This window comes from Pseudomonas sp. o96-267, assembly GCF_003935465.1.
Classification (GTDB): domain Bacteria; phylum Pseudomonadota; class Gammaproteobacteria; order Pseudomonadales; family Pseudomonadaceae; genus Aquipseudomonas; species Aquipseudomonas sediminis.
Map to the genome: position 1 here is coordinate 55,843 of NZ_RHQP01000009.1, position 53,404 is coordinate 109,246.

The 53,404-nt window shown below is 63.9% G+C and carries 57 protein-coding genes (2 of these 57 running past the window's edge); 32 read left to right on the top strand and 25 right to left on the bottom strand.

What is annotated here, in order from left to right; translation table 11 throughout:
• From ybaL to EGJ86_RS08225, 4 genes are all read left to right on the top strand, one after another.
• Positions 1-1,244 carry the 3' portion of a YbaL family putative K(+) efflux transporter gene (gene ybaL, locus EGJ86_RS08210; protein ID WP_125834731.1) on the top strand. The gene continues 487 nt to the left of window position 1, outside the view, so the window shows 1,244 of its 1,731 coding nt (coding positions 488-1,731); the start codon falls outside the window, past its left edge; its stop codon occupies positions 1,242-1,244.
• Positions 1,245-1,420: 176 nt separating this feature from the next.
• Complete coding sequence (locus EGJ86_RS08215) at positions 1,421-1,828, top strand: hypothetical protein (RefSeq protein ID WP_125834732.1); 408 nt, start codon at positions 1,421-1,423, stop codon at positions 1,826-1,828.
• A gap of 126 nt (positions 1,829-1,954) precedes the next feature.
• On the top strand, positions 1,955-3,397 hold the full coding sequence (locus EGJ86_RS08220) for a SulP family inorganic anion transporter (protein WP_125834733.1): 1,443 nt from the start codon (positions 1,955-1,957) through the stop codon (positions 3,395-3,397).
• Positions 3,398-3,577: 180 nt separating this feature from the next.
• Entirely contained in the window at positions 3,578-5,077 is a 1,500-nt protein-coding gene (locus EGJ86_RS08225; RefSeq protein WP_125834734.1) for a YdgA family protein, read from the top strand.
• A gap of 238 nt (positions 5,078-5,315) precedes the next feature.
• Here the strand turns inward: EGJ86_RS08225 and trpA are convergent, their stop codons facing one another.
• Positions 5,316-6,125: a tryptophan synthase subunit alpha gene (trpA, locus tag EGJ86_RS08230; protein ID WP_125834735.1), complete on the bottom strand. Its 810-nt coding sequence runs from the start codon at positions 6,123-6,125 to the stop codon at positions 5,316-5,318.
• The gene (trpB, locus tag EGJ86_RS08235; protein ID WP_125834736.1) at positions 6,122-7,336 is read right to left on the bottom strand and encodes a tryptophan synthase subunit beta; all 1,215 of its coding nucleotides are present in this window, start codon (positions 7,334-7,336) and stop codon (positions 6,122-6,124) included. Before trpB ends, trpA begins: the two co-directional genes overlap by 4 nt.
• 124 nt (positions 7,337-7,460) lie before the next feature.
• Here trpB and EGJ86_RS08240 point away from each other — a divergent pair, with 124 nt between their 5' ends.
• The 6 genes from EGJ86_RS08240 (at position 7,461) to EGJ86_RS08265 (ending at position 13,393) form a co-directional block, all read left to right on the top strand.
• On the top strand, positions 7,461-8,339 hold the full coding sequence (locus tag EGJ86_RS08240) for a LysR family transcriptional regulator (RefSeq protein WP_125834811.1): 879 nt from the start codon (positions 7,461-7,463) through the stop codon (positions 8,337-8,339).
• A 74-nt stretch (positions 8,340-8,413) separates the two neighbouring features.
• Entirely contained in the window at positions 8,414-8,920 is a 507-nt protein-coding gene (locus EGJ86_RS08245) for a sigma-70 family RNA polymerase sigma factor (protein ID WP_125834737.1), read from the top strand.
• Entirely contained in the window at positions 8,917-9,858 is a 942-nt protein-coding gene (locus tag EGJ86_RS08250; protein WP_125834738.1) for a FecR domain-containing protein, read from the top strand. Before EGJ86_RS08245 ends, EGJ86_RS08250 begins: the two co-directional genes overlap by 4 nt.
• A 96-nt stretch (positions 9,859-9,954) precedes the next feature.
• Complete coding sequence (locus tag EGJ86_RS08255) at positions 9,955-12,363, top strand: TonB-dependent receptor (RefSeq protein WP_125834739.1); 2,409 nt, start codon at positions 9,955-9,957, stop codon at positions 12,361-12,363.
• Positions 12,364-12,486: 123 nt separating this feature from the next.
• Positions 12,487-12,702 carry a dodecin gene (locus EGJ86_RS08260; protein WP_099524991.1) on the top strand — a complete coding sequence of 72 codons (216 nt, stop codon included), beginning with the start codon at positions 12,487-12,489 and terminating at the stop codon, positions 12,700-12,702.
• A 109-nt stretch (positions 12,703-12,811) separates the two neighbouring features.
• Positions 12,812-13,393, top strand: coding sequence for a hypothetical protein (locus EGJ86_RS08265; RefSeq protein ID WP_099524990.1), 582 nt, complete (start codon positions 12,812-12,814; stop codon positions 13,391-13,393).
• A 21-nt stretch (positions 13,394-13,414) separates the two neighbouring features.
• Here the strand turns inward: EGJ86_RS08265 and EGJ86_RS08270 are convergent, their stop codons facing one another.
• From EGJ86_RS08270 to EGJ86_RS08285, 4 genes are all read right to left on the bottom strand, one after another.
• On the bottom strand, positions 13,415-14,644 hold the full coding sequence (locus EGJ86_RS08270; protein ID WP_099524989.1) for a nucleoside recognition domain-containing protein: 1,230 nt from the start codon (positions 14,642-14,644) through the stop codon (positions 13,415-13,417).
• 158 nt (positions 14,645-14,802) lie between these two features.
• Positions 14,803-15,264 carry an inhibitor of vertebrate lysozyme family protein gene (locus tag EGJ86_RS08275; protein ID WP_099524988.1) on the bottom strand — a complete coding sequence of 154 codons (462 nt, stop codon included), beginning with the start codon at positions 15,262-15,264 and terminating at the stop codon, positions 14,803-14,805.
• Between the two features lie 10 nt (positions 15,265-15,274).
• Positions 15,275-15,439, bottom strand: coding sequence for a DUF1328 domain-containing protein (locus EGJ86_RS08280; protein ID WP_017676339.1), 165 nt, complete (start codon positions 15,437-15,439; stop codon positions 15,275-15,277).
• Between the two features lie 19 nt (positions 15,440-15,458).
• Positions 15,459-15,656, bottom strand: a complete 198-nt coding sequence (locus tag EGJ86_RS08285) for a hypothetical protein (RefSeq protein ID WP_125834740.1) — start codon at positions 15,654-15,656, stop codon at positions 15,459-15,461.
• 374 nt (positions 15,657-16,030) lie between these two features.
• On the opposite strand from EGJ86_RS08285, the gene EGJ86_RS08290 reads away from it, so the two are divergent.
• Positions 16,031-16,435 carry an acyl-CoA thioesterase gene (locus EGJ86_RS08290; RefSeq protein ID WP_017676341.1) on the top strand — a complete coding sequence of 135 codons (405 nt, stop codon included), beginning with the start codon at positions 16,031-16,033 and terminating at the stop codon, positions 16,433-16,435.
• 66 nt (positions 16,436-16,501) lie between these two features.
• On the opposite strand, the gene EGJ86_RS08295 is transcribed toward EGJ86_RS08290, so the two are convergent.
• Entirely contained in the window at positions 16,502-17,602 is a 1,101-nt protein-coding gene (locus EGJ86_RS08295) for a TRAP transporter substrate-binding protein (RefSeq protein ID WP_099524986.1), read from the bottom strand.
• 244 nt (positions 17,603-17,846) lie between these two features.
• Between EGJ86_RS08295 and EGJ86_RS08300 the strand changes: the two genes are divergently transcribed.
• The 3 genes from EGJ86_RS08300 to EGJ86_RS08310 all read left to right on the top strand — a co-directional run bounded on the left by EGJ86_RS08300 (position 17,847) and on the right by EGJ86_RS08310 (position 20,763).
• Complete coding sequence (locus tag EGJ86_RS08300; protein ID WP_099524985.1) at positions 17,847-18,392, top strand: TRAP transporter small permease subunit; 546 nt, start codon at positions 17,847-17,849, stop codon at positions 18,390-18,392.
• The gene (locus tag EGJ86_RS08305; RefSeq protein WP_125834741.1) at positions 18,385-19,761 is read left to right on the top strand and encodes a TRAP transporter large permease subunit; all 1,377 of its coding nucleotides are present in this window, start codon (positions 18,385-18,387) and stop codon (positions 19,759-19,761) included. Before EGJ86_RS08300 ends, EGJ86_RS08305 begins: the two co-directional genes overlap by 8 nt.
• A gap of 99 nt (positions 19,762-19,860) precedes the next feature.
• The gene (locus EGJ86_RS08310) at positions 19,861-20,763 is read left to right on the top strand and encodes a D-hexose-6-phosphate mutarotase (protein WP_125834742.1); all 903 of its coding nucleotides are present in this window, start codon (positions 19,861-19,863) and stop codon (positions 20,761-20,763) included.
• Here EGJ86_RS08310 and EGJ86_RS08315 read toward each other — a convergent pair.
• From EGJ86_RS08315 to purE, 6 genes are all read right to left on the bottom strand, one after another.
• Entirely contained in the window at positions 20,756-21,229 is a 474-nt protein-coding gene (locus EGJ86_RS08315) for an FAD/FMN-containing dehydrogenase (RefSeq protein WP_125834743.1), read from the bottom strand. The two genes, EGJ86_RS08310 and EGJ86_RS08315, sit on opposite strands and share 8 nt — an antisense overlap.
• Positions 21,230-21,260: 31 nt before the next feature.
• Positions 21,261-21,794: a DUF3299 domain-containing protein gene (locus EGJ86_RS08320; protein WP_125834744.1), complete on the bottom strand. Its 534-nt coding sequence runs from the start codon at positions 21,792-21,794 to the stop codon at positions 21,261-21,263.
• 63 nt (positions 21,795-21,857) lie between these two features.
• On the bottom strand, positions 21,858-22,103 hold the full coding sequence (locus tag EGJ86_RS08325) for a GlsB/YeaQ/YmgE family stress response membrane protein (protein WP_125834745.1): 246 nt from the start codon (positions 22,101-22,103) through the stop codon (positions 21,858-21,860).
• Positions 22,104-22,169: 66 nt separating this feature from the next.
• Positions 22,170-22,934, bottom strand: coding sequence for an ABC transporter substrate-binding protein (locus tag EGJ86_RS08330; RefSeq protein ID WP_125834746.1), 765 nt, complete (start codon positions 22,932-22,934; stop codon positions 22,170-22,172).
• Between the two features lie 54 nt (positions 22,935-22,988).
• Positions 22,989-24,074 (bottom strand): 5-(carboxyamino)imidazole ribonucleotide synthase, encoded by a 1,086-nt coding sequence (locus EGJ86_RS08335; protein WP_125834747.1) that lies wholly within the window; start codon positions 24,072-24,074, stop codon positions 22,989-22,991.
• Positions 24,075-24,221: 147 nt separating this feature from the next.
• Positions 24,222-24,713: a 5-(carboxyamino)imidazole ribonucleotide mutase gene (gene purE, locus EGJ86_RS08340; RefSeq protein WP_106734749.1), complete on the bottom strand. Its 492-nt coding sequence runs from the start codon at positions 24,711-24,713 to the stop codon at positions 24,222-24,224.
• Between the two features lie 276 nt (positions 24,714-24,989).
• Here purE and adhP point away from each other — a divergent pair, with 276 nt between their 5' ends.
• From adhP to EGJ86_RS08355, 3 genes are all read left to right on the top strand, one after another.
• The gene (adhP, locus tag EGJ86_RS08345) at positions 24,990-26,012 is read left to right on the top strand and encodes an alcohol dehydrogenase AdhP (RefSeq protein ID WP_125834748.1); all 1,023 of its coding nucleotides are present in this window, start codon (positions 24,990-24,992) and stop codon (positions 26,010-26,012) included.
• Positions 26,013-26,132: 120 nt separating this feature from the next.
• The gene (locus EGJ86_RS08350; RefSeq protein ID WP_125834749.1) at positions 26,133-26,927 is read left to right on the top strand and encodes a hypothetical protein; all 795 of its coding nucleotides are present in this window, start codon (positions 26,133-26,135) and stop codon (positions 26,925-26,927) included.
• Between the two features lie 80 nt (positions 26,928-27,007).
• Entirely contained in the window at positions 27,008-28,000 is a 993-nt protein-coding gene (locus EGJ86_RS08355; protein ID WP_125834750.1) for an AraC family transcriptional regulator, read from the top strand.
• A 102-nt stretch (positions 28,001-28,102) separates the two neighbouring features.
• Here EGJ86_RS08355 and EGJ86_RS08360 read toward each other — a convergent pair whose 3' ends face one another.
• Genes EGJ86_RS08360 through EGJ86_RS08380 form a run of 5 tightly spaced genes read right to left on the bottom strand, consistent with a single transcriptional unit; the run spans position 28,103 to position 32,644 of the window.
• Positions 28,103-30,139 carry an LTA synthase family protein gene (locus tag EGJ86_RS08360; protein ID WP_125834751.1) on the bottom strand — a complete coding sequence of 679 codons (2,037 nt, stop codon included), beginning with the start codon at positions 30,137-30,139 and terminating at the stop codon, positions 28,103-28,105.
• Positions 30,136-30,735 carry a hypothetical protein gene (locus tag EGJ86_RS08365; RefSeq protein WP_125834752.1) on the bottom strand — a complete coding sequence of 200 codons (600 nt, stop codon included), beginning with the start codon at positions 30,733-30,735 and terminating at the stop codon, positions 30,136-30,138. Before EGJ86_RS08365 ends, EGJ86_RS08360 begins: the two co-directional genes overlap by 4 nt.
• Complete coding sequence (locus EGJ86_RS08370) at positions 30,728-32,008, bottom strand: exo-alpha-sialidase (RefSeq protein ID WP_125834753.1); 1,281 nt, start codon at positions 32,006-32,008, stop codon at positions 30,728-30,730. Before EGJ86_RS08370 ends, EGJ86_RS08365 begins: the two co-directional genes overlap by 8 nt.
• Positions 32,009-32,018: 10 nt before the next feature.
• On the bottom strand, positions 32,019-32,321 hold the full coding sequence (locus tag EGJ86_RS08375) for a PepSY domain-containing protein (RefSeq protein ID WP_125834754.1): 303 nt from the start codon (positions 32,319-32,321) through the stop codon (positions 32,019-32,021).
• Between the two features lie 53 nt (positions 32,322-32,374).
• Positions 32,375-32,644, bottom strand: a complete 270-nt coding sequence (locus EGJ86_RS08380) for a PepSY domain-containing protein (RefSeq protein ID WP_125834755.1) — start codon at positions 32,642-32,644, stop codon at positions 32,375-32,377.
• Positions 32,645-32,856: 212 nt separating this feature from the next.
• Between EGJ86_RS08380 and EGJ86_RS08385 the strand changes: the two genes are divergently transcribed.
• Positions 32,857-33,885, top strand: coding sequence for a histone deacetylase family protein (locus tag EGJ86_RS08385; protein ID WP_125834756.1), 1,029 nt, complete (start codon positions 32,857-32,859; stop codon positions 33,883-33,885).
• Between the two features lie 64 nt (positions 33,886-33,949).
• Positions 33,950-35,044, top strand: a complete 1,095-nt coding sequence (locus EGJ86_RS08390; RefSeq protein WP_125834757.1) for a polyamine ABC transporter substrate-binding protein — start codon at positions 33,950-33,952, stop codon at positions 35,042-35,044.
• 163 nt (positions 35,045-35,207) lie between these two features.
• Here the strand turns inward: EGJ86_RS08390 and EGJ86_RS08395 are convergent, their stop codons facing one another.
• Positions 35,208-36,113 (bottom strand): LysR substrate-binding domain-containing protein, encoded by a 906-nt coding sequence (locus tag EGJ86_RS08395; protein ID WP_125834758.1) that lies wholly within the window; start codon positions 36,111-36,113, stop codon positions 35,208-35,210.
• 179 nt (positions 36,114-36,292) lie between these two features.
• Between EGJ86_RS08395 and EGJ86_RS08400 the strand changes: the two genes are divergently transcribed.
• On the top strand, positions 36,293-37,717 hold the full coding sequence (locus EGJ86_RS08400; protein ID WP_125834759.1) for an aspartate ammonia-lyase: 1,425 nt from the start codon (positions 36,293-36,295) through the stop codon (positions 37,715-37,717).
• Positions 37,718-37,958: 241 nt separating this feature from the next.
• Here EGJ86_RS08400 and EGJ86_RS08405 read toward each other — a convergent pair whose 3' ends face one another.
• Positions 37,959-39,425 carry a PLP-dependent aminotransferase family protein gene (locus EGJ86_RS08405; protein ID WP_125834760.1) on the bottom strand — a complete coding sequence of 489 codons (1,467 nt, stop codon included), beginning with the start codon at positions 39,423-39,425 and terminating at the stop codon, positions 37,959-37,961.
• 97 nt (positions 39,426-39,522) lie between these two features.
• Here EGJ86_RS08405 and EGJ86_RS08410 point away from each other — a divergent pair, with 97 nt between their 5' ends.
• The 3 genes from EGJ86_RS08410 to EGJ86_RS08420 are packed head-to-tail and all read left to right on the top strand — an operon-like array spanning position 39,523 to position 41,285.
• Complete coding sequence (locus EGJ86_RS08410; RefSeq protein ID WP_125834761.1) at positions 39,523-40,155, top strand: FMN-binding negative transcriptional regulator; 633 nt, start codon at positions 39,523-39,525, stop codon at positions 40,153-40,155.
• An 18-nt stretch (positions 40,156-40,173) separates the two neighbouring features.
• Positions 40,174-40,614 carry a GNAT family N-acetyltransferase gene (locus EGJ86_RS08415; protein WP_125834762.1) on the top strand — a complete coding sequence of 147 codons (441 nt, stop codon included), beginning with the start codon at positions 40,174-40,176 and terminating at the stop codon, positions 40,612-40,614.
• Positions 40,614-41,285: a GNAT family N-acetyltransferase gene (locus EGJ86_RS08420; protein WP_125834763.1), complete on the top strand. Its 672-nt coding sequence runs from the start codon at positions 40,614-40,616 to the stop codon at positions 41,283-41,285. The genes EGJ86_RS08415 and EGJ86_RS08420 overlap by 1 nt, the downstream gene beginning before the upstream one ends.
• 4 nt (positions 41,286-41,289) lie before the next feature.
• On the opposite strand, the gene EGJ86_RS08425 is transcribed toward EGJ86_RS08420, so the two are convergent.
• Positions 41,290-42,102: a helix-turn-helix transcriptional regulator gene (locus EGJ86_RS08425; RefSeq protein WP_099524942.1), complete on the bottom strand. Its 813-nt coding sequence runs from the start codon at positions 42,100-42,102 to the stop codon at positions 41,290-41,292.
• Between the two features lie 159 nt (positions 42,103-42,261).
• On the opposite strand from EGJ86_RS08425, the gene EGJ86_RS08430 reads away from it, so the two are divergent.
• From EGJ86_RS08430 to EGJ86_RS08440, 3 genes are all read left to right on the top strand, one after another.
• The gene (locus EGJ86_RS08430) at positions 42,262-43,701 is read left to right on the top strand and encodes a sodium:alanine symporter family protein (RefSeq protein ID WP_125834764.1); all 1,440 of its coding nucleotides are present in this window, start codon (positions 42,262-42,264) and stop codon (positions 43,699-43,701) included.
• Between the two features lie 128 nt (positions 43,702-43,829).
• Positions 43,830-44,819 carry an asparaginase gene (locus tag EGJ86_RS08435; protein WP_125834765.1) on the top strand — a complete coding sequence of 330 codons (990 nt, stop codon included), beginning with the start codon at positions 43,830-43,832 and terminating at the stop codon, positions 44,817-44,819.
• A gap of 27 nt (positions 44,820-44,846) precedes the next feature.
• Positions 44,847-45,290: a GNAT family N-acetyltransferase gene (locus EGJ86_RS08440; protein ID WP_125834766.1), complete on the top strand. Its 444-nt coding sequence runs from the start codon at positions 44,847-44,849 to the stop codon at positions 45,288-45,290.
• Between the two features lie 6 nt (positions 45,291-45,296).
• Here the strand turns inward: EGJ86_RS08440 and EGJ86_RS08445 are convergent, their stop codons facing one another.
• A complete protein-coding gene (locus EGJ86_RS08445) occupies positions 45,297-45,692 on the bottom strand; it encodes a RidA family protein (RefSeq protein WP_125834767.1) in 396 nt (131 codons plus the stop codon).
• Positions 45,693-45,755: 63 nt separating this feature from the next.
• Entirely contained in the window at positions 45,756-46,664 is a 909-nt protein-coding gene (glsB, locus tag EGJ86_RS08450) for a glutaminase B (RefSeq protein WP_125834768.1), read from the bottom strand.
• 142 nt (positions 46,665-46,806) lie between these two features.
• Here glsB and EGJ86_RS08455 point away from each other — a divergent pair, with 142 nt between their 5' ends.
• The gene (locus tag EGJ86_RS08455) at positions 46,807-47,736 is read left to right on the top strand and encodes an AEC family transporter (protein WP_125834769.1); all 930 of its coding nucleotides are present in this window, start codon (positions 46,807-46,809) and stop codon (positions 47,734-47,736) included.
• Here the strand turns inward: EGJ86_RS08455 and EGJ86_RS08460 are convergent.
• Positions 47,726-48,367: a hypothetical protein gene (locus EGJ86_RS08460; protein WP_125834770.1), complete on the bottom strand. Its 642-nt coding sequence runs from the start codon at positions 48,365-48,367 to the stop codon at positions 47,726-47,728. The two genes, EGJ86_RS08455 and EGJ86_RS08460, sit on opposite strands and share 11 nt — an antisense overlap.
• A 404-nt stretch (positions 48,368-48,771) precedes the next feature.
• On the opposite strand from EGJ86_RS08460, the gene coxB reads away from it, so the two are divergent.
• The 4 genes from coxB to EGJ86_RS08480 are packed head-to-tail and all read left to right on the top strand — an operon-like array spanning position 48,772 to position 52,951.
• Positions 48,772-49,896, top strand: coding sequence for a cytochrome c oxidase subunit II (gene coxB, locus EGJ86_RS08465; protein ID WP_026088514.1), 1,125 nt, complete (start codon positions 48,772-48,774; stop codon positions 49,894-49,896).
• Between the two features lie 4 nt (positions 49,897-49,900).
• Positions 49,901-51,484 carry a cytochrome c oxidase subunit I gene (gene ctaD / locus EGJ86_RS08470; protein WP_017676406.1) on the top strand — a complete coding sequence of 528 codons (1,584 nt, stop codon included), beginning with the start codon at positions 49,901-49,903 and terminating at the stop codon, positions 51,482-51,484.
• A gap of 10 nt (positions 51,485-51,494) precedes the next feature.
• Positions 51,495-52,043 (top strand): cytochrome c oxidase assembly protein, encoded by a 549-nt coding sequence (locus EGJ86_RS08475; RefSeq protein WP_125834771.1) that lies wholly within the window; start codon positions 51,495-51,497, stop codon positions 52,041-52,043.
• An 11-nt stretch (positions 52,044-52,054) separates the two neighbouring features.
• Positions 52,055-52,951, top strand: coding sequence for a cytochrome c oxidase subunit 3 (locus EGJ86_RS08480; protein WP_106734722.1), 897 nt, complete (start codon positions 52,055-52,057; stop codon positions 52,949-52,951).
• Positions 52,952-52,957: 6 nt separating this feature from the next.
• Here EGJ86_RS08480 and EGJ86_RS08485 read toward each other — a convergent pair whose 3' ends face one another.
• Entirely contained in the window at positions 52,958-53,161 is a 204-nt protein-coding gene (locus EGJ86_RS08485) for a twin transmembrane helix small protein (protein ID WP_017676409.1), read from the bottom strand.
• 71 nt (positions 53,162-53,232) lie between these two features.
• Here EGJ86_RS08485 and EGJ86_RS08490 point away from each other — a divergent pair, with 71 nt between their 5' ends.
• Positions 53,233-53,404: the beginning of an SURF1 family protein gene (locus EGJ86_RS08490; RefSeq protein ID WP_055986034.1), read on the top strand. Its footprint extends 560 nt past the window's final position; 172 of the gene's 732 nt are visible here — the first part of the coding sequence; the start codon lies at positions 53,233-53,235; its stop codon lies off the right edge, out of view.

Sequence of the window (53,404 nt, forward strand, 5' to 3'; positions counted from 1 at the left end):
TGGTATTGGTACTGCTGCCGCCACTGGCTGGCATGCTCGGCGGCAAGGTAGTCGGTGCCGATATCGGCACGCCGCTGTGGCAGGTGCTGGGCATGACGCTGCTGCAGGTGGCTATTTTCATAGCACTGATGATGGTGGTCGGGCGCCGCGTGCTGCCCTGGTTGCTGCTGCAGATTGCCAAGACCGGCTCGCGCGAGCTGTTCACCCTGTCCGTGGTTGCCGCCGCCATTGGCATCGCCTACGGCGCAGCGGTGCTGTTTCATGTGTCTTTCGCGCTTGGCGCCTTCTTCGCGGGTACGGTGATGCGCGAGTCGGACCTCTCGCACCGTGCGGCTGAAGAGTCGCTGCCCCTGCGTGATGCTTTCTCGGTCCTGTTCTTCGTCTCGGTTGGCATGTTGTTCGAGCCGGCCGTGCTGGTCGAAGAGCCGCTGCGTGTGCTGGCCGTGGTGGCCATCATCATCGTCGGCAAGGGCCTGGCAGCGGCGCTGCTGGTTCTGGCTTTCCGTTATCCCCTGAGCACGGCACTGACCGTGGCGGCGAGCCTGGCGCAGATCGGCGAGTTTTCCTTCATCCTCGCTGGCCTGGGCAAGGACCTGGGCCTGCTGTCGGCTGAGGGCATGAGCCTGGTGCTGGCCGGCGCGCTGATCTCGATTGCCCTCAATCCGCTGGTGTTTGCCTGCATCAAACCGATCAAAGAGCTGGCTCTGCGACGTTCAGCTCTGGCTCGACGCCTCGAGTTTCGTGAAGACCCGCTGGCGGTGCTGCCGGCCAGCACCGAGCGCAAGTACCTCGAGGGGCAAGTGGTGGTGGTGGGCTACGGCCGGGTCGGCCGACGTATTGCCAAGGCCTTGCTGGAGCGCGGCATTCCTTTCGTCGTGGTCGAGCAGAATCGCGAGCGGGTCGAGCAGATCCGTGGTCAGGGCATCGCCGCCGTCAGCGGTGACTCGGCCGAGCCGGGTACGCTGATCCAGGCGCACATCGCCAAGGCATCGATGCTGGTGATCGCCACGCCCGATCCGCTGAACGTGCAGCGCATGGTCGAAACTGCGCGGGCGTTGAACCCGCAGGTGGAAGTCGTGATCCGTACGCACAGCGCCGATGCAGTGGAAATTTTCCGCCGTGAAGGTTTCGGCGAGGTGTTCTTCGACGAGGAAGAACTGGCGCGCGGGATGAAGGATCACGTCCTGTCCAAGTTCGCCCCGGCTCAGCCGCACGCAGATAGCAGCCCGGCGCACGGTCACTGACAGACGATGGTAAAGCCGCTGGAGGGGCGACCCTTCAGCGGCTTTTTCGTGGCGATTGTCCGGTGATCGACGAGATGGCATCTGCGTCATCCGTGCCCACAAAGCACCTGAAAGTCAGTAGCATCTGCGCCGCTCGTTCGCTGTGAGCGTGCTTCATTACCTGATAAGGAAATCCCATGAGCAAACTGCTATTCGTCTCCCTGCTTGCCGTTGTCTCGAGTGCGAACGCCCTGGCCAGCGCCGCCACGGTCGACAACCAGGAACAACTGCTCGGCATCTGGGCCATGACACCGCTGAACAATGGCATCGCCAACGTGGTGGAGTTCAAGGCCGATGGCAAGAGCGACCTGCATCCATTCAATTGCGCAGAGCAGGGTGAGCGCGAGGTGGAAGTTTCCGACTATCGCCTCAGCGAGGATGGCCAGACGATCCACATCACCTCGCCCTACCAGAGCTTCGATCTGCAGGTACTGGCGTTCAATGCCAAGACCATGGAGCTGGGCATGGAGATCGAAGGCCACAAACTGAGCTTCTCCTACGTCAAAGGCGACAAGATCGAGCCGCTGTGCGCCTTGTATCGCTGATTCTGGCCTGATCGGCCGTCTGCCGCGCGAGGCCAGCCCTTGCGCGGCAGAACTCAGCGCAGGTGCATGACTGCGGTGGGCTCGGGCGTTACCATGCGCGCCCCTTCTCCATCCGCTTACCTCGCCATGAAACCCGCCTCCCTACGCGCTGACCTGCTGGCCGGCCTGACTTCGTCCTTCGCCCTGGTGCCCGAGTGCATCGCCTTTGCCCTGGTAGCCCAGGTCAACCCGCTGATGGGCCTGTACGGCGCCTTCATCATCTGCACCCTCACCGCCTTGTTCGGTGGCCGGCCGGGGATGATTTCCGGCGCCGCCGGCTCGATGGCGGTGGTGATCGTCGCCCTGGTGGTGCAGCACGGCGTGCAGTACCTGCTGGCCACGGTGCTGCTTGGTGGCCTGATCATGCTGGCGTTCGGCTTGCTGCGCCTGGGCAAGCTGATCCGCATGGTGCCGCATCCGGTGATGCTGGGTTTCGTCAACGGCCTGGCGATCATCATCGCCCTGGCCCAGTTCGAGCACTTCCAGCACGACGGCCATTGGCTGCAGGGCAACGCGTTGTACCTGATGCTCGGCCTGGTGGCGCTGACCATGCTCATCGTCTACCTGCTGCCACGCCTGACCCGCGCCGTACCTCCGGCGCTGGTGGCGATCCTTGGCATCGGTGCGCTGGTCTATCTGCTGGATCTACCCACGCACACCTTGGGCGACATGGCGCATATCGCCGGTGGTCTGCCGAGCCTGGTGCTGCCGGACATTCCCTGGACGCTGGACACTTTGATCATCATCGCCCCCTACGCCGTGTTGATGGCCTTGGTCGGTCTGCTGGAAACCCTGCTGACCCTGAACCTCACCGACGAGATCACCGCTACCCGTGGCCATCCGGATCGCGAATGCGTGGCGCTCGGCGTGGCCAACATGACCTCGGGCCTGTTCGGCGGCATGGGCGGCTGCGCGATGATCGGTCAGACCGTGATCAACCTCGGCTCCGGCGGCCGCGGGCGACTGTCCGGCGTGGTCGCCGGGGTGATGATCCTGCTCTTCGTGCTGTTCCTCTCGCCGCTGATCGAGCGTATCCCGCTGGCGGCGCTGGTCGGCGTGATGTTCGTGGTGGCGCAGCAGACCTTCGCCTGGGGCTCGCTGCGCGTCGCCGGCAAGGTGCCGGCCAACGATGTGCTGGTGATCGTCGCGGTGACCGCCATCACCGTCGCCACTGACCTGGCTACCGCCGTGCTCTGCGGCATCGTCATCGCCGCGCTCAACTTCGCCTGGCAGCACGCCCGTGAACTGTATGCCGACAGCGATATGCAGGCCGATGGCAGCAAGCTGTACCGCGTGCACGGCACCTTGTTCTTCGCCTCCTGCACCACCTTCCTGGGGCAGTTCGATCCGGCTGAAGACCCGCAGCAGGTAACCCTGGACTGCCGCCACCTGAGCTTCGTCGACTACTCCGCCATCGCTGCGCTGAAGACACTGCGCGAACGCTACGAGCGTGCGGGCAAACATCTTCGTGTGGTGCACTTGTCCGAGCGCTGCAAGCAGTTGCTCAAGCGTGGCGGCTCGGAGCACTGAGTCGCTGAACGACCGACCGGGCGTGGCCGCAGAATCGACGCCTGGCGGCAATTGCTGCCAACTGTGATCGCTATCACCTCACCCTGTGGAGGGGTGGCAATGCGCCTGTTAAGATCCGCCGCCCAACGCAAAATCGGTCGACAGGACGCGCCCGTACGGCCAAACACGCAAGGACTCAGCATGAACAAGATCACCCTGGCCATTGCCATTCCCCTCGCCATCGTCGGCGCCTCCGTTGCCGGCGCCTGGTACACCGGCACGCTGGTCGAACAGCAACTGCACGCTGCCATCAGCCAGGCCAACGCCTCGCTGGCGCAGGAGGCACCGCACCTAAAGGGCCAGATGCAGCTGGTCGAGTTCGAGCAGGGCGTCTTTTCCAGCCGTGCTCGTTACACCCTCAGTTTCTCTGTCGACGCCGACGCGGCGCCGCTGACCCTGGCCTTCAGCGACAACCTCGAGCACGGGCCGTTTCCGCCCTCGCGACTGGCAGCCGGCAAGCTCGCGCCGGTCATGGCGCAGAGCCACTTCAGCCTGGAGCAGAATGAGCTGACCGCGCCGCTGTTCGAAGCGGCCAGCGGCAAATCGCCGCTCACCGGTGAAGTCGCGCTGAACTACGACCAGAGCCAGAGTGGTCGCATCGACTTGGCTGCGCTGCAGCATACTCACGCCGCAGGCACCCTGCGCACGTCCCCGGCCAGCATGGACTTCAGCGGCTCTAGCGACAGGAAGCACATCAGCGCCAGCGGGCAGTTGGCCGAGATGGATTTCAACTTCGCCGAGAGCGACAGCGGTGGTCCGGTCAGCGTGCAGCTGCGTGACCTCAGCCTGCAGGCCGACAAACAGGAAAACGCCAACGGCTTTGCCTTGGGCCCCAGCTCGGCCACGATCAAGCGCGTGACGATTCAGTCTTCGTCGGATCAGCAGATCGAACTGCAGGACGCAGTGATCGAAGAAGCCCTGACCCAGAACGGCAGCAGCCTGGATCAGACCGTCGCCTATCGCGTTGGTCAGGTGCGGGTGCAGGAGCAGAGCGTTGGCGGCGTGAAGCTGGCCGTCAGCGCCCGCCACCTCGACGAGGTCGCGTTCAAGGCACTCAAGGACGCCTATAACCAGCTGTTACTGAGCAGCTTGGAGGGCCAGGAGGCCGGCAGCGACACCGAGGAAGAATTCAAAGGTATCGCCCTGGCCCTGTTGGAAGGTGCTCCGGTGCTAGCCCTGGACGAGTTCTCGCTGAACACCGCCAACGGTGAAGGCAAGGCTGCCTTGTCGTTCAGCCTGCGTAAGCCGGCAGAAGATGCCAGCAGCCCGCAGGAAATGGCACAGAGCGCACTGGCTACGCTGCAGGCCGATATCAAGCTGGACAAGGCGGTGATCAGCGACCTGGCTACGGTTCAGGGCACCCTGGAAGGCGCAGCCAGTGGCGATGTCGACTCGCAAGCCATTGCCCAGCAGGCGCAAATGATGACCGAGATGTTCAGCGGCATGGCGCTGGCCTCGCAGTGGGTAGTGGAAGATGGCAATGCCCTGCGCGGCTCGCTGGCCTACGCCGATGACAAGGTGACCTTCAATGGCAAGGTCATGAGCGTGCCAGAGTTCATGGCCTTCGCCATGGGCAGCGCCCCGGGGATGAGCGGCCTGGAAGGCGACGACAGCGAACTGGAGCAATACGGCCTGGAATAAACCCGGCCCACCCACAAACGCCCGCCTAGCGCGGGCGTTTGTGTTTTTACCCGAAGCAGACGGTGGGCCCGGACGTTTTTGACCTGCTGGCTCAACGTGAGCATCGCGAAGCCCAGCGGCCTATTCCTGGGTATCGCTGCGCTCAACCCGAGCTACCGAGTCATTGACGCGACACGCACACGAAAAAGCCGCTGACGGATCGCTCCGCCAGCGGCTTTTTCGTATGCCAGAGAGGGTGTCAGCGGCGCGCGCCGCGTACCCCTTCGGCCAGCTCGCTGCACAGGCGGAGCACGCCGTCGATGGCCTGCTGCGGGCTCTTCGCCTCGGCGATCTTGTCGATCAGTGCCGAGCCGACAACCGCGCCTTCGGCGCGCTTGGCCACTTCGGCGGCGTGCTCCGGAGTGCGGATGCCGAAACCGATGCACACGGGCAGATCGGTGTGACGACGTAGGCGCGCCACGGCTTCCTCGACATGATCCATGGTCGCCGCACCAGCGCCGGTGACACCCGCGACCGATACGTAGTAGACGAAGCCGGAGCTGCCAGCCAGCACGGTGGGCAGGCGGTCATCGTCGGTGGTCGGCGTGGTCAGACGGATGAAGTCGATACCCGCGCTCTGCGCCGGCTCGCACAGCTCGTCGTTATGCTCCGGCGGCAGGTCGACCACGATCAGGCCGTCGACGCCGGCCTCTTTGGCATCGGCGATGAAACGCTCGACGCCGTAGACGAAGATCGGGTTGTAGTAGCCCATCAGCACCAGCGGCGTGCTCTGGTTGCCTTGGCGGAATTCACGAACCATCTGCAGTGTCTGCTGCATGCCCTGCTTGCCGGCCAGCGCGCGGATGTTGGCGAGCTGAATGGCCGGGCCATCGGCCATCGGGTCGGTGAACGGCATGCCCAGCTCGATCACGTCGGCGCCAGCGTCCGGCAGGCCCTTGAGGATGCTCAGCGAGGTGGCGTAGTCGGGGTCACCGGCGGTGATGAAGGTCACCAGCGCGGCGCGGTTTTCCGCTTTCAGTTCAGCGAAACGGTTCTGCAGGCGGCTCATGCGTGCTTCTCCTGGTTGTCCTGCATGTGGTGCATCACGGTCTGCATGTCCTTGTCGCCACGACCGGACAGGTTGATCACCATCAGGTGATCCTTGGGCAGCTTCGGTGCGCGTTTGAAGGCTTCGGCCAGCGCGTGGGCGCTTTCCAGGGCCGGGATGATGCCCTCCAGGCGGCAGCAGTGGTGGAAGGCTTCGAGGGCTTCGTCATCGCTGATCGGCACGTATTCGACGCGCTTGATCTCGTGCAACCAGGCGTGTTCCGGGCCAACGCCGGGATAGTCGAGGCCGGCGGAAATCGAGTGGGCATCGGTGATCTGGCCGTCCTCGTCCTGCAGCAGGAAGGTGCGGTTGCCGTGCAGCACGCCCGGCGCGCCACCGGCCATGCTCGCCGCATGCTTGCCAGTGTCGATGCCGTGGCCGGCTGCCTCGACGCCGACGATCTGCACGCCTTCATCATCGAGGAAGGGGTGGAACAGGCCGATGGCGTTGGAGCCACCGCCGATGCAGGCCACCAGCGAGTCGGGCAGGCGCCCTTCCTTCGCCAGGATCTGCTCACGCACTTCGTTGCCGATCACCGACTGGAAGTCGCGCACCATGGCCGGGTACGGGTGCGGGCCGGCGGCGGTGCCGATCAGGTAGAAGGTGTTGTGGACGTTGGTCACCCAGTCGCGCAGGGCCTCGTTCATGGCGTCCTTGAGGGTGCCGGTACCGGCGGTGACCGGGATCACCTCGGCGCCGAGCAGCTTCATGCGGAAGACGTTGGCCTGCTGGCGGTCGATGTCGGTGGTGCCCATGTACACCACGCACTGCATGCCGAAGCGCGCGGCCACGGTGGCGGTGGCCACGCCATGCATGCCGGCGCCGGTCTCGGCGATGATGCGCTGCTTGCCCATGCGCTTGGCCAGGAGGATCTGGCCGATGCAGTTGTTGATCTTGTGCGCGCCGGTGTGGTTCAGGTCTTCGCGCTTGAGGTAGATCTTCGCCCCGCCGAAGTGCTGGCTCAGGCGTTCGGCGTAATACAGGGGGCTGGCGCGGCCGATGTAGTCGCGCTGGAAGTAGGCGAGCTCTTCGAGGAAGGCCGGATCGTTCTTGGCCTTCTCGTACTCGGCGGCCAGCGAGTTGATCAGTGGCATCAGGGTTTCGGCGACGAACTGACCGCCGAAGCGGCCGAACAGGCCGCGAGCGTCGGGGCCGGTGCGAAATGAGGTCATGGCGTGCTCCTTGTCGACAGCGTTGGGCTGGCAGGGCGAGTGAGTGATGGGGCCATTCTACCGCTGGCCGACGCGGTGAAAAGCGATTAGATTGCAGTAACACGTCAGAAAAAGTCACATGACCATGGGCCGAGAACTGCCCCCGCTCAACGCTCTGCGCGCCTTTGAGGCCGCCGCACGCCTGCAAAGTATCAGCAAGGCAGGTGAGGAGCTGCACGTCACCCACGGCGCGATCAGCCGGCAGATTCGTGCCCTGGAAGAACAGCTCGGTGTTAGCCTGTTCGACAAGGACGGGCGTGGCGTAAAACTCACTGATGCCGGCTTGCGCCTGCGTGATGTCACCACTGAGAGCTTCGAGCGTCTGAGTAGCGTTTGTGCTGATCTGCGCCGTGAAACCGAGGAACGTCCCTTCGTCCTTGGCTGCCCGGGCAGCCTGCTGGCGCGCTGGTTCATTCCGCGCCTGGATCGCCTTCAGCGCGAGCTTCCTGAGCTGCGCCTGCAACTGTCGGCCAGCCAGGGCGAGCTGGACCCGCGCAGCGCCGAGGTGGACGCCACTCTGCTGTTTGCCGATCCACCCTGGCCGGCCGACATGCAGGTCTTCGAGCTGGCGCCCGAGCGCATCGGCCCGGTGCTCAGCCCGCGCTATGCCAATCATGCGCAGTTGGTTGCTGCGCGGCCCGAAGCGCTCTACGCCGAGCCCCTGCTGCACACCACCTCGCGCCCGCAGGCCTGGCCGCAATGGGCCCGTGCCCAAGGGCTGGCGCCCGAGCGACTGCAGCAGGGCCAGGGGTTCGAGCATCTCTACTATCTGCTGGAGGCTGCCGCTGCGGGTCTCGGCGTGGCCATTGCGCCGCAGACGCTGGTTGCCGACGACCTGCGTGCCGGGCGCCTGGTCGCGCCCTGGGGCTTCGTCGCAACCACGGGCTGCCTGGCGCTGTGGACGCGTCGCGCCGATCCGCGCAGCGAGCGCCTGGCGCAGTGGCTGAGACGCGAGCTGGCGTAGCGCTGGCAGTGTTGCCAAGTCGATAAGGTACGGATGACAATGCAATTCATTGTCATTTGATATGAAATCGCGCTATGCCCGCCGACGCCCAGGTGCTGCACACTCTCTACCGTGACCATCACAACTGGCTGCAAGGCTGGCTGCGTCGGCGCCTGGGCAATGGCTGCGATGCCGCCGACCTGGCGCAGGACACTTTCGTGCGTCTGCTGCGCGCCGGCAATGCGGCGAGCATTCGCGAGCCACGTGATTACCTGGCCACGGTGGCGCGGGGGCTGATGGTCGACTTTCTGCGGCGGCGTTCGCTGGAGCAAGCCTATCTCGAAGCGCTGGCCAATCAGCCGCAGGCCGAACACCCCAGCGCCGAGCAGCAGGCGCTGCTCCTCGAAGCGCTGATGGAGGTCGATCGTCTGCTCGCCGGTCTCGGCCGCACGGTGCGCGAGGTGTTCATCCTGTCCCAGCTCGACGGCCTCACCTACGCGCAGATTGCCGCGCGCCTGGGCATTTCCCTGCGCAGTGTGAACACGTACATGGCTCGCGCTGTGGAGCATTGCTGCCTGCTGCAAGCAGGCTGGCAGCCGTGACCGAGGCGCAGCGTGCGGCGCTCAAGGCCGCCAGCAACTGGTACGCGCGGCTGTGCGCCGGCGACAACGATGCCCATGAGCAGCAGGCCTGGCAGCGCTGGTACGACGCCGACGAGCTTCATCGCCAGGCCTGGCAGCAGATCGAGAAGCTGCGTGAACAACTGGGCCTGCTGCCCGGCCCCATTGCGTCGTCGACCCTGCGTGGCGTCGACCATGGCCGGCGCCGCCTGCTCGGCAGCCTGGCTCTGGTTGGTCTGGCATTGCCGCTGGGCTGGTTCGCCTGGCACAGCGATACGCGGCGCTACTGGCTGGCCGACTACCGCAGTGGTGTGGGTGAGCGCCGCCAATGGCAATTGAGCGATGGCAGCCAGCTGATGCTGGGCACGGCCAGCGCCGCGCAATGGCATGTCGATGGGCAGCGCCGCCTGTTGCGCCTGGTCAGCGGCGAGGCGCTGATCCAAAGCCTCGACGAAGCCCGCCCCTTGCTGGTGGAAACCCGTCACGGCCTGGTGCGCAGCGAGGGCGCGCGGTTCTGCGTGCGCAGCGATGAGCAGGGCTGCCGCGTCGCGGTGCTGGAGCAGCGGGTGGAGGTTGCGCCGCTGCGGCATCTGCAAGCCATGCAGCCGCTGCTTGCCGGGCAGCAATTGCATCTCGATGCCGAACGACTCGGGGCGCCGCATGCCAACGATGCCGCCACGACGGCCTGGACGCAGGGCAGCCTGATCGCGCTGGATCAGCCGCTGGGTGAGGTGATCGCCGAGCTGGCGCGCTATCGCCATGGCGTGCTGCGTATCGACCCGTCCCTGGCCGGGTTGAAGGTGTCCGGCAGCTTCCCGTTGGCCGATACCGATCGTGCCCTGGCGGCGCTTGAACACAGCTTCCCGCTGCGTGTGGTGCGGCGCAGCGATTACTGGGTGACGCTGGTGCCAAAGGTTTAATTGGCAAAAATATTCATTGTCGTTTGCACTTTTTTCTCTATTGGATCGGCCCTCCTGACATCTCGGCTACAGGCCTTTCGTTCCCAGGGGAAATCCATGCGTCAACCTTGCTGCAAACTGCATTCGCTAACCCTCGCTGTGCAAACTGCCCTGCTCTGTTCCGGCCTTGCGCGGGCCGTGCCGCTGGCCAGCGCTGCACCCGCCGAGCCTGCCGTGCAGACACAGGTTTTCGACATCGCTGCCGGCCCGCTGGCCGAGGTGCTCAACCGTTATGCCAGCGCCGCCGGTGTGGCGTTGTCGTTCGATGCCAGCGCGCTGCAGGGGCAAAGCAGCCCGGGTCTGCAGGGCCCCTATCAGGTCGAGGACGGCTTTGCCCGTCTGCTGCAGGGCAGTGGCTTGCGCGCGGTGCGCCAGGCCGAGGGGGTCTACGGCCTCGATGCGCTGCCCGCGCCAAGTAAGCTGGGCAGTGATGTGCTGCAGTTGGAAGCGATGACCGTCAGCACCCTGCGCAGTGACAGTGCAGTGGGCGAGACCACGCAGCGCGTGACTGTCATCGACCGCCAGCAGATCGAGCAGCAGCTGGCGCTGAGCAGCGACCCGGGCCAGGTGTTGAGCAACCTGATTCCGTCCTACTCGCCGAGTCGGCAGAAGATGTCCAACGCCGGTGAAACGCTGCGTGGGCGCACCCCGCAGTTTCTCGTCGACGGCGTGCCGCAAGCCAGTTCGATCCGCAACGACGGGCGCAGCAGCTACACCATCGACCTGGCACAGATCGAGCGCATTGAGGTGATTCATGGCGCCTCGGCCGAGCACGGCGGCGGCGCCACCGGCGGCATCGTCAACTTCATCAGCCGTCGGCCCGAAGGTAACGGCGTCAGCCAGCACGCCGGGGTCAGCCTGGAGAGCGACGACCGCTTCAGCAAGGATGGCCTGAGCTACAATATGAACTACCGGCTCAGCGCCCAACAGGGTGACTGGGAGACGCTGTTCGGTGCCACCTGGCAGGAGCGCGGTACGTTCTACGATGCCAATGACGAGCTGATTGGCGTCGCCTACCCGGGCGAGATCCAGGACACCCGCGACCACGATCTGATGTTCAAGCTCGGCTACTGGATCGACGACGTGCAGCACCTGCAATTCAGTGCCAATCATTACGAGCTCAAGGGCAACAACGACTACGTGCCGGTGCTCGGTAACCGCGCCGCCGGTATTCCCACCACCGCGCGCAAGGGCGATCCGCAGGGCGACCCGGCGTTCAATGAGAACCGCCAGTACATCTTCAGCTACAGCAATCAGGACCTGTACGGCAACGTGCTCGACGTGCAGCTCTATCACCAGCGCTACCGTGGCCAGTTCGGCGCGTTGATCTCAGCGACCTTCCAGGACCCCAACATCGCGCCGGTCGGCACCCTGTGGGAGCAAAGCCGCAGTGACTCGGAGAAATGGGGTGGCAAGCTGACCCTGCGCCGCAAAGGCCTGTTCGATGGTCTGCTGGATCTGACCGGCGGCCTCGACCTGATGCGCGACAAGGGTGAGCAGGTGCTGGTGCAGACCAATCGTAGCTATGTGCCGCCGTCTACCTACGACAACCAGGCTGGTTTCCTACAGGGCGACCTGCACCTTACCGACAAGCTGACCCTGATGGCTGGCGTGCGCCGCGAGCATTCCGAGCTCGACGTGGATGACTTCCGCACTGTGTGGGGCACCAACAACGCCGGCGGGGTGAGCGTCACCGGCGGTAAGGTGTCGTTCGGCAAAACCCTGAGCAACTACGGATTCACCTACCAGGCCAACGATTGGGCGCAGCTCTACGGCGGCTACTCCGAAGGCTTCGGCATGCCTGACATCGGCCGTGTTCTGCGCGGGCTGGACGAACCGGGGCTGGAGGTGGAAAGCCTGCTGGAGCTGGAACCGATCGTCACCCGTTCGCGTGAAGTGGGCCTGCGTCTGAACTTCGACCGCGTGGACATGGAACTGAGCTATTACGAGTCCTTCTCCAGCGTCGGCGAGCGTCTGTCGGTGAACAGCGACGGCAACTACATCGCCAACCGCGAGCGAGTGGAGATCCAGGGGTACGAGCTGACCGGCAACTGGCATATCGATGACCGCCACAGCCTGCGCGGCAGCTACGCCCACAGTCAGGGCAAATCCGATACCGATGGCGACGGCAAGGTGGATACTCGCCTGACCGGCCTGAACATCTCGCCGGACCAGTACAGCCTGGGCTGGCAAGCCAACTGGAACGACGACTGGTCGAGCTACCTGCAATACAACTACTACGTCAGCCGCAGCTTCGACGACCCGCGCCTGGAATTCGACGGCTACGCCCTGCTCTCAGCCAGCGTCAGCCGCCGCCTGCCGGTGGGTAGCCTGTCGCTGGGCATCGACAACCTGCTCGACGAGGACTATTTCACCTACTACTCGCAGTCGGCACGTATCGCCAACGACTACAACTTCAAGGGTCGTGGGCGCACCTTCACCCTGGGCTACCAGGTGGACTTCTAACGCCAGCCCAGGCGCTGGAAAGCCCGTGGTGGCTTTCCAGCAGGCCGGATAAGGGTGCGACAGATGACACTTCTACGGGGCGGGCTAGTCTGAACAAGAACCTTCACCACTCAGGAGTCCGTCATGTCCACTCACCACACCTACAAGAAGATCGAGATCGTCGGCTCGTCGCGCACCAGCATCGAGGAAGCCATCGAAAATGCCCTGGCCGAATGCGCCAAAAGCGTGCGCAACATGGATTGGTTCGAGGTGATCGACACCCGTGGCCACATCGAGAATGGCAAGGTGGGGCACTATCAGGTCACGCTCAAGGTTGGCTTTCGCCTGAGCGGTAGCTGACGGGCACTCAGTCGCCAGGCTGTGGCACCGCGCACAGCGACGAGGGCTGTCGCTGGCGAGGTGTGCTCGGTTCGGGCAAGCTGCGCGGGCCAATTCAGGGAGGAATGCCATGTTCAGACTCGTGCTGCTGCTCAGCCTGCTCGCACTCGCGGGCTGCGTCGACAACGAACCGCCTCTCGCCGAGGAGCGCCGACTGCTGCTCAGTGGCGAGGATTTCGCCGCTTACGAGGCCCCGGATGAGGGGCGCTACGAGAAGTTGGTGACCTACGCTGCGCGCAGCATAGACCTCAGTTTCGAGAGCGAGGGCAGCGACTGGTTCTACCTCTACAGCGGTGTCTCTCTCTACCCGCGCGCCGGTGATGCCTTGATGACCAGCTACGCCGAGACGTTCGGCGCCTCGTTCGGCCTGCGTGACAGCGGGCTGGTGCAACAGGATCTGCCGCTGGACACCAAGCTGGCCAGCCGCGCCAGCCTCAAGCTGCTGACCCAGGACGGTGAGCCGGTGGGCAACCTGTTCTATGCCACGGTCGGCAACAAGTCGATGTTCACCATTTTCACCGGGGTGTACTTCGAACAGGCCGAGGACTTCGAGGCATTCATCGCGCCCAAGCTGCTGGCGTTGCGCGAATACCAGCACAGCGATCCGTTGTTGAGCTGGGCGAGCGACAAACTGGGGTTTGGCGCCGACTGAGCAGCCCTGACTTCGCGGCGATCAGCCGAAGAACCAGTAGCACACGCCGATGGCGGCGATGATCCCGGCCGCATCGGCGACCAGGGCGCAGCCCACGGCATGGCGGGCGCGCTGCAGGCCGACCGCCCCGAAGTACACCGCCAGCACGTAGAACGTCGTTTCTGTACTGCCCTGCACCGTCGCCGCAACCAGCGCCGGGAAGCTGTCGACGCCGAAGTTCTCCATGGTTTCGATCAGCATGGCGCGCGCGGCACCGCCGGAGAAGGGTTTCATCAGCGCAGTGGGCAGAGCATCGACGAAGCGGGTATCCCAGCCCAGCGCTTCGATCAGCCAGCGAATGCCGTCGAGGCCGAAATCCAGCGCGCCGGATGCGCGCAGAACGCCGATGGCGCAGAGCATGGCGACCAGATACGGCAGCAGGCTTTTGGCCACGTCGAAGCCTTCCTTGGCACCGTCGATGAAGCTCTCGTACACCGCCACCTTGCGCAGCGCGCCGACCACCAGAAACATCAGGATCAAGCCGAACAGGGTGAGGTTACCGAGCAGCGATGACAGCGCCGCCAGCGCCGTGGCGCTCATGCCGGCGAGCAGGGCCATGAAGCCGCCGAGCAGTAGCGCGGTGGGAATCAGGTAGGCCAGCACCACCGGGTCCCACAAACGCAGGCGTTGCATCACCGATACCGCCAGCAGGCCTGCCAGGGTCGACGCGCTGGTCGCCAGCAGGATCGGTAGAAATACCAAGGTGGGATCTTCAGCACCTTGCTGCACGCGGTACATGAAGATCGATACCGGCAGCAGGGTCAGTGAGGAGGTATTGAGTACCAGGAACAGGATCTGTGCATTGCTCGCCGTGGTGGCGCTGGGGTTGAGATCCTGCAAGGCGCGCATGGCCTTGAGACCAATGGGCGTGGCTGCATTGTCCAGACCCAAGCCATTGGCGGCGAAGTTCATGCTGATCAACCCCAACGCTGGATGGCCGCGTGGCACTTCCGGCATCAGGCGGGCGAACAATGGGCCCAGCATGCGTGCGAGCAGATCGACCAGCCCGGCCTTCTCGGCGATGCGCAGTAGCCCCAGCCAGAGTGTCAGGGTGCCGAACAGCACCACCATCAGCTCCACCGAGAGCTTGGCCATGGCGAACAGGCTTTCGACCATGGCGCCGAATACGGCTGCATCACCGCCAATCAGCCAGCGTGCCAGAGCGGCAGCGGCTCCCAGCAGAAAAAAGCTCAGCCACAGGCCATTGAGCATTGCGATCCCCCTAGATTGGCAAGCGACGCCTTCCCTGATCGCCTTCTCCCTGAGGAAGAAGATGGCGCAAAGCGCCAGATGAAGGAGGGCATGCCGTTATGGCGGGGGATGATAACGTGCCGGCGGTGTCTGTGGGACAGCCGGCAAACTGCCGTCACTCAATACCAGTTGGGATCGCTGCGCAGCTGTTCCATCAGCATCTGCTGGATTTCCTCGTCCGGCTCGCCCAGCCAACGCAGGCTGGCATGCTCGCTTGGCGCGCGGTCTTCCGGCAGGCCATCCGGTACCTGCACATACAGCGCGTAGGCATCGTCGTCTTCCCATTCGAAGGCGACATAGGCGCGCTGATTGAAGCATCTGTTCGCTTCGCAGATCTGGCCAACCAGATAGCGATCGCTATCGGCTTCCACTGTCTGCATGGGAGTGGACAGGCCGCTGAGGTTGATCAGCCAGTCTGGCAAGCGCTCTTCGTTCTTTACCAGATCCTGCCAGGCTTCACGGTACTCGGTGTTGCTGGTGAGCAGCTCGCCTGGATGGAAACTGGCGTCGCGGTCGGCGGCCTGAGCCGCCAGGGCGCCGCCCATCAGCAGGGCGGCGGCAATGGCGTGGATCGATTGCATCTATGTCTCCCTAGAGGCGCGGGCGGCGGCCCATGACAAACGAGACGATGAACAGCACCAGGAACACCACGAATAGAATCTTGGCGATACCTGCAGCGGTGCCGGCGATACCACCGAAGCCCAGTACTGCGGCGATGATGGCGATGATCAGGAAAGTGACTGCCCAACTAAGCATGGTGTTTCTCCTTGATGGATCAGTGGGTAATGGCCCAGGCAGGCCAGGGGTCTTGCGAGTTGCTCGGGTCCACAGGCTGGGGCGCGGCGCCCGTGGGCAGCTCCAGCTCGGCGGTATTGCGGCTTGCGCACAGGGTCTGGCCAATCAGTACAACGCTGGTGAGCGTCAGACTGAGCAGAAGCAGCAAGGTGGCGAGCACCAGAGCAACTATCCACATGGCGGTTCTCCTGTTGCGTGGGAGGCGGATGGCTCGGGTGTGTGGCATATCCGTCTCTTCCTTGTTTTTGCATTGCAACCGGTACATGACCAGTTGCGTACTGGGACTAGTGCAGCACCCGTGCCAGACTTTTTGTTTATTAAAAATCTTTTAAAATCATTAGTTTACGGTTGAGTGATGGCATTTTGTGGTAGGCATACTGCCCGAATGAGGTTTGCCGGGTCGTGCGTTTTGCCCGACCGGGCATGGGCTGTGGCGTTTTGCGCCCTGCCAGAGTGGTCGCCCGTCGACTGCACAGTCGGTATACTCGTTGCGCCCGTGTGCCATGCGGGTTCCGCGCCCAGAACAACAACCGCGCCGCGAGTCTCGAACCGATGAACGACTACGAACAGGAAGACCCGATTCCCCAGGGCGACCTCGCTCTGCAGATCACCGCGTTGCCGCGCGAGACCAATGGTTTCGGTGATATCTACGGTGGCTGGCTGGTGTCGCAGATGGACCTCGCTGGTACCGCGATGGCGAGCAAGGTTGCAGGTGGCCGCGTGGCGACCGTCGCCATCGATCGCATGGCCTTTCTGGTACCGGTATCGGTGGGCGCGCAGCTCTCGTTCTATACCCAGGCGCTGGAGATCGGCCGCAGTTCGATTCAGATGATGGTCGAGGTGTGGAGCGACGATCCGCTGTCCAACGAGTGGCGCAAGGTCACCGAAGCGGTATTCGTCTTCGTCGCCATCGACGGCAGTGGCCGCACTCGTCCGGTGCCGCCGCGTCGAGGCTGACCGCTTTCTGAATTGCAGTAATGAAAACGCCGGCTAGAAGCCGGCGTTTTGTTTTGCCCTGAGCGGTCAGCCGCGGATGTTGTAGATATCCTTCTCGTTGCTTTCCGCGTATTCGTACAGGCGCTTGAGATAGGCCTTCTGATGTTCCCAGACTTTGGTTGCCGCCGGATCGGCCGCAGCGCTGGCATCGACTACCTCGGCAGCCACTTCCTTCAGGCGTGCCAGGACTTCGTCCGGCAGGCGGCGAACTTCCACGCCGTCGGCCTTGAGCTGCTCCATGGCCTCCATGTTCTTGGCGTTGTAATCGTCGAGCATGTCGCCGTTGACGTCACGAGCAGCCGCGCGAACGATGGCTTGCAGATCTGGCGGCAGGGTTTCCCAGGCCTTGATGTTGACGTCCAGCTCGAACAGAACGCTCGGCTCCTGCCAGCCCGGGGTGTAGTAGTACTTGGCTGCTTTGTGCAGGCCGAGGGCCAGGTCGTTGTATGGGCCGATCCACTCGGTGGCGTCGATGGCGCCGGTCTGCATGGCGGTGAAGATCTCACCGGCCGGCATGTTGACCACGGTACCGCCCATCTTGGTCAGCACTTCGCCACCCAGACCCGGGGTACGCATCTTCAGGCCCTTGAAGTCGTCGACCGAGTTCATTTCCTTGTTGAACCAGCCGGCGGTCTGCACGCCGGTGTTGCCGCAGGCCATCGGCAGTACGCCGAACGGTTTGTAGACCTCTTCCCACAGCTGCTGACCACCGCCACGGTGCAGCCAAGCGTTCATTTCCTGGGCATTCGGGCCGAACGGCGAGGCGCAGAAGAACTGAGCCGCCGGAACCTTACCTTTCCAGTAGTACGGCGCACCGTGACCCATCTCGGCGGTGCCGCGAGAGACTGCATCGAATACTTCCAGGGCCGGCACCAGTTCACCGGCTGCGTATACCTTGACCTTCAGGCGGCCGTTACTCATTTCATCGACCAGCTTGGCGAAGCGCTCGGCCCCCACGCCGACGCCCGGGAAGTTTTTCGGCCAGGAGGTGACCATCTTCCAGTTGAAGGTCTGAGAACTCGAACCCTCTTGAGGTGCTGCGGCGCTTTTGGCTTCTTCTTTACAGCCAGCCAGTGCGGTTGCTGCAAGGCCTACGCCCGCTGCGGCGAGTATGTCGCGACGTTTCATGCAATGCTCCTTCTTGTTGTATTGGTCTTACCACGGGATCGCCGAAGGCAGACCGGGCGTGAATAACATAGGGGGTCGTGACCTACAAGCCTAGCTACTACGACTAAAGTTGTACGGGCATTGCTGCAATACTAGTAGCCTGCATAGAATCGCCGGCCTGCGGCCCATAAGGACGCGGGCGGCGTGATATGCAGCCAACAGGTTTGCTGTCCTGTCTCCTACTCATAACGATAAAGGACTCACTATGTCCGACAAGCCTTCATTTCCCCTCGCTCTTGCATATCTGATCGATGCGCTGAACAGCTGGTTCGGCAAGGCCTGCGCCTGGCTGACGGTATTTTTGGTAATCGGTACAGCCATCGTCGTGGTGCTGCGTTACGGTTTCGGTATCGGCGCGACTGCCCTGCAGGAAGCGGTGCTGTACGCTCACGCACTGGTGTTCATGGGCGCAGCGGCCTGGGTGCTGCAACGCAACGGACACGTGCGTGTGGACATCTTCTACCAGAAGTTCAGCGGCCGCCGTCAGGCGCTGGTCGAGATCTTCGGTAATCTGCTGTTCCTGCTGCCGGTCGCGCTATTCCTCGGTTGGGCCAGTTGGGATTACGTCAGCAACTCCTGGTCGACGTTCGAAGCGTCCAGCGAATCTGGCGGCCTCAAGTTCGTCTACCTGCAGAAAAGCATCATCCTGGTACTGGTCGTCAGCCTGGTACTGCAAGGTATTTCCAATCTGATCAAGGCAATCTACGTCTTCAGCGGTCGCCTGCCAGCTCCGGAGGTGAAACATGGCTGAGTTGATGGCGATTCTGCTGTTCGTCAGTATTTGCGTGGCCTTGATGGCCGGCTTCCCGGTAGCGTTCACCCTGGCTGGCGTTTCCCTGCTGTTCGCCGCCATCGGTGTCGTCACGGGCACCTTTGATCCTGGTTACCTCAGCGCCCTGCCGAACCGTCTGTTCGGCATCATGAACAACCAGACGATGCTCGCCGTGCCGCTGTTCGTGTTCATGGGGGTGATGCTGGAACGCTCACGGGTGGCCGAAGATCTGCTCGAGTCCATGTCGCGCCTGTTCGGCACCCTGCGTGGCGGCCTGGCCATCTCCGTGTGCGTGGTCGGTGCCCTGCTGGCCGCTTCCACCGGTATCGTCGGCGCCACCGTGGTGACCATGGGCCTGCTGGCACTGCCGACCATGTTGCGCCGTGGCTATGATCCGGCCATTTCCACCGGCACTCTGGCTGCTACCGGCACCCTGGGGCAGATCATTCCGCCGTCCATCGTCCTGGTACTGCTGGGTGACGTGATGTCCAGCGCCTATCAGCAGGCGCAGCTGAAGATGGGCATCTTCTCGCCGAAGACCGTCTCGGTTGGCGACCTGTTCGTCGGCGCTCTGCTGCCTGGTCTGTTGCTGGTCGGTCTGTACATCGTCTACATCATCGCTGTCGCCATCCTGCAGCCGAAGAAACTGCCGGCGCTGCCGCAAGAAGAGCTCGGCCCTATCGAGTGGGGCAAGCTGGGCAAGGCGTTGATTCCGCCGCTGATCCTGATTGGCGCGGTACTGGGCTCGATCCTGGCTGGCTACGCCACCCCTACCGAAGCCGCTGCGCTGGGCGCCGTAGGCGCGATGCTGCTGGCCTTCAGCAAGGGCAAGCTGAACTTCGGCCAGCTCAAGGACGTGGCCTACGGCACCACCGAAATCAGTGCCATGGTCTTCATGATCCTGATCGGCGCGTCGCTGTTCTCCCTGGTGTTCCGCGGCTTCGGCGGTGAGGCGCTGATCGAGGATGTGTTCGCCCAGCTGCCAGGTGGTGTGCTCGGCGCGTTCTTCCTGGTGATGGTGGTGATCTTCCTGCTCGGCTTCATCCTCGACTTCATCGAGATCACCTTCGTGGTGGTGCCGATCGTCGGTCCGGTGCTGCTGGCCATGGGGCTCGATCCGATCTGGCTGGGCGTGATGATCGCACTCAACCTGCAAACCTCCTTCCTCACTCCGCCATTCGGCTTCGCGCTGTTCTATCTGCGTGGAGTGACACCGGCGAGCATTCCCACCAGTACCATCTACAAAGGTGTGGTGCCGTTCATCCTGATCCAGATTCTGCTGCTGGTGATCGCCTATATCTTCCCAGGGCTGATCACTTGGCTGCCGGAGCAGGTCTACGGCAAGTAAGTCTCGCTGGCTGGTTTGGCAAAACGCCCGTCCTCGTGATGGGCGTTTTGCTTTTTGCGTTGTCACACTATTGGTCATCTATCTCAACGAGAGGTCGTCATGAGCACCGCCCAAGTCGAACGCGTGGAACTGGATCAACTGGTCTGCTGGCGCATTCGTGCTGCCGGCAGCGAATTGCTGGTAGCCCAGCAGGGCGCGCAGATTCTCAGTTACCAGCAGGGTGAGCAGCCTCCGCTGATCTGGCTAAGCCCGGATGCGGCCTATCAGCGTGGCCAAAGCGTGCGCGGTGGTGTGCCGGTGTGCTGGCCCTGGTTCGGAGATCTACGCCGCAATCCGCAGGCCGTGCAGGCGCACTATCACCTCGAGCAGGCGCCGGCCCATGGCCTGGTGCGTGCATTGGACTGGGAGTTGCTGGGCATCGACGAGGAGGACGACGCCGTCACCCTGCGCTTTGCCTACGACACGCGCACTCAGCCGCTGGAAGGCTGGCCCAGGGATGTCGGCCTGACCTTCGTCGTGCGCCTGGCAGACGATCTCGGCATGAGCCTGGAAACCCACAATCGCGGTACGGAGCCGCTGACCCTGAGCCAGGCGCTGCACAGCTACTTCGCCGTCAGCGACGTGCGCCAGGTCAGCGTCGAGGGGCTGCAGGGCTGCCGTTATATCGACACCTTGCAGGACTGGCAGGAGCTGCGTCAGCAGGAAGCGCTGGTGTTCGATTCGGAGACCGATCGCATCTACTTCGACACCGCCGCGCGACTGAGCATCGTCGATCCGGGCTGGTGTCGGCGCATCCATCTGGATGCTCGTGGTTCACGCTCGGCTGTGCTGTGGAATCCCTGGGTCGACAAGGCCAAGCGCCTGTCGCAGTTCCCCGACGAGGCCTGGCAGAACATGCTTTGCATCGAGACGGCCAACGTGCTGGAAGACATCGTGCAGCTGAAAGCCGATGAGCGTCATCGGCTTGAGTTGCGCCTGTCCAGCGAGCCGCTCGCTAGTTAGCGCTGCCCTGCTGCTCCAGCGCCTGGCGAAGCGGCTCGGCGCTGGTAAAGGTCTGTTGCTGAACCAACTGCCCATCCTTTAGCTGCAACCACAGCGCTTTGCCTTCCGCCGCCGGGTAGCGCGGAGCGATGCGGGCGTCGCGGTCGAGGAGGATGCGGTAGTTGTAGTCGCGCATCTTCGGCAGGGCGAAGAGCGTGGCGATGATACGGGGCATGCGGCTGACGTCGGCGAGGAAGACTGCCTGGCGCTGTTCCAGATAGCCTTTGGGTTTGCCTTCCAGAGCGGCGTCGACCAGCTTGGCGCCATCCATGTCGCGCGCGACCAGCAGGATCTGCGTTTCGTCGTTCAGGGTGTAGGGCGCGTCGAACTGATCGAGCAGCGTCCAGGGCGCCAGGCGCTCGCCGGGCTCCAGGGCCAGTGCAGCGGTGGACAGCAGGCACAGCAACAGCAGGGCAGCAGCTTTCATGCTGGAACTCCTAGCAGGGGATGGAAGACGGTTAGAGATCTTCGTCGGTCACCAGGCGTACTTCGCCGGCATCCATGGCATAAGCGGCGTCGGCCAGGTCGTTGCTGACCTGCTCCACCTTCAATTCGCCACTGACCCACAGCGGGGCGTAGATGTCGTCGAGCGGGATGCCTTTCGGGTAGCGCACCAGTACAAGCTGATTGGGTGGTGGTGGCGGCACGTGGATGCAGGCGCCCGGATAGGGCACCAGGAAGAACAGGGTGCTGTTGCCTTTCTCGTCGTTTTCCAGCGGCACCGGATAGCCGCCCAGGCGGATGGCCTTGCCGTCGAGTTCGGGCACGGTCTTGGCGGAGTACATCACCGCAGGCAGATCCTGATCCTGCTGGCGCAGGCCGTCCTCGCTGTAGAAGGTGCTGTCGCCTTCAGGACTGTCATGGCTGATCTCGGGCATTTCCTCGAGGGCCTTGCGGTCTTCGGGTGGCATCAAATCGAGCCAGTCGGTTTCCGGCAATTCGGCGTGGGCCAGGCCGGTACAAAAGAGTAGGGCGAGCAGCAAGTGGCGCATGGGGTATGGCATCTCGTGGCGGCGTAAACGAGGAGCCGACAAGTCGGCTCCTGGCTGGGCTTGTCAGCCCTTCTTGATCGCGCCGTAGATTACCAGCAGAACGATGGCGCCGATCACTGCGCCGATGAAACCGGCTGCCTGGCCAGCTTCGTAGATGCCCAGCGCCTGCCCGCCGTAGGTCGCGGCAATGGAGCCGCCGATGCCAAGCAGGATGGTCATGACCCAGCCCATGCTGTCATCGCCGGGTTTGAGAAAGCGTGCGACCAGACCGACGATCAGGCCGATGAAAATGGTGCCGATAATGCCCATTGGCGTATCTCCTTGATGAGTGCCGCGTGTGCGGCAGGCGCGTCATGAGACAAGTCAACGGGGCTATCAGTTCGCCTCGTCTGGCGGCAGAACGCCATAACGGCGGTAGATCAGGGCAACTTCGCCCTCTTCACGCATGCGTTGCAGCTCAGCGCCCAGGCGGTCATATAGCTCGCGCCGGTCGCTCTGGTAGCGTTTCAGCGATGCGCCGAAGTGGTTGCCCAGTACCTGCTGGTGGGTGTAGTGCGCGTAGCTGTAGGCGCGAAAATTCATGGCCTGGAATTGCGCCTCCATCGGTGCGGCGTCGATCACCGCGATGGTGTCCAGGCGCCCAGCCCGGAACATCGCGGCCAGCTGCGCATCGTCGCTGGCATAGGCGCGGCCGAGCAGGTCATCGCTGTCGAAAGGTTCGAAATAGGACGTACCGCGTTTAACACCCAGAGACAGCTCGTACAGATCCGCGTAGCGGCTCAGCCTGGCTTCTTCCCCAGGGCGCACGACGAAGCGAACGTTCAGTTGCTGACTGCCGATGCTGGGCAGGAAATGGATGTACTCGCGGCGCTGTTGAGTGAGCAGCACGCGTGGCACCAGGTCGACTCGCCCGGAGCGCAGGTCCTCAAGACTGCGCAAGAAGGGCGCTTCACGCCACTGCAGACCCACCCCGATACGGTGTGCGGCCGTTTCCAGTACGCTGATCAGCGGGCCGCTGGGCAGACCGTCGACAGCGCGCATTTCCGGCGGTCGTTCGCGAAAGTCGACCCGCAGCACCTCTGGCGCGCCAACACAGGTCAGCGAAAACAGTAATGGCAGTAAGGAAAGAAGACGCTTCATGGGGGGCTCTTGAACGACCACCGTCGTTCAAGAGTCTAGCTGCGAATCGATCTGTCAGTCTTCGGCGATCAGCGCCTGAACGTCGGCGATACGCGCATCCAACGTGGCGCGGTCTGCGCTGCGCAGGGTGGCATGGCCGACCTTGCGTCCGTCCTTGAAGGCCTTGCCGTAGTGGTGCAGATGGCAGTCAGCGATGCTGATCACCTTGTCCACTGGCGGCACTTCACCGATGAAGTTGAGCATGGCGCTCTCGCCCAGCTTGGCGGTGGAGCCCAACGGCAGGCCGGCGACGGCGCGCAGGTGGTTCTCGAACTGGCTGCACTCGGCGCCTTCGATGGTCCAGTGCCCGGAGTTGTGCACGCGCGGGGCGATCTCGTTGGCCTTGAGGCCGCCGTCTACTTCGAAGAACTCGAAGGCCAGCACGCCGACGTAATCGAGCTTGTCCAGCACGCGGCCGACGTAGTCTTCGGCCAGCGCCTGCAGCGGGTGATCGGTGCTGGCGATGGACAGGGCGAGAATGCCGCTGTCGTGGGTGTTGTGAACCAGCGGGTAGAAGCGCGTTTCGCCATCGCGTGCACGCACGGCGATCAGCGACACCTCGCTGGTGAAGGGCACGAAGCCCTCGAGGATGCACGGCACGCTGCCCAGTTCGGCGAAGGCGTCGGTGACGTCTTCCGGCTTGCGCAGGACTTTCTGGCCCTTGCCGTCATAGCCCAGGGTACGGGTCTTCATCACCGCTGGCAGGCCAATGCTGGCAACCGCAGCGTCGAGGTCGGCCTGCGACTGGATATCGGCGAACTCCGGTGTGGGGATGCCCAGCTCACGGAACATGGACTTCTCGAACCAGCGGTCACGGGCGATGCGCAGGGCTTGCGCGCTCGGGTAGACCGGCACGAACTGCGAGAGGAAGGCCACGGTTTCCGCTGGCACGCTCTCGAATTCGAAGGTGACCAGGTCGACCTCGTCGGCCAGCTGGCGCAGATGATCCTGGTCGCCGTAGTCGGCACGGATATGCTCGCCGAGCGCCTGCGCGCAGGCGTCCGGCGCCGGGTCGAGGAAAGCGAAGTTCATGCCCAGCGGGGTGCCCGCCAAGGCCATCATGCGGCCCAGTTGGCCGCCACCGATCACACCGATTTTCATAACAAAGCCCCTTTTTCAGCAGGTGGCGAACCAAGCAGTTGAACGTTGCCCGCAGCGCAGGAAGCGGAGTTTACCCCGGTAAGTGAGCATTCCGAGCAGCTCACAGCGTTCGAATGCGCTGTGTCGCAGCCCCTGATGGAATGGGCTTCAGGCCTCGCGCGGATCCGGGTTGCTCAGCACGGTATCGGTCTGTTCCTGGCGGAACTGCTTCAGCGCCGCGTGGAACTGCGGGTGCTGGTGACCGATGATGCTGGCGGCCAGCAGGGCGGCGTTGACCGCGCCGGCCTTGCCGATGGCCAGGGTAGCGACCGGGATACCAGCAGGCATCTGCACGATCGACAGCAGCGAGTCGACGCCCGAGAGCATCGACGACTGCACCGGTACGCCGAGCACCGGCAGATGGGTTTTGGCTGCGCACATACCCGGCAGGTGAGCGGCGCCACCGGCACCGGCGATGATCACCTGAATGCCGCGTGCTTCTGCCTCTTCGGCGTACTGGAACAGCAGGTCTGGGGTGCGGTGGGCGGAGACCACCTTGACCTCGTGGGGGATGCCCAGCTTGTCCAGCATCTCGGCGGTGTGGCTAAGGGTGGACCAATCGGACTTGGAGCCCATGATCACGCCAACCAGTGCGCTCATCGTCGTGCCTCTTCTCTCGGGCGCCTCGCGGCGCGTCAAAAACCAACAAGCCACGCGGGCGGGCCAGCGTGGCTTGTCATGATTCGTTGGCCGGGTGCTGCCGGCCGAAGGCCGCGCAGTATAACGCAAAGCCAGCGCTGGCGGGCAGTGGCGACGACCGTTTGTCATGCAGGATGTGGCAGAGCGGGAAAACCGCCTAAACCTTGCTCTGGAGCAATACCGGTGCGGGCTGCGTGCGCACACTGGTGTTCCACTCGCATGGAAGAGGAACAGCACATGAACCAGACCATGAAAGCCGCAGTCGTCCACGCCTTTGGCGAACCCCTGCGCATCGAGGAGGTGAAGACTCCGCTGCCTGGCCCCGGGCAGATCCTGGTGAAGATCGAAGCTTCGGGCGTCTGCCACACCGACTTGCACGCCGCCGAGGGCGACTGGCCGGTGAAGCCGAGCTTGCCGTTCATTCCCGGTCACGAGGGCGTCGGCTACGTGGCGGCGGTCGGCAGCGGTGTGACTCGGGGCAAGGAGGGCGACCGCGTCGGCGTGCCCTGGCTGTACACCGCCTGCGGCTGCTGCGAGCACTGCCTGACCGGCTGGGAAACCCTGTGCGAGAGCCAGCAGAACACCGGCTACTCGATCAACGGTGGCTATGCCGAATACGTGCTGGCTGACCCGAATTACGTCGGCGTCCTGCCGAAGAATGTCGACTTCCTCGAGATCGCGCCGATCCTCTGCGCGGGGGTGACGGTGTACAAGGGCCTCAAGGAAACCAAGGCACGCCCCGGACAGTGGGTAGCGATCTCCGGTATTGGCGGCCTGGGTCATGTCGCCGTGCAATACGCCCGTGCCATGGGCCTGCACGTGGTCGCGGTGGACGTCGACGATGCCAAGCTGGAGTTGGCGCGCAAGCTCGGCGCCAGCCTGACCATCAACGCGCGCAAGGAAAATCCGGCCGAGGTGGTGCAGCGCGATATCGGCGGCGCCCACGGCGTGCTGGTCACTGCGGTGTCCAACGCCGCCTTTGGCCAGGCCATCGGCATGGCGCGCCGGCACGGTACGGTGGCGCTGGTCGGCCTGCCGCCGGGCGACTTCCCCACGCCGATTTTCGACGTGGTGCTCAAGGCCATCACCATCACCGGCTCCATCGTCGGCACCCGTGCCGACCTGCAGGAGGCGCTGGACTTCGCCGGTGAAGGCTTGGTCAAGGCCACGGTGCACAGCGACAGTCTCGACAACATCAACGGCATCTTCGATCAGATGCGCAGCGGGCAGATCGAGGGGCGCGTCGTGCTGCAGTTCTAAGGCAAAGAAATGGCCACGGATAGGCAATTTTCCTACAGAACGGACGCGGAAGAGCGCACAGATCGCCGCCAGACGGCTGGCTATACTGTGCGCCCTTCATCCGTACAAGGACGTGTCGTCATGAAACAGTACGTTTCGCTCGTTGCTCTCTCCCTGCTCTCTCTTCAAGCCGCTGCGCTGGATCTGGCCAAGCATCCGCAGGTCTTCGATGCCGGCCAGGGCGTCAGCCTGGCGCTGGCTCCTTCTGCCGACGGCAAGCAGGCGCTGGTGCAGGTCCGCGGCATCAACCACCCGCTCGACGAAGTGGTGTTCCTCACCGATGTTCGCGAGCTGGGCAACGAGCAGCGCGACTACGGCATCCGCCTCGATGGTCGTGACTACAACCTGTTGAACAAGCGGCGCGCCTGGAGCGGCGAGAGCTACCAGCTCAACCTGCCGAACACTCAGGGCTTCGAACTCAGCTACAACGAGGACAAGACCAAGGCGCTGAAGCCGAAGGATCTCCTGGCGCTCTATGAGAAGCAGGAAAAGGATGGCCTGCAGGCGCGCCTGGCTGCCTTCGACCGCAAGCAGCGCCTGGCCGACTACAGCGCCCGCCTGCAGGAGATGGATAGCGAAGCTTCCAAGGCCTGCGGCACACCGCTGACGACCAAGGTGGACTGGAGCGCGATCAGCGACGAGCAACTGATTGGCCTCAGCGTGCCGAGCTTCTGCGGCGAGGTGGTCAATCAGATGGCCTATCTGTGCGGCCGTGATGACCGCTACAAGGCCGAAGCCAAGACCCTCAAGGGCGTCGATTGCCGCTTCGGCGAGGCGATGAAACTGCACGAGAAGGACGGCCAGCTGCAGTTCACCACCCATTCGGATGAAGCCAACCAGGGCGACTTCATCAACGCCATCCTGCGTAACCGTTGATCGTATCGGGCGGGCGTTGACCCGCCCCTCGCGGCATATTTCTTGCGTTCTATTCTCAGTCTTCCCCCACGGAACGCATCATGCTGCACGCCTCGCTGACCACCCTGCACGTGGTTTCCCTGATCCTGCAACGCTTCGCCGACCAGCCCGAGTTGCGCCCGCAATTGCTGGCCGGGAGCGGTATTGGTGCGGCTGATCTGGACAATGCCGACGCGCGCATCACCCGGGTGCAGGAGTTGCAGGTGTGCGCCAATGCCCTGGCCCTACGTGCCGACATGGGGCTGGAGTTGGGGCGCAGCCTGCATGTTTCCTCCTATGGGCTGTTGGGTTACGCCGCACTGTCGGCTGCCACCTTTGGTGACGCCTGGCGCCTGCTGTTGCAGTACCCGGCGTTGCTCGGCACCTATTTCCGCCTCGATCTGCAGGTGGAAGGTGAGCTGGCCTGGATCTGCGCCAGCGGCTACCGCGATGTCGAGGCGCTGGAAGTGTTCAACGTGGAGATGTGCCTGGCTTCGCTGAAGCTGATCGGCGACGAGCTGCTGCGCCAGCCGATGCCGTTGGAGGGGGCCGAGTTCACCTATGCCCAGCCGCGCTATATGAAGCGCTATGCAAAGAGTTTTCCCTGCCCGTTGCGCTTCACGGCGCAACGTAATGCCTTCGCCTTTCCTGCCGCGTTGCTGGAGCGCCGGCTGCCGCTGGCCGACAGCGTTACCCACGGCGACATGGTGGAGCGCTGCCGGCGGCTGAACGCTGAGTTCAGCAGCCGCCAGGCCTGGCTGGAGCGGGTGCGCCATTTGCTGGCCGCACAGTTGGCCGAGCCGCCGGGGCTGGAGAACCTGGCGCAGCAGATGCACTGCTCGCCGCGTACCTTGCGTCGCCACCTGCAGGAACTGGGTACCAGCTATCAGGGCCTGCTCGACGAGTTGCGCTTCGAGCGTGCCAAGGCTCTGCTCAATGAGGAGCAATGGCCTGTGTACCGCATCGCCGAAGTGCTCGGCTTCAGCGAAACCGCCAGCTTCCGCCATGCTTTCCAACGTTGGAGCGGCGTGCCGCCGAGTCGCTTTCGCGCCTGAGATGATCAATGGCATTCGCGGCTAAAGCCGCTCCTACACACTCCGTAGGAGCGGCTTTGCCGCGATAAACGCTCGCCGCTAAAGCGCCTCCCACAAGTGTGCTCACTTCTCTGCTTGTACGTTGCGATACATCTGCAACCGCGCGGCTTCGTGCAGGCCACGGCTTAGCCCCAGCAGGCGCTGGAACTCTTGCGGGTGCTGCTCGGCCACATTGTCACGCGGCGTCGGCGAGCGCAGGTCGTGCAGGGTCGGTGAGCTGCCGTCGTGCTGCATCTGCACGAGAAAATCCCGGGTCACCGCGCCGATCACCGGGAAGGTGCCTTCCTGCAGCACCAGCGGTACCACCCGCTCACCTTCCGGCGCCGGCAGTTGCAGGTCGCGACCCAGGCCGCCGTTGTCGAAGGGCACGCCGACGAGCCCGGCCACCGTCGGCAGCAGGTCGGCCAGACCCACGGCTGCGTCGAACTCGCGCGGCGCCAACCATTTCGGTGCATGAATCAGCAGCGGCACGTTGTTGCTCTCCAGCCCCAGCTGCTCGAAGGCCGGCGCCATGTGCGGAATCTGGCTGATGCGGGTGTTGTGGTCGCCGAAGAAGACGAAAATGGTGTCGTCGTAGAAGCCCTGCTCCTTGGCCAGCTCCATCAGGCGGCCGATGTTGAAGTCCAGCAGACGCACGGCGTTGTACTGCTCGACGCTGCGCGAGCCGGCCTGCTGCACCTGTTCCAACGGCAGGTCGAGCGCCTCGAAACCGTCGTTGTCCTTGGGGATGGTGAAGGGGCGGTGGTTGCCGGAGGTCTGCAGGTAAGCGAAGAACGGTTTGTCCTTGGGCAGTGCACCCAGGATGCGCGTGCTTTCCTTGAAGAAATCCAGGTCGGAAATGCCCCACACGTCCACCTGTGGCGACTGCCAGTGACGCTCTTCATAGAGCTGCACGTCGTCGATACTTTGGCGGATCAGCGCGTTGATGTTGGCCCAGCCGGCGTTGCCGCCGATCATGTAGAACTTCTCGTGGCCTTCGAGCGCGTTGATCAGCGTGCGCTGGCGAGCGATCAGCGGGTTGCGCGTCGCCGTCTCCTGTCTCGATACGTCAGGGATGCCGGTGATGCTCGCCCACACGGTCTTGGCGGTGCCGGTCACCGGCACGTAGAAGTGGCGGAAGAACCAGCTTTGCTGGGCCAGACGATCCAGATTCGGCGTCGGGTTCAGCGGGTTGCCGTAGGCGCCGACGGCGCTGGTGCCGAGGGATTCGAGCATGACGAAAACCACATTCGGCTGGCGCTCGGCCTGGATGCGATGCGACTGCACCGGCTGCTGACGGAAGAAGTTCAGCCCCTGCGCATCGCGCTCGCTGACGCCCAGGTAATCGGCCACTACCTCGTAGTGCTCGCGCGTGGCCGCTTCGTCGAAGGCGGCGGGTTCGAGCTTGAGGGTGTCGAAGAGAAACAGCGCCGGGTTGAGGCCGAGCGCGCCGATCTGGCTGTTGCCGCTGTAGAAGGCATCGCTCCAGCGCAGCGGCACCGGGTTCTCCAGGTTCAGCGCGCTGGCGCGACCGAGCAGGCCGAAAAACACCAGCACGCCCATAACCGCCGCGCCGCCAAGGGCCGGCAGCACGCCGACCTTGCCGCTGGCAGGGCGATCCAGGGTGGCACGCTCCAGGCGCAGCAGCGCCCAGGCCCACAGCGCCACACCCAGCAGCCAGGCCAGGGTTATCCACAGGACCGGGTAGGTCTGCCAGAGCATGCCGGCGGAAATCTGCGCATCGCCGGCAAAGCGCAGCACCGTGGCATTGAGGCGCACACCCAGGTAGGCGTAGTGGCCGAAGTCGACTATGTACAGCAGGCCCAGCGCCGCTACGGCCAGCAGTAGATAGCCGCGCAGCAACCAGCGTATGGCTCGAAAGCGCGCCAGGCGCAGCTTCGGTAGCGCCAGCAGGAGTCCTACCGGCAGCATCAACAGCAGGGCCAGACGCAGGTCGAAGCGCAGGCCGATGCCGAGGGTGGGCAGCACGTCCGAGTCGCTCACGCTGTCGACAGCGGAGAAGCCCAGCAGAAACACCCCGCGCAGGGTAGCGAAGAGCACGAACAGCAGCGCCGTCAGGCCTGCCAGGTAATGCAGGCGGCGGGATTTCAGCCAGCTCATGCGAGGTTCCTTGTTCGAGTCGAGAGTCGAATCAGCAGCCAGCGTCCGCCTGCCAGAAGCAGCGCGCCGAGGCTGTAGAGGGCCAGGTAGGGGTCGATCAGGTAGTCCCAGTAGTTTTCCGATGCGCCCAGGCGCAGGGTGAAGGCCAGGGTCGCCAGTACCAGCGCCAGGGCGCCGAGCCAGCTGCGCTGGACGATCAGCACCACGCACAGCAGGCCCAGCACCAGCAGCATCGGCCTGGGTTCGAAGCCGAGCTGGTAGGGGTCGGCATAACTCAGGCCCAGCGCCGCCGGGTAAAGCAGCACGGCCAGACCGGCGAACAGCGCCAGGCTGGCCAGGCGATCACCGGCGCTGGTAGGTGGCACGCCGAAGCGGCTCATGGTCGCCCAGCCAAGCAGCACCAGGCTGGCCACCGACAGGTCGCCGATATAGGTGCGCAACTGCAGCGCCAGGCTGATGCCTTGCACCGGCAGCAGGCTGAGCAGCAGGCAGCCCGCCAGCAGAATGCCGCGTGGGAGTTTATTGCGCGTCAGTCGCGTGAAGATCAGGAAAACCAGCAGGGCGAAGGCCAGGTGCGGCAGCCAGAAGTCAGTCATGCGGGCGGCGCTCCGACAGCCAGGCCTCGTTGAAGGCCAGGTGCTTGATGAACATGTCGTTCCACGAATAGACGAGGTGGTAGGTGCCTTCGCGGTCGCGGGTGAAGTAGGGGTACTCGTAGTCGAAGGTGCAGCCTTCGGCGCTGCACATGCGCGCGCTTACTTGTTCGAGAAAGCGCGCCTGCAGCTCGGGTCTGCCGCCGCTGGCGCGGTATTTCTCGCTGACCACGGCGGGAAATTCGTCGCGCGGAATCGGTTCGCCCCAAGGGTTGGGCGTCTCGTCCAGCTCGCCCAGGGTGCGCCAGTTGGCGAGCTTGGCGTCGGTGGCGTAGAGGGTCAGGCGGAAACGGCCGTCCTCCAGGTCGTTCATCGCCACCAGCAGGCTGCCGTCGGGGCGACCGACCGCCGCCAGGGACGAGTTGGGGTTGCTCGGTTCTACTGGTTCCGGTCGGCTCCAGCTACGCCCGGCGTCTTCGCTGTAGCTGGCCAGCACGCGGTGATGTTCCTCACCGGCATAGCGCAGCAGGGCCACGGCACGGCGCTCGTCCAGCGGCACCACGGTGGGCTGCAGCGAATAGCGACCCTTGCCGATGCGGTACTTGCCCAGCACCTCGCCATTCGCGCTCAGGTGCAGGTACTCGGGAAACTTGCCGAGGAACTCGTGATACACCGGCAGGCCGATGCTGCCGTCGGCATGGAACACCGGCGCGGCGCGCACCAGGGTGCTGATATTCAGAAACGGGCTGGTGACCAGTTGGCGGGGCGCCGACCAGGTTTCACCGAGGTCGTCGGAGACCATGGCGTTGACCGCGCTACCAGCCCAGCCGCCGAGCGATACCGAGACGTAGAACAGCCACAGGCGATTGTCCGGCGCCAGGCTGATCACCGGGTTACCCAGCTTGCGGATGTGCTTGCCGACCGCGCGTTGGGTAGCTTCACGGGTAGCCAGCACGCGCTCGGCGCTCCACTGGCCACTGGCGGCATCGAAACGCGCGGCGCGAATCTGTACGTCTGCGGCACCTTCGCGGCTGCCGGCGAACCAGGCCGCCATCAGGTCGCCGCCGGGCAGGCCGGTGATGGAGGCGGAATGCACGAAATCCTCCAGATCGGAGGAGGCGAAGTGCGCGGCCAGGGTCGGTGTCGCGTCGGCCGCGGGTGGCGCTGGCTGGCTGGCGAAGGGTGCCAGCGCATGGGGCGCGGCGCCGAGCCAGGCGCAGGCGAACACCGTGGCCGCGCCCAGCACCAGGGCGCAGGTCTTGAAGGTCGAGGTCATGGTCGCGGGTTCAGGGATGGCTGGGAGGCGCTAGGTACGAGCTGGCGACTTCTTCTACCGGTCGGGCGTCGACCGGGTCGTAGTAGACCTCCAGCTTGCGACCGGCAGCGTCGAAGCCGTAGATCTCGTAGCAGTGGCCGGGAGTGATGCGGAACTTGGTGATCTGTACGCCCTGGCGCTTCATCCGCTCGCGGAACTGCGACTCCGGCATCCAGGCGCTGCGGTCGGGGCGGGCACAATCGGTGTCGGCCAGCAGCGGCGTGGCGCCGAGCAGCAGCAGACCGCCCAGGGCGGTGCGGGCTAAAAGGGGCATGGCGGGGCTCTCGTCACGAGGCGCCGGCCGCCAGGGCCAGCGCCGGGCTGCGCTTAGTCGTCGATCTCGGTCTTCACGGCCTTGCCGCTGACCGGGTCGTGGTAGATCTCGACCTTGCGGCCTTCCTTGTCGAAGCCGTAGATCTCGTAGCAGTTGCCTTCGGTGACCTTGAACTTGTTGATCTTGTAGCCGTCGGCCACCAGCTTGGCCTGGAACTGGTCGGGGTCTTGCCAGGTGGAGCGTTCGGCCGTGGTGCATTCGGTCTTGGCGAAGGCCGGAGCGGCACAGGCGAGCAGGGCGGAAACGAGCAGTAGACGACGCATGGTGAGGCTCCTGATGGGGTTCGGAGCCGTCACCTTCGGCGTCCTGGCTTAACGAAAACTTAAGGCTCACACCTCGTTACATCTTGCCGGTGAGCATCCGGGTGGTAGCGCAATTTGGCCATTTCGATCCCCTTTTGGCCGTTGCCAGCGTTCTCGACGCTGGCCGAGCAGGCGAACAATGCAGGCACAACAACGAGCCTGGAGCGCTTTGCATGCTCACCTACTACAGCGACGACCACCACCTGCATCACGGCAAATGCGAGCTGATCGACGGGCAACTGATGCCCTGCTTCGAGAAGCCGCAGCGCGCCGACCATATCCTCGCCCGTGTGAACAATCGCCAGCTCGGCGAGGTTCGCGCACCCAGGGATTTCGGCTTGGCGCCCATCGAGCGCATCCACAGCAAGGCTTACCTGGAGTTCTTCAAGGGTGCCTGGGCGCGCTGGCAGGAGCAGGGCGGCAAGGGCGACCTGCTGCCGTTCACCTGGCCGGCGCGCACCCTGCGCCGGATGATCCCCAACGACCTGCACGGCCAGCTCGGCTACTACAGCTTCGACGGCGGTGCGCCGATCACCGCCGGCACCTGGCAGGCCGCCTACAGCGCCGCGCAGGTGGCGCTCAGCGCCCAGCAGGAGATCGCCAACGGTGCCCACAGCGCCTTCGCCCTGTGCCGTCCGCCAGGCCACCATGCCGCCGGCGACGTGATGGGCGGTTACTGCTACCTGAACAACGCCGCTATCGCCGCCCAGGCCTTCCTCGACCAGGGCAGCAAGAAGGTGGCCATCCTCGATGTCGACTACCACCACGGCAACGGCACCCAGGACATCTTCTACCAGCGCAGCGACGTGCTGTTCGCCTCCATCCACGGCGACCCGGCCGAAGAGTTCCCGTTCTTCCTCGGTTATGCCGACGAACTGGGCGAGGGTGCTGGCGAGGGCTACAACTTCAATTACCCGTTGCCGATGGGCAGCTCCTGGGAGACCTGGAGCGCCGCACTGGAGCAGGCCTGCCAGCGCATCGCCGAGTACGGCGCCGAGGTGCTGGTGGTGTCGCTGGGCGTGGACACCTACATGGAAGACCCGATTTCGCAGTTCAAGCTCGACAGCCCGGACTACCTGGCCATGGGCCGGCGTATTGCCGCGCTGGGCCTGCCGACGCTGTTCATCATGGAAGGCGGCTACGCCGTGGAAGCCATCGGCGTCAACGCGGTCAACGTGCTGGAAGGATTCGAAGGCGCCTGATCGGCGCCTCTTCAGCAATCAGAAATCTGCCAAACAAGAGCAATATTTCAGGGGTGCTAGAACGATGAAAGCCATCAAACAGATGCTCGGTGCCGCCCTGTGCGGCGCCACCCTGCTCAGCGGTGCGGTGCAGGCCAAGGAGCTGCGCGTATACAACTGGGCCGACTACATCCTTCCGGAGGTGCCCAAGGACTTCCAGAAGGAGTCCGGCATCCAGATCACCTGGGACACCTTCGAGACCAACGAGGCGCTGGAGGCCAAGCTGCTCACCGGCAACTCCGGCTATGACCTGGTGATTCCGTCCAACCAGTTCCTCGAAACCCAGATCAAGGCCGGCGTGTTTGCCCCGCTGGACAAGTCGAAAATCCCCAACTGGAAGAACCTCGACCCGGTACTGCTTGGCCTGCTGGAGAAGAATGACCCGGGCAACCAGTACGGTGTGCCCTACATGTACGGCACCGTGCTGATCGGCTACAACCCGGACAAGGTCAAGGCCGCGCTCGGTGAGGACGCGCCGGTCAACAGCTGGGACCTGGTGTTCAAGCCCGAGTACATGGAGAAGCTGAAATCCTGCGGTGTGGCCATGCTCGACTCGCCGACCGAGATCATCCCCATCGCCCTGCATTACATGGGTCTGGACCCCAACAGCACCAACCCGGCCGACTATGACAAGGTCACCGAACTGCTGCTGAAAGTGCGTCCGTACGTGGCCTACTTCCACTCGGCCAAGTACATGACCGACATCGCCAACGGCGACATTTGCGTGGCCATCGGTTATTCGGGCAGCTTCTACCAGTTCGCCAACCGCGCCAAGGAAGCCGGCAACGGTGTGACGATCAACTGGCGTCTGCCGAAAGAAGGCGCGCCGATCTGGTTCGACACCTGGGCTATCCCCAAGAGCGCCAGGAATTCGGACGAAGCCCACGCCTTCATCAACCACCTGCTCGAACCCAAGGTGATCGCGCCGATCAGCGATTTTCTCGGCTACCCCAACCCCAACGTACCGGGCATGCAGCTGGTGGGCGCTGAAATCGCCGACGACCACGACCTGACGCCGACGCCGGAGCTGCAGAAGTCGCTGTACGTGGTGCAGCCGCTGCCGCAGAAGATCGAGCGCGTGCGTACGCGGGCGTGGACCTCGATCAAGTCGGGCAAGTGAGCCTCAGCGGTTTGGCTCGAGCATAAAATCTCGCGGCTGAAGCCGCTCCTACGGGGTATGTGATGCTCTGTAGGAGCGGCTTCAGCCGCGATTGCCGTACCCGTAGGGTGCGCCGTGCGCACCGCGCGAATATCGGTGCGCACAGCGCACCCTACCCGTTCACTCAGCTGCCCACCTCGCCCGTCTCCAGCTTGCGCCACAGTAGTCGCACGGCCGCCTTGCGCGACATGCCCCAGCGATACAGGCGAATCTCCAGCGGGATATGCCAGTGTTCCTTGCCGCACACCACCAGTTCGCCACGGGCCAGCTCGGGGCTCATCGACAGGCGCGGTACCCATGCCACGCCCAGGCCTTGCATGGCCATGGCTTTGAGGCTGTCAGCCATGGCGGTTTCATGCACGGTGGTCGAGCGCAGGGCGCGCTGGCGCAGCAGCAGGTTCACCGAGCGGCCGAGGAAGGTGCCGGCGCTGTAGGCCAGCAGCGGCACGCTCTGTCCGGTGTCCAGGTCGAACAGGGGTGCGCCTGTTTCATCCGCGGCGCATACCGGCAGCATTTCGCTGTAGCCCAGGTGCAAGGACGGGAACATGTCCGGTGCCAGCTGCACGGCGGCGTCCTGGTCGTGGTAAGCGAGGATCAGGTCGCAGGTGCCCTCACGCAGCGAGTGCACCGCTTCGCCGACGTTGGTCGCCACCAGGCGGGTGCTCAGCGGCAGGCCATCGCGGCGCAGGCGGGCGATCCATTCGGGAAAGAAGCCGAATACCAGCGAGTGCGCCGCTGCTATTTGCAGCGCTTCGCCCTGTTGTCCTTCGAGGTGATGCAGGTGACGCACCACCTCACCCAGCTGCTCGACCATGCTGCGTGCGGTGAGCAGAAACAGCTGGCCGGACTCGGTCAGCTCCACCGGCGTGCGCGAACGGTTAACCAGCGTCAGCCCCAATGCGGCCTCGAGGCTGCGGATACGCCGGCTAAACGCCGGCTGGGTGACGAAGCGCTTTTGCGCCGACTGGGAGAAACTGCGGGTCGCGGCCAGGGTGACGAAGTCTTCCAGCCATTTGGTTTCCAGGTTCACGGGCGCGTCCTCCGCTCATGTCAGGGCAGTGCACACGGTTGGTGCATTGTTGCGGTCACATCCACATTATGCCGATCATGCATAGGGCAGCAAGTAACGGCATTGGTAGCGAGACGGTCAAGGCCCCTATTCTATGGGCATCGCGGCACTCGCCGTATTTCCCAAGAGTCATTTCTATCATGTCCTCTGCTGCATCTGTTCGCGTCGAAAAAGACCTGCTCGGTACCCTCGAAGTCTCCGCTGATGCCTACTACGGGATTCAGACTCTGCGCGCCGTGCAGAACTTCCGCCTGTCTGGCGTGCCACTGTCGCACTACCCGAAGCTGGTGATCGGCCTGGCTATGGTCAAGCAGGCTTCGGCTGACGCCAACCGCGAGCTGGGCCACCTGTCCGCTGCCAAGCACACGGCGATCAGCACTGCCTGTGCACGCATCATCCAGGGCGAGTTCCACGAGCAGTTCGTGGTCGACATGATCCAGGGCGGCGCCGGCACCTCGACCAACATGAATGCCAACGAGGTGATCGCCAACATCGCCCTCGAGGCCATGGGTCATGAGAAGGGCCAGTACCAGCACCTGCACCCGAACAACGACGTGAACATGGCGCAGTCGACCAACGACGCCTACCCGACCGCCATCCGCCTCGGCCTGCTGCTCGGTCACGACAGCCTGCTGAGTGCGCTGGACAAGCTGATTCAGTCGTTCGCCGCCAAGGGTCTGGAATTCGGCCACGTGCTGAAGATGGGCCGCACCCAGTTGCAGGACGCCGTGCCGATGACCCTCGGTCAGGAGTTCCGTGCCTTCGCCACCACCCTGGGTGAAGACTTGCAACATCTGAAACTGCTGGCGCCGACCCTGCTCACCGAAGTCAACCTGGGCGGTACCGCGATCGGCACCGGCATCAATGCCGATCCGAAATACCAGGCCCTGGCGGTCAAGCGCCTGGCCATCATCAGCGGTCACCCGCTGACCCCGGCTGCCGACCTGATCGAAGCCACCAGCGACATGGGCGCCTTCGTGCTGTTCTCCGGCATGCTCAAGCGCACCGCGGTCAAGCTGTCGAAGATCTGCAACGACCTGCGCCTGCTCTCCAGCGGCCCGCGTACCGGCATCAACGAAATCAACCTGCCACCGCGTCAGCCGGGTAGCTCGATCATGCCGGGCAAGGTCAACCCGGTGATCCCCGAGGCGGTCAACCAGGTGGCCTTCGAAGTGATCGGCAACGACCTGGCCCTGACCATGGCAGCCGAGGGCGGCCAGCTGCAGCTGAACGTGATGGAGCCGCTGATCGCCTACAAGATCTTCGACTCGATCCGCCTGCTGACCCGCGCCATGGATATGCTGCGCGAGCTGTGCATCGACGGCATCACCGCCAACGAGGCGCGCTGCCGTGAACTGATGGAAAACTCCATTGGCCTGATCACCGCGCTGAACCCCTACATCGGCTACGAGAATGCCACCCGCATCGCCAAGGTCGCTCTGGAAAACGGACGCGGCGTGCTGGAGCTGGTGCGCGAGGAGCAACTGCTGGACGAGTCCACTCTGGCCGACATCCTGCGCCCCGAGAACATGATCGCCCCGCGCCTGGTGCCCTTGCAGTCCTGATTGGCGATTCGGCAACGCCGACCGTCAGCTGCCTGCCCGTCTGCATAGCTGACAACCTGATTCATAGGAGGCCTTCACCAGCCTCAACCTTCAGGGATGGCCTCGGCCATCCCTTTTTTTGCCCGACACTCTGGGGTAGATGCGATACACCAGTCGCGGCTACGACTGCATGGATGCAGGAGGTAGAGCGAAGCAGGATGCCAGAGCCGAACGCCCCTCCCACAGGCTCTATCTCGGCTTGCTACAGCTTCCAGGCCTGCCTTAGCCGCTGCACCGCCTCGACGATCTGCGCCTCTGGCACCGCAGCAAAACCGAGCACCAGCCCGGCGCGAGCATCCTCAGCCGTTTCGCTGCCGGGCAGCCAGTAGTCGCTCAAGGGATTCATCTCGATGCCGGCGGCGCGTGCGGCGGTGATCAGCTCGCGTTCCCGCGCAAGACTCTCCACCTTGATGCTCAAGTGCAGGCCGGCGTCCACAGCCGGTAGCGAAGAGCATCCCGGAATCATCGCCGGCCAGGCCGCGAGCAAGGCGTCGCGCCGGCTGCGTGCGGCCTGGCGCATGCGCCGTACGTGGCGCTGGAAGTGCCCGGCAGCGATGAATTCGGCCATCACCGCTTGGGTACCGACCTCCGAGTGGCGCATCTCCAGCGCCTGGCGCCGGGCGAAGCTCTCGGCCAGCGCAGGCGGCAGCACCAGATAGCCCAGGCGCAGTGCCGGAAAGGCGAGCTTGCCGAAGGTGCCGATGTAGATCACCCGCTGTTGCTCGTCCAGCGCCGCCAGCGGGGCGAGCGGCGTACCGCTGTAGCGGTACTCGCCGTCGTAATCGTCCTCGATGATCCAGCCGTTCACGCGCTTGGCCCACTCCAGCAATGCCAGGCGCCGTGGCAGCGACAGGGTCACGCCGGTGGGATACTGGTGCGCGGGCGTGACATAGGCCAGCTGACAATCGTTGAGGCGCTGTAGCGCGTCGATATCCATGCCTTCGCCGTCCACCGCGATGCCGCACAGTTGCGCGCCGGCCACTGCGAAGGCATGGCCCGCCGCGCGGTAGCCGGGATTTTCCAGCGCCACTCGCGCGCCGGGTTGTACCAGCAACTGCGCGCAGAGGCTGATGGCCTGCTGCGAGCCGCAGGTGATCAGGACCTGCTGCGCCTCGCAAGTCAGGCCGCGGCTGTTGCGCAGATAGGCGGCGATCAGCTCGCGCAGCTGCAGGTCTCCGGCAGGGTCGCCATAGCCCAGTCGGGCCGGCGACGGTTTGCGCCAGAAGCGCGCCTGCAGGCGTGCCCAGGTCTCGAAGGGAAACAGGTCGAACGCCGGCACACCGATGCGGAAGGCGCGTGGCGCGCCCTTGGCGGGCGTGGCCAGGTGGTGGTTGTGCAACAGCGGCATTGCCGGGCTGGCCGCTGCCGGGGCGACGGCTGCCACCGGGGCAGGCCGGCTGTGCGGCAGATCGGCGACGTAGGTGCCATCGCCGACTCGTCCGTTGACGTAGCCCTCGGCGTACAGCTGGTCCAGTGCACGGGTCACGGTGTTGCGCGAGATGCCGAGCAGCGTGGCCAGCTCACGGCTGGCCGGCAGGCGTGTGCCACTGGCCAGGCGGCCGTCGAGGATGCGCTCGCGCAAGGCTTGGTAAAGCTGGCGCGCCAGGCCCTGACCGGGCTCCAGGTGAATGCCGGAGAGATCGAATGGCAAGGCGGACGAGCGCGTCATGATCGGTAAATTGGCTCTGTGAAAGTCGTCAGGAATGGATCTTACATCAGGCCAATATCCTGCCTAGCATGGCCCCATCACGCCAGGAGAAGCCCTCATGTACTGTCCCGCCGTCTTTCGTCAGGACGACCTGCCCACCCTGCATGCGCAGATTCAGGCCAGTGGACTGGCCATCGTGACCAGCAGCGGTACGCAGGGCTTGCAGGCCAGTCATCTACCGCTGCTGCTGGCGCCTGAAGAAGGCGAGTTAGGCACCCTGTACGGCCACTTTGCCCGGGCCAATCCGCACTGGCGTGATCTGGCCAGCGGTGCCGAGGCGCTGGTGGTGTTCAGCGGCGCGGATGCGTACGTGCATCCCGGCTGGTATCCGGTCAAGGCCGAGCACGGCATGGTGGTGCCGACCTGGAATTACATTGCCGTGCATGCCTGGGGCCAAGCGGAAGTGTTCGACGAGCCTGAGCGTCTGCTGCAACTGGTCAGCCGCCTCAGCGAGCGCCACGAACGGGGCCGCCCGCAGCCCTGGGCGGTCAGCGATGCGCCGCGCGACTACATCGACGCCATGCTGCGCGCCATCGTCGGTTTCGCCCTGCCGATTCGCCGGCTCGAAGGCAAATGGAAACTTAGCCAGAACCGTTCCGAGGCAGACCAGGCCGGTGTCTGCGCCGGCCTGGCGACGTCCGCCAGCCCGCGTGACCACGAACTGGCAGCGCAGATGCATCCCACCGACTGACTCCACAAGAAGGCCATCATGCTCGACATCCGCCCCATCACCGCTGCCGATCACGCTGTCTGGCTGCCGCTTTGGCAGGGTTACCAGCGCTTCTACCAGGCCGAGATCCCCGCCGAGACCAGCGCCCTCACCTGGCAGCGCTTTCTCGACCCGGCCGAGCCGATGCACGCCGCTCTGGCCTGGCAGGACGGCGAGGCGGTCGGCCTGGTGCACTTCATCTATCACCGCAGTTGCTGGACGAATGGTGACTACTGCTACCTGCAGGATCTGTTCGTCGCCGAGCACATTCGCGGTGGCGGCATCGGTCGCGCGCTGATCGAGCATGTTTACACTGAGGCGCGCGCTGCCGGTGCCAGCCGCGTGCATTGGCTGACCCAGGAAACCAATTACCAGGGGCGTATGCTCTACGACCGCATTGGCGACCGCTCCGGTTTCATTCAGTACAGGAAGCTCTTCTGATGACGCGTGATCTCGCTCACTGGCAACCCCGTCCCGCACCGGACCAGCGCTCGTTGCAAGGCCGTTTCGTGCGTCTCGAAGCGCTCGATGTCGCGCGGCATGGCGATGATCTGTGGCGCGCGCTGCAGGGTCCGGACCCGGCGCTCTGGGATTATCTGCCCTACGGCCCCTTCACCGAGCGTGGCGTCTTCGATGCCTGGTTGGCCGGCAATGCGCAGAGCCGCGATCCGCTGTTCTACGCGGTGGTCGACCTGGCCAGCGGCCTCGCCCTGGGGCTGTTCAGCTACCTGCGTATCACCGCGCAGGACGGCAGCATCGAAATCGGCCACGTCGCCTTCGGCGCGCCGATGCAGCGCACGGCGGGGGCGACCGAGGCGATCTATCTGCTGGCGCGGCATGCTTTCGACGACCTCGGCTACCGGCGCCTGGAATGGAAGTGCGACGCGGCCAATGCCCGCTCGCTGCGCGCCGCCGAGCGCTTTGGTTTCACCCAGGAAGGGCTGTTCCGTCAGCACATGGTGCGCAAGGGGCGTAACCGCGACACCGCCTGGTTCTCCATCATCGACGGTGAATGGCCCGCCCGCCGGGAGACCTTCGAGCGCTGGCTGGCGGTGGATAACTTCGACGAGCGGGGCCAGCAGCGGCAGCGTCTGGAGATGCTGCGCGAGTAGTGCATCACTCCATCTCGAACAGTCCATTGCGTAGCTGTGCGCCGCCCAGGCGCTCGCGGATGTCGTCGTCGATGCGCGGGTCGTCCGGTGCGTAGAGCATCAGCTGGCGATAGGCGTTGACCCGGTTGATCTCGTTACCCAGGTACTGCCAGACCACGCGGGTGCAGGCCGGCGTGCGCCGGTCACCGCTGGAGACGCCGGTCTTGATGCCATTGAGGCGGATGATGCGGCTCTTGAAGCTGGGGATGAGGATGGTCTGGCTCATCTCGTTGCCGGTGAGTGACTCGTAGTCCACCAGAAACAGGCGGTCCTGCAGGAAGAACGCCGTGCCCAGGTAGCGGCAGCGCACCCAGTCCTCGCCACGTGCGGGTTCCTGCCGCTCCTGACGTTCCTGGCGCTCGAACAGGTAGTTGCCGCGCTCCTCGCGCAGGTGCACCAGCGATAGCAGCACATGCCCCGGCACCGACATGCAGTTGGAGTATTCGAAGTAGTAGCCGCAGTAGCGCTCCATCGGGCTGGCCTGACGGCGCAACGGCGTGAACAGCTCCAGCAATGGATCGTTGCCACTGTGCGGCTGCGCATCACCGCTGCGTGCGCCGATCAGGCGGGTGAACTGCTCGGCCGGCATGCTCAGCTCGAAAGGTTCGACGCCGAAGAAATCGCAGATGCGCTTGAGATTGTGCGTGGTCGGTCGGCTCTGCCCGGCCAGGTAGCGGTTGAACTGCGCGCGGTTGATCGACAGCTTGCGACATACCTCGGCAATCGAGCGGTAATGGCTGCAAAGCAATTTCAGATTGCTGCCGAGGGAATCGGACATATGGCCGCTCCAGCTGATGCGAATGACGCGATTCTAGCATCAACTCGCATCAGGTCGCCGCGACCTGCGAAATTGTCCCGCGCGGCGCCTTCACCAAAGATTGCGCCACCCGCCCGGTGCGGCGCATTCCCATTCAGAACAACAAGAGAGAAAGCCTCCATGCTCGATCTTCTCAATGACCTCATCTGGAGCAAGCTGCTGATCGTGATGCTGATCGGTCTCGGCCTGTACTTCACCATCGCTTCGCGCTTCGTTCAGTTCCGCTACTTCGGCAGCATGTTTCGCATCTTCGGCGAGGCATTCCAGCGTCAGCCGGGCCAGCTCAGCTCGTTCCAGGCGCTGATGCTGTCGGTGGCTGGCCGCGTGGGCGCCGGCAACATCGCCGGTGTATCGGTGGCGATCATGCTCGGTGGCCCGGGCGCCATCTTCTGGATGTGGGTCGTGGCCCTGGTCGGCATGGCTACCAGCTATTTCGAGTGCTCGCTGGCGCAGCTGTACAAACGTCGCGAGGCCGATGGCGGCTACCGCGGTGGTCCGGCTTTCTACATCCAGCACGGCCTTGGTCAACGCTGGCTGGGTATCGTCGTGTCGATCCTGCTGCTGGTGACCTTCGGCTTCGGCTTCAACGCCGTGCAGTCCTTCACCGTCGCCAGCTCGCTGCACGACACCTTCGGCATCCCGACCCTGGCCAGCGGCATCGCCCTGACCGCGGTCATCGGCCTGATCATCTTCGGTGGCATCAAGCGCATCGCCAAGTTCGCCGACGTGCTGGTGCCGGTGATGGCGTTCTCTTACCTGGGCATGGCGCTGCTGGTGATCGGCCTGAACATCAACGAAGTTCCAGCCACTTTCGCCTTGATCTTCAAAAGCGCCTTCGGCCTCGAGCCGGCCTTCGCCGGCGGCATCGGCGCGGCCATCATCATGGGCGTCAAGCGCGGCCTGTTTTCCAACGAAGCCGGCCTGGGCAGTGCACCGAACGTGGCCGCTGTCGCCGAGGTCAAGCACCCGGCCGCGCAAGGCATCGTGCAGTCGCTCAGTGTGTTCATCGACACCCTGATCCTGTGCAGCTGCACGGCGCTGATCATCCTGCTGTCGGGCGTGTATCAGCCGGGTATGGAACAGGCCGGTGTGGTACTGACCCAGAGCGCGGTGGCCGCCGTGGTCGGCGAGTGGGGCAGGGTGTTCGTCAGCCTGGCGCTGCTGTTGTTCGTCTTCACCACCCTGATCTACAACTACTACCTCGGCGAAAATGCCCTCGGCTTCTTCAGCCAGAAGCGCGGCCCGGTAATGATCTACCGCGTGCTGGTGGTCGGTCTGGTGCTGTGGGGTTCGGTGCAGGATCTGGGCACCGTGTTCGCCTTCGCCGATGTGACCATGGGTCTGCTAGCCATCGCCAACCTCATCGCTCTGGCGCTGCTGTTCAAAGTGGGCATGCGCCTGATGCGCGACTACGATAGCCAGATCAAGGCGGGTGTTGAGTCGCCGGTATTGGATGCCAAGCAGTTCGCTGATCTGGACCTCGACCCTGCCGTCTGGGGTAGCCAGCCAGGTGAAACCGCCGACCAGGCGGAAATCGGGGATCGAGTCTACCAGCGCTGATCTGACTCAGATGGAAGAAGGGGGCGAGGCCCCCTTTTTCTTGCCTGCCAGCGTTGGCAGCCATTGTTCGGGCAGTCGTAAGCGACGTTAAGAATGTCGCGCAGGCCCGTGATTTGTGAGGAGAGCCCATGGCAACCCCAGAAAAACTCCTGGTGCTGTACACAGGCGGCACCATCGGCATGCAGATGAGCGCAGACGGCCTGGCGCCGGCCTCGGGTTTCGAGGCGCGCATGCGCAGCCAGCAAGCCGGCGAGAACGCCAGTGAGCTGCCGCAATGGAGCTTCCGCGAGCTGCTGCCGTTGATCGACAGCGCCAACATGAACACCGGCCACTGGCTGGCGCTGCGCGACGAAATCGTCACTGCGGTACAGACCGATGGCCACGACGCCGTGCTGGTACTGCACGGCACCGATACCCTGGCCTACAGCGCTGCGGCGTTGAGCTTCCTGCTGCTCGGGCTCGACGTACCGGTGGTGCTTACGGGTGCCATGCAGCCGGCTGGTGTCGATGGTGGAGATGCCTGGCCCAACCTGTTCGGCGCCATGCGTGCGCTGTACCGCGGCGTGAAGCCGGGCGTGCACCTGTATTTCAACGGGCAGCTACTGCATGGCGCACGTTGCTCGAAGTTGCGCAGCGATGCGTTCGACGCCTTCCAGGTGCTGCCGCGTCAGCGTCAGGCCGAGCGGGCCACGGTCGATGCCCGTATCGATTTCCGCCAGCCGCGTCAGGCTGTGAACCTTGCCGTGCTGCCGCTGCATCCGGCCGTGCAGGCTGGGCATCTGCAAGCCCTGCTGGCCAGCGGCGTGCAGGGGTTGCTGTTGGAGTGCTACGGCAGCGGTACCGGCCCGGCCGGCGACGCGCCATTGATGAGCGTGCTGCGTGAGGCGCACCAGCGCGGCGTGGTGCTGGCGGCGATCAGCCAGTGCCCGCAAGGCCACGTGCAGTTTGGTGTGTATGCGGCCGGCAGCCGTCTGGCCGAGGTCGGCCTGGTGTCCTGTGGCGGCATGACCCGTGAGGCCGCACTGGGCAAGCTGTTTGCCCTGCTCGGCGCCGGTTTGCCGCAAACGCAGGTCGAGCACTGGCTGGCGCGCGATCTCTGTGGTGAGATGAGCGACTGATCCACCTGCCCAAACAGAGGAAGGACGATGAGTATCGACATTCGCCCTGTAATCGCTGCCGATCAAGAAGCCTGGTTGCCCCTGTGGCAGGGCTACCAGCGCTTCTACATGACCGAGATTCCAGCCGAGACCAGCGCCGTTACCTGGCAGCGTTTTCTCGACCCGGCCGAGCCGATGGGCGCCGCCCTGGCCTGGCGTGATGGGCAGGCTATAGGTTTGGTGCACTGGGTCATCCACCGCTCGACCTGGACCACCGGCGACTACTGCTACCTGCAGGATATTTTCATCGCCAAGGGCGAGCGCAGCGGCGGCATCGGGCGCAAGTTGATCCAGCATGTGTTTGAGCAGGCGAGCGCCGCCGGCTGCTCGCGGGTGCACTGGCTGACCCATGAAACCAACAGCCAGGCCAAGCTGCTTTACGAGCGCATCGGCGAACGCTCGGGGTTCGTGCAGTACCGCAAGCTGTTGTAGCCAGCCTCAGGGCCGCCGCGCAATGAAATCGATCTCCACCAGGGCATGGCGCGCCAGACCGGTGGTGCCGATGCAGGTGCGTGCCGGGCGTTTGCCTTCGGGGAAGTAGCTGGCGTACACCGCGTTGAAGCGCGCGTAGTCACCATAGAAATCGGTGAGGAAGGCACGAGCCGACACCACGTTTTCCAGGCCCAGCCCCAAGCCTTTCAAGACCACCAGCAGGTTGTCGAAGGTCTTGTGGGTTTGCGCCTCGATGCCTTCGGGCAGCGGCGCCGCTTCGTTGCCTGGGTCGATGGGCAACTGGCCGGTGATGAACACCCAGCCATCGGCTTCGCAAGCATGGGAGAACGGCGCGACTGGCTCGGGCGCGGCGGCGAACATGTGGTATTCAGGCAACGACATAAGCACTCCAGGGCTGATCAATGGGCACCGACACAGCACTGCGCCGGCCCCTGTGACCATACCTCAGAATACCGACCAGCCGATGCGTTCGCTGAGCAGCTCAAGCGCCTTGATCCCGGCCAGGGAGTTGCCCGCAGCATTGAGCTCCGGCGACCACACGCACACGCTGAACTGCCCCGGTACCACGGCGAGGATGCCGCCGCCGACGCCGCTCTTGCCCGGCAGGCCAACGCGGTAGGCGAAGTTGCCCGCTTCGTCATACAGGCCGCTGGTGGCCATGATGGCGTTGATCTGCTTGGTCTGGCGGGGCGACAGCACCTGCTCGCCGCTGTGCTGGCAGAACCCCTGGTTGGCCAGGAAGCCGAAGGCGCGCGCCAGGTCGACGCAGCTCATGCGCAGCGCGCAGCAACTGAAATAGCTGCGCAATACCGCCTCGACTTCGTTATGAAAATTACCGAACGACTGCATCAGGTAGGCCGCTGCGGCATTGCGCGCACGATGCTGGTATTCCGATTCGGCGACGTGGTTGTCCACCGTCACATCCGGATTGCCCGACAGGCGCCGGACGAAATCGCGCATCGACAGCGCCGGTGCGGCATAGCGCGACTGGTTGATGTCGCAGATCACCAGGGCACCGGCATTGATGAACGGATTGCGCGGCTTGCCCCGCTCGAACTCCAGCTGCACCAGCGAGTTGAACGGCTGTCCGGACGGCTCATGGCCCAGGCGCTGCCAGATGCTCTCGCCGCTGTGGCCGATGGCCTGGACCAGGCTGAACACCTTGGAAATGCTCTGGATCGAGAAGGGCGTACGTGCATCGCCGGCGACATGTACCTGGCCGTCGTTGCCGTATACGGCGATGCCCAGTTGGTCAGGCACCACGCTGGCCAGCGCTGGAATGTAATCGGCCACCTTGCCCTGGCCGATCAGCGGGCGGACTTCATCGAGAATTTCGGTCAACAGCGCTTGCATGTTCGGGCTCGCGAGTAGGCCGGGGAGCGTCCCGGCAGGTCAGAGCTAGACGCCTGCGGGGGCTACGGAATCACAGGTAGGCGCTTGCCCTGAGCAGCGCGGCCACCTAGTCTCGGTCCTCCCCTGTCGCTGGCGTGGTTCGATGTCCACCGTTCTCAATGTACTGCTGCCGATCTTCGGCCTGATCCTGGTTGGTTTCATCTGCCGGCGAACCAATCGCTTGGGAGAGACCGCCGCATCGGAGATGAACCGCTTCGTGGTCTGGCTCGGCCTGCCTGCGTTGCTGTTCAGCCTTACGGCCAAGGCCGACTGGGCACACATCTGGCAGCCCGGTTTCTTGCTTGCCTTTACCGGCGGCATGCTCGCGGTATTTCTGGTCACGCTGGTGTATCGCTGGAAAACCACTGGCAGCCTGGTCGACGCCAGTATCGACGGGCTCAGCGCCGGTTACGCCAACACCGGCTATATCGGCATTCCGCTGTGCGTGCTGGTACTGGGCGAGGACGGCATGGCGCCGGCCTTGATCGCCTCGCTGATGGTGGTCTGTGTGCTGTTCGGCCTGGCAGTGGTGTGCATCGAGGTAGGTCTGCAGAGCAAGAAGGGGTTGGGCGGCGCCATCGCTCAGGTAGTCATGGCGCTCCTGAAAAACCCGCTGGTGGTCGCGCCATTGCTTGGTGCTGCTTGGGCGTTTGGTGGCGTGCAGATGCCCGCGGCGCTGGACGAACTTCTGCGCCTGCTCGGCGCCGCCACGGTGCCCTGTGCACTGGTGTCGCTGGGGTTGTTCCTGGCTCAGCGGCAGAGCGGGCCGAGCGAAGGCGCCTGGCCGCTGGTGGCCTTGAAGCTGGTGCTGCAGCCGCTGGTGACCTGGTTCATTGCCTTCGTGCTGCTCGACCTGCCGCCGTTCTGGGCACATGCCGCGTTGCTGCTCAGCGCGCTGCCAACGGGCACTGGGCCGTTCATGCTCGCCGAGTACTACCAGCGCCAGGCGGCGCTGGTGTCGCGGGCGATTCTGTTCTCTACCCTCGGCTCGCTGCTGACCTTGACCCTGATCCTGCTGCTGATCACGCCTTGAGTTGCAGCTCCAGGCCGAGCTGCTGCGACAGGCAGGGCCAGCGCCGCCAGGCCGAGGCGGTATCCGGCGCCGCCAGACGTTCGCGGTAGGCCTGCACCGAGGGTTGGTCGAAGCTGGCGTCATCGAGCATACCGGCCAAGGCATGATGCACCGCTTCGTCGAGCTGGTTGGCGAAGGGCTCGCCAATCAACTGGTGGGCGATCAGGTTGGCGCGAGTGGTGTCCAGCGGGATCAGCGGCTGGCCGAGGTGCGCGATGTAGCGGTCATTGACCTCTTCCACCAGGCGATGAGCCAGGTAGGCCTCATCGAGCAGGCCTTCGAGTCCTTCGTGACCCTCCATCAGCGCTGGTGGCTGCAGGAAGAAATGCTCGGCGATCTTCAGCACCGGTTTCACGGCAGCCTCGATTCCTGCTTCGCGCGCTACTTCGGCAGCCGCGTCGAGCACGTCCGGCACCTCCTCGATATAGGCGATGACGAAGGCGGTCAGTGCCCCAGGCGCATCATCCTCCGGTAGACGGATGGACGGGTGCAGGCGCTCCAGCTGAGCCTGCAGGTAGCGCGAGAGAGCCTGGCTGCCACTTTCCTGCTGACGAGCCTGTGTGATCAATTGACGAAGGGCGGCGGTGTTCATGACGGCTCCTACATTTCAGGACATGGACGTGAACCTTAGCCGGCTCCGGCAGTCGGCTAAGACGCGATTGTCATAACTTTTTCATACTTATGCGAGTTGGCTATAAATGCCTGTATCAGAACGGCTACACCCCGCGTCAGTCGGGGCGTTTAGCACAAGGCTTGCGCGCCTTCGGCGATTTTTGCGCGTACGTTGCCAGGTGCAACTCCCCGTCTATACTCGAGTTCGAAAGGCAGTACCTGATGGAACCGGACGAGCTCAGGCACGGAGAGGTTTCGGCAGTAGTCGCCAGCAGTTGAGCGCGGTACGCGGACAGTGATTCCGCCTTGTCGCTCTATGGCAGTCGATCCCTTTGCCGCAGGCTCAGCCGGCGGGATAACAAGAACAATCAAGGGGAACCCGCAATGATGCGACATCCACGAGTCTGGATGGGCCTCCTGCTGTGGCTGGCATTAGGCTCGGCGCACGCGCAGTGGACGGTCAATATGGCGCCCGGTGTAACCGACGTCAGCCGCTCCGTTTTCGATCTGCACATGACCATTTTCTGGATCTGCGTTGTGATCGGTGTGATCGTGTTCGGCGCCATGTTCTGGTCGATGATCATGCACCGCCGCTCCACCGGCCAGAAACCCGCGCATTTTCACGAAAGCACAACCGTCGAGATTCTCTGGACCGTGGTGCCATTGGCCATTCTGGTGGTGATGGCGATCCCGGCGACCAAGACGCTGATCGAGATCTACGACACCTCCGAGTCCGAGCTGGATATTCAGGTCACTGGCTACCAGTGGAAGTGGCACTACAAGTATCTGGGTCAGGATGTCGAATTCTTCAGCAACCTGACCACGCCGCGTTCGCAGATCAATAACCGCGAAGCCAAGGGCGAACACTACCTGCTGGAAGTCGACGAGCCGCTGGTGGTGCCGGTGGGCACCAAGGTGCGCTTCCTGATCACCGCCGCCGACGTCATTCACTCCTGGTGGGTACCGGCACTGGCAGTGAAGAAAGACGCCATCCCCGGGTTCATCAACGAATCCTGGACACGCATCGAGGAGCCCGGCATCTACCGTGGCCAGTGCACCGAGCTGTGCGGCAAGGACCACGGGTTCATGCCGGTGGTGGTCGAGGCCAAGTCCAAGGAAGACTTCGATGCCTGGCTGGCCGAGCGCAAGCAGGCTGCCGCCGCTGAGCGTGAGCTGACCAGCAAGGAATGGACCATGGAAGAGCTGATGGCGCGTGGTGAGAAGGCCTACAACACCTCTTGCGCAGCCTGCCACCAGCCTACCGGTGAAGGTCTGCCACCGATGTTCCCGGCGCTCAAGGGCTCGGCCATCGCCACCGGGCCGGCCGAGGGGCATATCCACATCGTCTACCAAGGCAAGCCGGGTACCTCCATGGCCGCCTTCGGCAAGCAGCTGTCGCCGGTCGACCTGGCCGCCATCATCACCTACGAGCGCAACGCCTGGGGCAACAATGTCGGTGACATGGTCACGCCCAAGGACATTCTCGATTTCTCCAAGGCGCAGGAGTAAGGACATGAGTGCAGTGATCGACCACGGTCATACTGACCACCACCATGGCCCGGCCAAGGGCCTGATGCGCTGGGTGCTGACTACCAACCACAAGGACATCGGCACGATGTACCTGTGGTTCAGCTTCTGCATGTTCCTGCTGGGCGGCTCGATGGCCATGGTCATCCGTGCCGAGCTGTTCCAGCCGGGCCTGCAGATCGTGCAACCGGAATTCTTCAACCAGATGACCACCATGCACGGCCTGATCATGGTCTTCGGTGCGGTGATGCCGGCCTTCGTCGGTCTCGCCAACTGGATGATCCCGCTGATGATCGGCGCGCCGGACATGGCCCTGCCACGGATGAACAACTTCAGCTTCTGGCTGTTGCCCGCGGCATTCGGCTTGCTGGTCTCGACATTGTTCATGGAAGGTGGCGGGCCGAACTTCGGCTGGACCTTCTACGCGCCACTGTCGACCACCTACGGGCCGGAGAGCACCACCTTCTTCATCTTCGCCGTACACCTGATGGGCATCAGTTCGATCATGGGGGCGATCAACGTGGTCGCCACCATCCTCAACCTGCGCGCCCCCGGCATGACCCTGATGAAGATGCCGCTGTTCGTCTGGACCTGGCTGATCACGGCGTTTCTGCTGATTGCGGTGATGCCGGTACTGGCTGGCTGCGTGACCATGATGCTGATGGACATCCACTTCGGCACCAGCTTCTTCAACGCTGCTGGCGGTGGTGATCCGGTGCTGTTCCAGCATGTGTTCTGGTTCTTCGGTCACCCCGAGGTGTACATCATGATTCTGCCCGCCTTCGGCGCGGTCAGCTCGATCATCCCGGCGTTCGCGCGCAAGCCGCTGTTCGGCTACACCTCGATGGTCTACGCCACGGCGGCGATCGCCTTCCTGTCGTTCATCGTCTGGGCGCACCACATGTTCACCGTCGGCATTCCGCTGACTGGCGAGCTGTTCTTCATGTACGCGACGATGCTGATCGCCGTGCCCACCGGGGTGAAGGTGTTCAACTGGGCCAGCACGATGTGGCAGGGCTCGATGACCTTCGAGGCGCCGATGCTGTTCTCGGTGGCCTTCGTCATCCTGTTCACCATCGGTGGTTTCTCCGGCTTGATGCTGGCCATCGCCCCGGCGGACTTCCAGTATCACGACACCTACTTCGTGGTGGCGCATTTCCACTACGTGCTGGTGCCCGGCGCGATCTTCGGCATCTTCGCCTCGGCCTACTACTGGCTGCCGAAGTGGACCGGCCACATGTATGACGAAACCCTGGCCAAGCTGCATTTCTGGATGAGCTTCATCGGCATGAACCTGGCGTTCTTCCCGATGCACTTCGTTGGCCTGGCTGGCATGCCGCGGCGTATCCCCGACTACAACATGATGTTCGCCAACTTCAACATGATCTCCAGTATCGGCGCGTTCATGTTCGGGGCTACTCAGTTGCTGTTCCTGTTCATCGTCATCAAGTGCATTCGCGGCGGCAAGCCGGCCCCGGCGAAACCCTGGGACGGTGCCGAAGGCCTGGAGTGGACGGTGCCTTCACCGGCGCCCTACCACACCTTCAGCACGCCGCCGGAAGTGAAATAGGAGGTCTGCCGTGAGCGAGGTCATCGCGACTCGTCGCCTGGTTACCCGTCTGCTGCTCGTGGTGGTGGTGATGTTCTGCTTCGGCATCTTCGTCCTGCCGCCGTTCTACGACGCCATGTGCCGGGTCTTCGGCATCAACGGCAAGACGGCAGGGGCCTACCAGGGCGAGCAAATGGTGGATGAGCAGCGCCAGGTGCGCGTGCAGTTTCTCGCCACCAACGCCGCCGGCATGGTCTGGGAGTTCGGCCCGCAGGCTGACGAGATCCTGGTTCACCCGGGCGAGGCGCGCGACATGCTGTTCGTCGCCTATAACCCCAGCGACCAACCGATGAGCGCGCAGGCGATTCCCAGCGTATCGCCTTCGAAGGCGGCGGCCTTCTTTCACAAGACCGAGTGTTTCTGCTTTACCCAGCAGGTGTTGCAGCCAGGCGAGCGCATCGAAATGCCGGTGCGCTTCATCGTCGACCGCGACCTGCCGCAGGACGTGAAGCACCTGACCTTGGGCTACACCCTGTTCGATATCACCGCGCGCAAACCGCCAGTGGCACAGGCTCCATAAGGAGAACAACAATGTCGAGTCACGAAAGTCACGAGAACTATTACGTACCGGCGCAGAGCAAGTGGCCCATCGTCGCCACCATTGGTCTGCTGGTCAGCTTCTACGGCGTTGGCACCTGGTTCAACGATCTGTCGGCGGGTCGTGAAGGCTCCAACGGGCCGCTGATCTTCTTCGTCGGCGGGCTGATCCTGGCCTGGATGCTGTTCGGCTGGTTTGGCAACGTCATCAAGGAAAGCCGCAGCGGTCTGTACAGCGCACAGATGGACCGTTCCTTTCGCTGGGGCATGAGTTGGTTCATCTTTTCCGAGGTGATGTTCTTCGTCGCCTTCTTCGGCGCCCTGTTCTACATCCGCATGTGGGCCGGCCCCTGGCTCGGCGGTGAAGGTGACAAGGGCGTGGCCAACATGCTCTGGGACGGCTTCGAATACAGCTGGCCGATGTTGCAGAACCCCGACTCCAAGCTGTTCCCGCCACCGAGCGGGGTGATCGATCCCTGGCACCTGCCGCTGGTCAACACCATCTTGCTGGTGTCCTCCAGCGTCACCATCACCTTCGCCCATCATGCCCTGAAGAAGAACCACCGCGGCCCGCTCAAGGCCTGGCTGGCGGCGACCATCGTGCTGGCCCTGGCATTCCTGTTCTTTCAGGTCGAGGAGTACATCGAGGCCTACACCGAGCTTGGGCTGACGCTTGGCTCAGGCATCTACGGCGCCACCTTCTTCATGCTCACCGGCTTTCACGGTGCGCACGTGACGCTCGGTACGCTGATTCTGGTGGTAATGCTGGTGCGGATCATGCGAGGTCACTTCGACGCCGATCAGCACTTCGGCTTCGAGGCAGCCTCCTGGTACTGGCACTTCGTCGATGTGGTCTGGCTCGGCCTGTTCATCTTCGTCTACGTACTGTAGCGGGGGCTACCAGGTAACGTGAGAGACCAGTTGCCCTGAGTAGAAGCCCCAGGCGATCAGGGCAACGGTAATAGCGGTCAGGCCGACACGGACAGTCAGCGCGCCGACCACGCGGGAACCATGGCCTTCGTCCTTGACCAGGAAGAACAGGCCGCTGAACAGGCTGGCGATGGTTGCCAGCAGCATGAGGACGATCGCGGCCTTGAGCATGTGAGACTCCGGGGGATTGACGTGATGCATTGCAGTATAGCCAGCAACCCAGACCGTATCGGCAGGGCGCAATGAGCGCCTTCCGTCCCGGTTGGTTGCCCAGCGTGCTGGTTGCCCTGCTGCTGCCGGGGTTGCTCTGGCTGGGTTTCTGGCAGCTGCAGCGTGGCGAAGAGAAACGCCAGCTGTTGGCCAGCTTCGAGGCACGGCGGACGGCCGAGCCGATCAGCCTCGAGCAGCTCGAGC

Excerpts from the sequence above, each read along its gene's own strand:
- EGJ86_RS08330 (WP_125834746.1), bottom strand. The coding sequence starts at position 22,934 with ATGAAGCGTCTTCTTTCCTTACTGCCATTACTGTTTTCGCTGACCTGT.
- EGJ86_RS08350 (WP_125834749.1), top strand. The coding sequence starts at position 26,133 with ATGAAACAGTACGTTTCGCTCGTTGCTCTCTCCCTGCTCTCTCTTCAA.
- adhP (WP_125834748.1), top strand. The coding sequence starts at position 24,990 with ATGAACCAGACCATGAAAGCCGCAGTCGTCCACGCCTTTGGCGAACCC.
- EGJ86_RS08420 (WP_125834763.1), top strand. The coding sequence starts at position 40,614 with ATGACGCGTGATCTCGCTCACTGGCAACCCCGTCCCGCACCGGACCAG.
- EGJ86_RS08415 (WP_125834762.1), top strand. The coding sequence starts at position 40,174 with ATGCTCGACATCCGCCCCATCACCGCTGCCGATCACGCTGTCTGGCTG.
- EGJ86_RS08405 (WP_125834760.1), bottom strand. The coding sequence starts at position 39,425 with ATGACGCGCTCGTCCGCCTTGCCATTCGATCTCTCCGGCATTCACCTG.
- EGJ86_RS08225 (WP_125834734.1), top strand. The coding sequence starts at position 3,578 with ATGAACAAGATCACCCTGGCCATTGCCATTCCCCTCGCCATCGTCGGC.
- EGJ86_RS08295 (WP_099524986.1), bottom strand. The coding sequence starts at position 17,602 with ATGAAACGTCGCGACATACTCGCCGCAGCGGGCGTAGGCCTTGCAGCA.
- EGJ86_RS08290 (WP_017676341.1), top strand. The coding sequence starts at position 16,031 with ATGAACGACTACGAACAGGAAGACCCGATTCCCCAGGGCGACCTCGCT.
- EGJ86_RS08355 (WP_125834750.1), top strand. The coding sequence starts at position 27,008 with ATGCTGCACGCCTCGCTGACCACCCTGCACGTGGTTTCCCTGATCCTG.
- EGJ86_RS08460 (WP_125834770.1), bottom strand. The coding sequence starts at position 48,367 with ATGAACACCGCCGCCCTTCGTCAATTGATCACACAGGCTCGTCAGCAG.
- trpB (WP_125834736.1), bottom strand. The coding sequence starts at position 7,336 with ATGACCTCATTTCGCACCGGCCCCGACGCTCGCGGCCTGTTCGGCCGC.
- EGJ86_RS08390 (WP_125834757.1), top strand. The coding sequence starts at position 33,950 with ATGAAAGCCATCAAACAGATGCTCGGTGCCGCCCTGTGCGGCGCCACC.
- EGJ86_RS08305 (WP_125834741.1), top strand. The coding sequence starts at position 18,385 with ATGGCTGAGTTGATGGCGATTCTGCTGTTCGTCAGTATTTGCGTGGCC.
- EGJ86_RS08375 (WP_125834754.1), bottom strand. The coding sequence starts at position 32,321 with ATGCCCCTTTTAGCCCGCACCGCCCTGGGCGGTCTGCTGCTGCTCGGC.
- EGJ86_RS08310 (WP_125834742.1), top strand. The coding sequence starts at position 19,861 with ATGAGCACCGCCCAAGTCGAACGCGTGGAACTGGATCAACTGGTCTGC.
- EGJ86_RS08320 (WP_125834744.1), bottom strand. The coding sequence starts at position 21,794 with ATGCGCCACTTGCTGCTCGCCCTACTCTTTTGTACCGGCCTGGCCCAC.
- EGJ86_RS08435 (WP_125834765.1), top strand. The coding sequence starts at position 43,830 with ATGGCAACCCCAGAAAAACTCCTGGTGCTGTACACAGGCGGCACCATC.
- EGJ86_RS08425 (WP_099524942.1), bottom strand. The coding sequence starts at position 42,102 with ATGTCCGATTCCCTCGGCAGCAATCTGAAATTGCTTTGCAGCCATTAC.
- EGJ86_RS08240 (WP_125834811.1), top strand. The coding sequence starts at position 7,461 with ATGGGCCGAGAACTGCCCCCGCTCAACGCTCTGCGCGCCTTTGAGGCC.
- EGJ86_RS08245 (WP_125834737.1), top strand. The coding sequence starts at position 8,414 with ATGCCCGCCGACGCCCAGGTGCTGCACACTCTCTACCGTGACCATCAC.
- EGJ86_RS08430 (WP_125834764.1), top strand. The coding sequence starts at position 42,262 with ATGCTCGATCTTCTCAATGACCTCATCTGGAGCAAGCTGCTGATCGTG.
- EGJ86_RS08455 (WP_125834769.1), top strand. The coding sequence starts at position 46,807 with ATGTCCACCGTTCTCAATGTACTGCTGCCGATCTTCGGCCTGATCCTG.
- EGJ86_RS08280 (WP_017676339.1), bottom strand. The coding sequence starts at position 15,439 with ATGCTTAGTTGGGCAGTCACTTTCCTGATCATCGCCATCATCGCCGCA.
- EGJ86_RS08480 (WP_106734722.1), top strand. The coding sequence starts at position 52,055 with ATGTCGAGTCACGAAAGTCACGAGAACTATTACGTACCGGCGCAGAGC.
- EGJ86_RS08270 (WP_099524989.1), bottom strand. The coding sequence starts at position 14,644 with ATGCTCAATGGCCTGTGGCTGAGCTTTTTTCTGCTGGGAGCCGCTGCC.
- EGJ86_RS08485 (WP_017676409.1), bottom strand. The coding sequence starts at position 53,161 with ATGCTCAAGGCCGCGATCGTCCTCATGCTGCTGGCAACCATCGCCAGC.
- EGJ86_RS08260 (WP_099524991.1), top strand. The coding sequence starts at position 12,487 with ATGTCCACTCACCACACCTACAAGAAGATCGAGATCGTCGGCTCGTCG.
- EGJ86_RS08400 (WP_125834759.1), top strand. The coding sequence starts at position 36,293 with ATGTCCTCTGCTGCATCTGTTCGCGTCGAAAAAGACCTGCTCGGTACC.
- EGJ86_RS08255 (WP_125834739.1), top strand. The coding sequence starts at position 9,955 with ATGCGTCAACCTTGCTGCAAACTGCATTCGCTAACCCTCGCTGTGCAA.
- coxB (WP_026088514.1), top strand. The coding sequence starts at position 48,772 with ATGATGCGACATCCACGAGTCTGGATGGGCCTCCTGCTGTGGCTGGCA.
- EGJ86_RS08220 (WP_125834733.1), top strand. The coding sequence starts at position 1,955 with ATGAAACCCGCCTCCCTACGCGCTGACCTGCTGGCCGGCCTGACTTCG.
- EGJ86_RS08275 (WP_099524988.1), bottom strand. The coding sequence starts at position 15,264 with ATGCAATCGATCCACGCCATTGCCGCCGCCCTGCTGATGGGCGGCGCC.
- EGJ86_RS08360 (WP_125834751.1), bottom strand. The coding sequence starts at position 30,139 with ATGAGCTGGCTGAAATCCCGCCGCCTGCATTACCTGGCAGGCCTGACG.
- EGJ86_RS08285 (WP_125834740.1), bottom strand. The coding sequence starts at position 15,656 with ATGTGGATAGTTGCTCTGGTGCTCGCCACCTTGCTGCTTCTGCTCAGT.
- purE (WP_106734749.1), bottom strand. The coding sequence starts at position 24,713 with ATGAGCGCACTGGTTGGCGTGATCATGGGCTCCAAGTCCGATTGGTCC.
- EGJ86_RS08365 (WP_125834752.1), bottom strand. The coding sequence starts at position 30,735 with ATGACTGACTTCTGGCTGCCGCACCTGGCCTTCGCCCTGCTGGTTTTC.
- EGJ86_RS08440 (WP_125834766.1), top strand. The coding sequence starts at position 44,847 with ATGAGTATCGACATTCGCCCTGTAATCGCTGCCGATCAAGAAGCCTGG.
- EGJ86_RS08370 (WP_125834753.1), bottom strand. The coding sequence starts at position 32,008 with ATGACCTCGACCTTCAAGACCTGCGCCCTGGTGCTGGGCGCGGCCACG.
- EGJ86_RS08325 (WP_125834745.1), bottom strand. The coding sequence starts at position 22,103 with ATGGGCATTATCGGCACCATTTTCATCGGCCTGATCGTCGGTCTGGTC.
- glsB (WP_125834768.1), bottom strand. The coding sequence starts at position 46,664 with ATGCAAGCGCTGTTGACCGAAATTCTCGATGAAGTCCGCCCGCTGATC.
- EGJ86_RS08300 (WP_099524985.1), top strand. The coding sequence starts at position 17,847 with ATGTCCGACAAGCCTTCATTTCCCCTCGCTCTTGCATATCTGATCGAT.
- EGJ86_RS08335 (WP_125834747.1), bottom strand. The coding sequence starts at position 24,074 with ATGAAAATCGGTGTGATCGGTGGCGGCCAACTGGGCCGCATGATGGCC.
- EGJ86_RS08315 (WP_125834743.1), bottom strand. The coding sequence starts at position 21,229 with ATGAAAGCTGCTGCCCTGCTGTTGCTGTGCCTGCTGTCCACCGCTGCA.
- trpA (WP_125834735.1), bottom strand. The coding sequence starts at position 6,125 with ATGAGCCGCCTGCAGAACCGTTTCGCTGAACTGAAAGCGGAAAACCGC.
- ctaD (WP_017676406.1), top strand. The coding sequence starts at position 49,901 with ATGAGTGCAGTGATCGACCACGGTCATACTGACCACCACCATGGCCCG.
- EGJ86_RS08215 (WP_125834732.1), top strand. The coding sequence starts at position 1,421 with ATGAGCAAACTGCTATTCGTCTCCCTGCTTGCCGTTGTCTCGAGTGCG.
- EGJ86_RS08385 (WP_125834756.1), top strand. The coding sequence starts at position 32,857 with ATGCTCACCTACTACAGCGACGACCACCACCTGCATCACGGCAAATGC.
- EGJ86_RS08265 (WP_099524990.1), top strand. The coding sequence starts at position 12,812 with ATGTTCAGACTCGTGCTGCTGCTCAGCCTGCTCGCACTCGCGGGCTGC.
- EGJ86_RS08380 (WP_125834755.1), bottom strand. The coding sequence starts at position 32,644 with ATGCGTCGTCTACTGCTCGTTTCCGCCCTGCTCGCCTGTGCCGCTCCG.
- EGJ86_RS08410 (WP_125834761.1), top strand. The coding sequence starts at position 39,523 with ATGTACTGTCCCGCCGTCTTTCGTCAGGACGACCTGCCCACCCTGCAT.
- EGJ86_RS08445 (WP_125834767.1), bottom strand. The coding sequence starts at position 45,692 with ATGTCGTTGCCTGAATACCACATGTTCGCCGCCGCGCCCGAGCCAGTC.